This window comes from Shewanella sp. A32 (assembly GCF_029167175.1).
Lineage (GTDB): Bacteria > Pseudomonadota > Gammaproteobacteria > Enterobacterales > Shewanellaceae > Shewanella > Shewanella yunxiaonensis.
The window spans coordinates 1-57,671 of record NZ_JARFTS010000014.1 but is presented as its reverse complement, the minus strand read 5'-3'; the positions used below and the strand labels follow the sequence as shown (position 1 = coordinate 57,671).

Annotated in this window: 44 protein-coding genes and 1 pseudogene; 20 read left to right on the top strand and 25 right to left on the bottom strand. The window is 47.7% G+C overall.

Annotated features, from left to right (window positions below; genetic code table 11):
* Positions 1 to 156: 156 nt before the first annotated feature.
* Complete coding sequence (locus PY479_RS11485; RefSeq protein WP_275483834.1) at positions 157 to 717, top strand: lipocalin family protein; 561 nt, start codon at positions 157 to 159, stop codon at positions 715 to 717.
* Here the strand turns inward: PY479_RS11485 and PY479_RS11480 are convergent.
* A complete protein-coding gene (locus tag PY479_RS11480; RefSeq protein WP_275483833.1) occupies positions 714 to 1,331 on the bottom strand; it encodes a class I SAM-dependent methyltransferase in 618 nt (205 codons plus the stop codon). The two genes, PY479_RS11485 and PY479_RS11480, sit on opposite strands and share 4 nt — an antisense overlap.
* Positions 1,332 to 1,698: 367 nt before the next feature.
* Between PY479_RS11480 and PY479_RS11475 the strand changes: the two genes are divergently transcribed.
* Both PY479_RS11475 and PY479_RS11470 read left to right on the top strand, forming a co-directional pair.
* Positions 1,699 to 1,872, top strand: a complete 174-nt coding sequence (locus PY479_RS11475) for a hypothetical protein (protein WP_212596279.1) — start codon at positions 1,699 to 1,701, stop codon at positions 1,870 to 1,872.
* Between the two features lie 274 nt (positions 1,873 to 2,146).
* On the top strand, positions 2,147 to 2,374 hold the full coding sequence (locus PY479_RS11470) for a hypothetical protein (RefSeq protein WP_275483832.1): 228 nt from the start codon (positions 2,147 to 2,149) through the stop codon (positions 2,372 to 2,374).
* A gap of 1 nt (position 2,375) precedes the next feature.
* Here PY479_RS11470 and PY479_RS11465 read toward each other — a convergent pair whose 3' ends face one another.
* Entirely contained in the window at positions 2,376 to 3,335 is a 960-nt protein-coding gene (locus PY479_RS11465; protein WP_275483831.1) for a pyridoxal-phosphate dependent enzyme, read from the bottom strand.
* A 175-nt stretch (positions 3,336 to 3,510) separates the two neighbouring features.
* On the opposite strand from PY479_RS11465, the gene PY479_RS11460 reads away from it, so the two are divergent.
* From PY479_RS11460 to PY479_RS11445, 4 genes and pseudogenes are all read left to right on the top strand, one after another.
* Complete coding sequence (locus tag PY479_RS11460) at positions 3,511 to 3,918, top strand: YccF domain-containing protein (protein ID WP_212596277.1); 408 nt, start codon at positions 3,511 to 3,513, stop codon at positions 3,916 to 3,918.
* A gap of 196 nt (positions 3,919 to 4,114) precedes the next feature.
* Positions 4,115 to 5,104 carry a cytochrome-c peroxidase gene (locus PY479_RS11455; RefSeq protein ID WP_275483830.1) on the top strand — a complete coding sequence of 330 codons (990 nt, stop codon included), beginning with the start codon at positions 4,115 to 4,117 and terminating at the stop codon, positions 5,102 to 5,104.
* A 214-nt stretch (positions 5,105 to 5,318) separates the two neighbouring features.
* A pseudogene (locus tag PY479_RS11450) lies at positions 5,319 to 5,784 on the top strand (EVE domain-containing protein).
* Positions 5,781 to 6,095 carry a hypothetical protein gene (locus PY479_RS11445; protein ID WP_212596275.1) on the top strand — a complete coding sequence of 105 codons (315 nt, stop codon included), beginning with the start codon at positions 5,781 to 5,783 and terminating at the stop codon, positions 6,093 to 6,095. The pseudogene PY479_RS11450 and the gene PY479_RS11445 overlap by 4 nt, the downstream one beginning before the upstream one ends.
* Before the next feature lie 53 nt (positions 6,096 to 6,148).
* Here the strand turns inward: PY479_RS11445 and PY479_RS11440 are convergent, their stop codons facing one another.
* Complete coding sequence (locus tag PY479_RS11440; RefSeq protein ID WP_275483829.1) at positions 6,149 to 6,943, bottom strand: TIGR00266 family protein; 795 nt, start codon at positions 6,941 to 6,943, stop codon at positions 6,149 to 6,151.
* 236 nt (positions 6,944 to 7,179) lie between these two features.
* Here PY479_RS11440 and PY479_RS11435 point away from each other — a divergent pair, with 236 nt between their 5' ends.
* Complete coding sequence (locus PY479_RS11435; protein WP_212596273.1) at positions 7,180 to 7,794, top strand: LysE family translocator; 615 nt, start codon at positions 7,180 to 7,182, stop codon at positions 7,792 to 7,794.
* A gap of 97 nt (positions 7,795 to 7,891) precedes the next feature.
* The gene (tsaA, locus tag PY479_RS11430; RefSeq protein WP_212596272.1) at positions 7,892 to 8,371 is read left to right on the top strand and encodes a tRNA (N6-threonylcarbamoyladenosine(37)-N6)-methyltransferase TrmO; all 480 of its coding nucleotides are present in this window, start codon (positions 7,892 to 7,894) and stop codon (positions 8,369 to 8,371) included.
* Between the two features lie 48 nt (positions 8,372 to 8,419).
* On the opposite strand, the gene PY479_RS11425 is transcribed toward tsaA, so the two are convergent.
* Positions 8,420 to 9,811, bottom strand: coding sequence for an NAD-dependent succinate-semialdehyde dehydrogenase (locus PY479_RS11425; protein WP_275483828.1), 1,392 nt, complete (start codon positions 9,809 to 9,811; stop codon positions 8,420 to 8,422).
* 752 nt (positions 9,812 to 10,563) lie between these two features.
* On the bottom strand, positions 10,564 to 11,481 hold the full coding sequence (locus PY479_RS11420; protein WP_212596270.1) for a LysR family transcriptional regulator: 918 nt from the start codon (positions 11,479 to 11,481) through the stop codon (positions 10,564 to 10,566).
* Between the two features lie 101 nt (positions 11,482 to 11,582).
* Between PY479_RS11420 and PY479_RS11415 the strand changes: the two genes are divergently transcribed.
* The 3 genes from PY479_RS11415 (at position 11,583) to PY479_RS11405 (ending at position 14,962) form a co-directional block, all read left to right on the top strand.
* Positions 11,583 to 12,377, top strand: coding sequence for an SDR family oxidoreductase (locus PY479_RS11415; protein ID WP_275483827.1), 795 nt, complete (start codon positions 11,583 to 11,585; stop codon positions 12,375 to 12,377).
* A 222-nt stretch (positions 12,378 to 12,599) separates the two neighbouring features.
* Complete coding sequence (locus PY479_RS11410; protein ID WP_275483826.1) at positions 12,600 to 13,556, top strand: aldo/keto reductase; 957 nt, start codon at positions 12,600 to 12,602, stop codon at positions 13,554 to 13,556.
* An 8-nt stretch (positions 13,557 to 13,564) separates the two neighbouring features.
* The gene (locus PY479_RS11405; RefSeq protein WP_275483825.1) at positions 13,565 to 14,962 is read left to right on the top strand and encodes an MFS transporter; all 1,398 of its coding nucleotides are present in this window, start codon (positions 13,565 to 13,567) and stop codon (positions 14,960 to 14,962) included.
* A gap of 34 nt (positions 14,963 to 14,996) precedes the next feature.
* On the opposite strand, the gene PY479_RS11400 is transcribed toward PY479_RS11405, so the two are convergent.
* Both PY479_RS11400 and PY479_RS11395 read right to left on the bottom strand, forming a co-directional pair.
* Entirely contained in the window at positions 14,997 to 15,320 is a 324-nt protein-coding gene (locus PY479_RS11400) for a YbjQ family protein (protein ID WP_212596568.1), read from the bottom strand.
* Positions 15,321 to 15,428: 108 nt separating this feature from the next.
* The gene (locus PY479_RS11395) at positions 15,429 to 15,929 is read right to left on the bottom strand and encodes a hypothetical protein (protein WP_275483824.1); all 501 of its coding nucleotides are present in this window, start codon (positions 15,927 to 15,929) and stop codon (positions 15,429 to 15,431) included.
* A gap of 496 nt (positions 15,930 to 16,425) precedes the next feature.
* On the opposite strand from PY479_RS11395, the gene mqo (PY479_RS11390) reads away from it, so the two are divergent.
* Together mqo (PY479_RS11390) and mqo (PY479_RS11385) are read left to right on the top strand one after the other, a co-directional pair.
* Positions 16,426 to 18,048: a malate dehydrogenase (quinone) gene (gene mqo / locus PY479_RS11390; protein WP_212596266.1), complete on the top strand. Its 1,623-nt coding sequence runs from the start codon at positions 16,426 to 16,428 to the stop codon at positions 18,046 to 18,048.
* 374 nt (positions 18,049 to 18,422) lie between these two features.
* Complete coding sequence (mqo, locus tag PY479_RS11385; protein WP_212596265.1) at positions 18,423 to 20,063, top strand: malate dehydrogenase (quinone); 1,641 nt, start codon at positions 18,423 to 18,425, stop codon at positions 20,061 to 20,063.
* Positions 20,064 to 20,224: 161 nt separating this feature from the next.
* Here the strand turns inward: mqo (PY479_RS11385) and PY479_RS11380 are convergent, their stop codons facing one another.
* From PY479_RS11380 to PY479_RS11340, 9 genes are all read right to left on the bottom strand, one after another.
* Positions 20,225 to 21,232 carry a LacI family DNA-binding transcriptional regulator gene (locus PY479_RS11380; RefSeq protein WP_212596264.1) on the bottom strand — a complete coding sequence of 336 codons (1,008 nt, stop codon included), beginning with the start codon at positions 21,230 to 21,232 and terminating at the stop codon, positions 20,225 to 20,227.
* Positions 21,233 to 21,245: 13 nt separating this feature from the next.
* Entirely contained in the window at positions 21,246 to 22,622 is a 1,377-nt protein-coding gene (locus tag PY479_RS11375; protein WP_275483823.1) for an MFS transporter, read from the bottom strand.
* Positions 22,623 to 22,712: 90 nt separating this feature from the next.
* Positions 22,713 to 25,286, bottom strand: a complete 2,574-nt coding sequence (locus PY479_RS11370) for a hypothetical protein (protein WP_275483822.1) — start codon at positions 25,284 to 25,286, stop codon at positions 22,713 to 22,715.
* 2 nt (positions 25,287 to 25,288) lie between these two features.
* Positions 25,289 to 26,854, bottom strand: coding sequence for a sodium/sugar symporter (locus PY479_RS11365; RefSeq protein WP_212596261.1), 1,566 nt, complete (start codon positions 26,852 to 26,854; stop codon positions 25,289 to 25,291).
* Between the two features lie 21 nt (positions 26,855 to 26,875).
* Complete coding sequence (galK, locus tag PY479_RS11360) at positions 26,876 to 28,036, bottom strand: galactokinase (RefSeq protein ID WP_212596260.1); 1,161 nt, start codon at positions 28,034 to 28,036, stop codon at positions 26,876 to 26,878.
* Positions 28,033 to 29,103, bottom strand: coding sequence for a UDP-glucose--hexose-1-phosphate uridylyltransferase (locus PY479_RS11355; protein ID WP_275483821.1), 1,071 nt, complete (start codon positions 29,101 to 29,103; stop codon positions 28,033 to 28,035). The genes galK and PY479_RS11355 overlap by 4 nt, the downstream gene beginning before the upstream one ends.
* 17 nt (positions 29,104 to 29,120) lie before the next feature.
* Positions 29,121 to 29,741: an NAD-dependent epimerase/dehydratase family protein gene (locus PY479_RS11350; RefSeq protein WP_275483820.1), complete on the bottom strand. Its 621-nt coding sequence runs from the start codon at positions 29,739 to 29,741 to the stop codon at positions 29,121 to 29,123.
* A complete protein-coding gene (locus tag PY479_RS11345) occupies positions 29,741 to 32,110 on the bottom strand; it encodes a glycoside hydrolase family 2 TIM barrel-domain containing protein (protein WP_275483819.1) in 2,370 nt (789 codons plus the stop codon). The genes PY479_RS11350 and PY479_RS11345 overlap by 1 nt, the downstream gene beginning before the upstream one ends.
* Positions 32,111 to 32,216: 106 nt before the next feature.
* Positions 32,217 to 34,913: a TonB-dependent receptor gene (locus tag PY479_RS11340; protein WP_212596256.1), complete on the bottom strand. Its 2,697-nt coding sequence runs from the start codon at positions 34,911 to 34,913 to the stop codon at positions 32,217 to 32,219.
* A gap of 415 nt (positions 34,914 to 35,328) precedes the next feature.
* Between PY479_RS11340 and PY479_RS11335 the strand changes: the two genes are divergently transcribed.
* Entirely contained in the window at positions 35,329 to 35,886 is a 558-nt protein-coding gene (locus PY479_RS11335) for a hypothetical protein (protein WP_275483818.1), read from the top strand.
* Here the strand turns inward: PY479_RS11335 and PY479_RS11330 are convergent.
* Entirely contained in the window at positions 35,883 to 37,064 is a 1,182-nt protein-coding gene (locus PY479_RS11330) for a peptidogalycan biosysnthesis protein (RefSeq protein WP_228730449.1), read from the bottom strand. The two genes, PY479_RS11335 and PY479_RS11330, sit on opposite strands and share 4 nt — an antisense overlap.
* Before the next feature lie 134 nt (positions 37,065 to 37,198).
* Between PY479_RS11330 and ggt the strand changes: the two genes are divergently transcribed.
* Entirely contained in the window at positions 37,199 to 38,914 is a 1,716-nt protein-coding gene (gene ggt, locus PY479_RS11325; RefSeq protein WP_275483849.1) for a gamma-glutamyltransferase, read from the top strand.
* Between the two features lie 96 nt (positions 38,915 to 39,010).
* Here ggt and PY479_RS11320 read toward each other — a convergent pair whose 3' ends face one another.
* The 5 genes from PY479_RS11320 to PY479_RS11300 form a co-directional block, all read right to left on the bottom strand.
* Positions 39,011 to 39,214: a hypothetical protein gene (locus PY479_RS11320; protein WP_275483817.1), complete on the bottom strand. Its 204-nt coding sequence runs from the start codon at positions 39,212 to 39,214 to the stop codon at positions 39,011 to 39,013.
* A 97-nt stretch (positions 39,215 to 39,311) separates the two neighbouring features.
* On the bottom strand, positions 39,312 to 39,899 hold the full coding sequence (locus PY479_RS11315; protein ID WP_212596253.1) for a hypothetical protein: 588 nt from the start codon (positions 39,897 to 39,899) through the stop codon (positions 39,312 to 39,314).
* Between the two features lie 205 nt (positions 39,900 to 40,104).
* Positions 40,105 to 41,034 carry a hypothetical protein gene (locus tag PY479_RS11310; RefSeq protein ID WP_275483816.1) on the bottom strand — a complete coding sequence of 310 codons (930 nt, stop codon included), beginning with the start codon at positions 41,032 to 41,034 and terminating at the stop codon, positions 40,105 to 40,107.
* 125 nt (positions 41,035 to 41,159) lie between these two features.
* The gene (locus tag PY479_RS11305) at positions 41,160 to 42,815 is read right to left on the bottom strand and encodes a hypothetical protein (protein WP_275483815.1); all 1,656 of its coding nucleotides are present in this window, start codon (positions 42,813 to 42,815) and stop codon (positions 41,160 to 41,162) included.
* Between the two features lie 703 nt (positions 42,816 to 43,518).
* Entirely contained in the window at positions 43,519 to 44,775 is a 1,257-nt protein-coding gene (locus PY479_RS11300) for an alpha-hydroxy-acid oxidizing protein (protein ID WP_275483814.1), read from the bottom strand.
* 313 nt (positions 44,776 to 45,088) lie between these two features.
* Between PY479_RS11300 and PY479_RS11295 the strand changes: the two genes are divergently transcribed.
* Both PY479_RS11295 and PY479_RS11290 read left to right on the top strand, forming a co-directional pair.
* On the top strand, positions 45,089 to 47,044 hold the full coding sequence (locus PY479_RS11295) for a transporter substrate-binding domain-containing protein (protein ID WP_275483813.1): 1,956 nt from the start codon (positions 45,089 to 45,091) through the stop codon (positions 47,042 to 47,044).
* A complete protein-coding gene (locus PY479_RS11290; protein ID WP_275483812.1) occupies positions 47,044 to 48,387 on the top strand; it encodes a response regulator in 1,344 nt (447 codons plus the stop codon). The genes PY479_RS11295 and PY479_RS11290 overlap by 1 nt, the downstream gene beginning before the upstream one ends.
* A gap of 146 nt (positions 48,388 to 48,533) precedes the next feature.
* Here PY479_RS11290 and PY479_RS11285 read toward each other — a convergent pair whose 3' ends face one another.
* Positions 48,534 to 50,423 (bottom strand): methyl-accepting chemotaxis protein, encoded by a 1,890-nt coding sequence (locus tag PY479_RS11285; RefSeq protein WP_275483811.1) that lies wholly within the window; start codon positions 50,421 to 50,423, stop codon positions 48,534 to 48,536.
* A gap of 400 nt (positions 50,424 to 50,823) precedes the next feature.
* Between PY479_RS11285 and PY479_RS11280 the strand changes: the two genes are divergently transcribed.
* Together PY479_RS11280 and PY479_RS11275 are read left to right on the top strand one after the other, a co-directional pair.
* Entirely contained in the window at positions 50,824 to 52,713 is a 1,890-nt protein-coding gene (locus PY479_RS11280) for a methyl-accepting chemotaxis protein (RefSeq protein ID WP_275483810.1), read from the top strand.
* Positions 52,714 to 52,917: 204 nt separating this feature from the next.
* A complete protein-coding gene (locus PY479_RS11275) occupies positions 52,918 to 53,775 on the top strand; it encodes an EamA family transporter (RefSeq protein ID WP_275483809.1) in 858 nt (285 codons plus the stop codon).
* Here the strand turns inward: PY479_RS11275 and PY479_RS11270 are convergent.
* Positions 53,772 to 56,720, bottom strand: a complete 2,949-nt coding sequence (locus PY479_RS11270; RefSeq protein ID WP_275483808.1) for a diguanylate cyclase — start codon at positions 56,718 to 56,720, stop codon at positions 53,772 to 53,774. The genes PY479_RS11275 and PY479_RS11270 overlap by 4 nt on opposite strands.
* 204 nt (positions 56,721 to 56,924) lie before the next feature.
* Positions 56,925 to 57,350 (bottom strand): hypothetical protein, encoded by a 426-nt coding sequence (locus tag PY479_RS11265; protein ID WP_212596243.1) that lies wholly within the window; start codon positions 57,348 to 57,350, stop codon positions 56,925 to 56,927.
* Positions 57,351 to 57,671 lie beyond the last annotated feature (321 nt).

Sequence of the window (57,671 nt, the reverse complement as noted above, 5' to 3'; positions counted from 1 at the left end):
GAAAGAAAGTTCCTGAATAACTGCAAAATTTACCAATTTGCTCAGTAGTATAACGACATGCTGAATTGTCTTATATGAGCCATGACAAATTTTCTTATGGTATATAGTATGTTCACAGCTAAGCAGAAACCTATTTGCAATCAATGGAGCTCAATTATGTTTAGAACGATCAAACAACTATCCATACCCATCATTGTTCTAGCATTGAGTGCGTGCACTATTATCGACAAAGAAATTCCAGTTGTTACCGATTTTAAGGCAGATGCCTATGTTGGAACATGGTATGAAATTGCCCGTTTAGACCACAGTTTTGAGCGTGGTTTAACGCATGTGACGGCCACTTACAATCTCAAAGGGGATGCTTTACAGGTGATCAATAGGGGCTTTAATCCAGTATCGAGAACCTGGAAAGAGGCGGAAGGTATCGCCTACTTTATGAAAGGACGCAATACCGGTCTATTAAAAGTCAGTTTTTTCAGGCCTTTTTATGGCGCGTATCAGGTGCATGCTTTATTGCCGCACAATCCCGTCAACGGAAACTATCAAAATTCGATTGTGATGGGACCAAATGACTCGTACCTGTGGCTACTGTCTCGCACACGACAAGTCACCCCAGAAATTAAAGCCGATTTTATACACCAAGTTCAACAATTGGGAATTGATCCCAACAAACTTATTTGGGTAACCCAAACCCCGCAGCCTGAATTAAAAAATTAACTGATGGCATTTGCGCCCACGGGTTTTATCGCTAACGTTACACCTGCAAGCCCTAATACATGATGGCTCTTAGCGATTTCAAAACCGGCCAATCGTAAACAATCATGCATTTCCCCGTGATTAAAGCGATTCTGCTGCGGATGTTCAAACAGTCGGCGACTGACGGGATTACAGATTGCGGCGCGATAGAGTTCTTCAATCACAAATGAGCCGCCGGGACGTAATACTCGGAAAACCTCCGATACGGCCTGCTGCCAGTCGGGAACATGGTGAAACACTGCAAAATCACACACCAAATTAAAGCTGCTATCCGCAAATGGCAATGTTGTTGCGTCAGCCTGCGCCAAAGTCAGCCATGGCACATCAACATAGCGCTTAGCGCAGTAAGATAACATCTCTTCGTCTAAATCTACCGCTGTCACATTGCTGGCACCAAACCCCTTATGGATCATGCTGATCCCCTGGCCAAAGCCGCAGCCGATTTCTAACGCGTGTTCCACTACGGGTAAACCGTGTTCGAATAGACCGAGCAATAATGGTTGTTCCAGTCGCTGTTGCAACCATTGTCTTAAAGGATGACGCACAACATAACGTTCCAGCTTATTTAGCTTCATACTGCTCCTCGGGTTCCATTCACATTTATTTATCTTTATCTGGACAACTTAATACATCATACGCTGTCATAACATTAAGGTTAAAGTGCCATGAAATACGGGCCATTCCAGATATAATCTTACCGATACCTTTATGGGTATCACACATCTGTCATAAAGTTGTGTTGAACTTTGTCCGTTTAAACAGGCACGACAATCTATACAGAAAAATATTGAATAACTTTAATGCGGTAGATACTTGATATTTTTTTCGAAGGTGATTAGAGTGACCTGTCAGACAACGAGTTCTTTCGCTAAAAAAGCTAAGGATATTCTATAGTTAAACTTAAAAGCCCCCGCGGCTTACAGTAAAAAAGGAGTGTGGCCTATGTCATACAAAATCGATGGACATGAAATTACAGTAAACTTCCCTGTAGATTCAATCTCCGTAAATAAAAACTCAATTGCCTTCACCGACAGGAAAGGCAAAAAAATGCAAACTTTTGATAAACGTAGTGATGTCATTTCATTTATGAAATGGCTTGTAAGTACTAATAAATAACCCCCGCGTTATCGCCCTTCGGTAATTAATCCTCTCACCTACCGAAAGCATTTTTGCAGATTGGACTGATAACAAAGATCAGCAATCGGGCAGTATCACATTTGGCTCAGGCAGGATCCCATTGAGGATGAACGCCTGACCAAATGGGAGAATCCCTAAAAGTTTTATCACCATCACCTAAACTAATCAGGAAAGCGTTATACTGACGCCATTCTGCTACTGATTACCAAAAATAATTTTGAGCAAACCTAAATGTCATGATGCAATGACACTGATGTTAAAAGAGATCAGATTGAAAATCCCATTTGATTTGCCAGAAACAACCATTTGTGGCGGCGACTGCCGAGGTTGTTCCAAAAAAATGTTGGAATTATTAGATACAGAAGCCAGTTACTGGGAGTCCATGATTGACCAACAAGTTCCAACCTTGGCAGATTTGAAAAATTTGCAGTTATTAGCGCTACGCACTTTTAAAATACTGCATCGTAATCACTTAGTTTAAGTTAACACACACCATACTTTCTGGCATATCGCGGCAACATAGATTCATTTCCTAATAAGCCGCCCTGATGAATATACATAATCGGCCGCTGCGGATGTTGTCGTTTATAATTAAGCAGCATTAACCAGCCCAACGGATCGTATAAAAGCTCAAAGGTTATTCCCGTTTTATTTAATTGTTGCCAAATCTGATAGAACTCTCGATAGAGTTTGCCGAAATGATATTTTTTTGTCGGCGTAATTACGCTGGGATAGCATCTGCGGTCGTCAGATAAACCAGCAAATTGCTGCAATAAATAATGGTCACCGCCAACCACGGCACAGGTCAGCACTTCGATATCACTGTTAATTTCATGAAAATACTTGGCTAAATATAATGCCGTTGTACCGGTTCCCGAAGGTAAGAAAACTTTTAAACCTTCAACTTTTTGTTGTTCTGACCATTGTTGAATTTCCTGTGCTAATAGTCTTACGCCATATTCGGCTGCACGGCAGCGGCCGCCCTCCGGCACGAATAAGGTATTGGTGGTGCCAGCTAATACCTGTTGTGCTAAATATTGTTCCATAGACAAGCCAGACAACTGATTGGCAACCGCTAAGATCTCTGCGCCCAACAATCGAGCCGCACGATAATTACCAAGTGGACGTTGTACTAACCACTGCGGCAGATGATCCACATAAAAGTGTAACTGCCAACCTTTGAGTTTTGCTAACGCCGCCATTGAGTATAAAGAATTGGCCTGCGCCGAACCGTACCCAATAAGCAGTTGGATATCAGGGAAACCGTGGTCGAGAAAATAACGAAATTTTCTGGCCTTATTGCCGCTGAATTCAGGGTGCAGCAAGTCATCTCGCTTCACATAGAAATCATAACCATCAAACTCGATATGTTGTACCGGCGTCTGCGCCAGCAAAGATGGGGTTATTAGCATAAATAACAAACAGATTTTTCTTGCCATCATTGTAAGATGATGCCGCGATCAACACCATAGTAACCAAAAGCCTAATTATTGGTGAATTTCGCCAATCGAACAAAATGCGAGTATAGAATATTATTAAATTCAATACCTTAAATCTTGGCATATTTATCGCTAAGCCTACCATCAGATATTTTAAATAATAATGAGGCGAGTAAAAATGGCCGTTTTGCGATTTATCTTTAATGTAGCCTGGTTCGTATTAGGTGGCTTTGTGATGGGGCTAGCCTGGTGGTTTGCGGGACTTATTTGTTTTATCAGCATTATTGGTATTCCCTTCGGCAGAGCCTGTTTTGTCATTGGTGAAATGACCTTTTGGCCTTTTGGTCAGGAGCAAGTTAGCCGTGACGAGCTATACGGACGAGAAGATATTGGTACCGGGCCACTTGGGCTGATTGGCAACATTGTGTGGTTTATTCTGTTCGGCATCTGGTTAGCTATTGGTCATATTGCACATGCATTAGGGTGCTTTATCACCATCATCGGCATCCCTTTTGGCATTCAGCACCTGAAACTGGCGCTATTAAGCCTCACCCCTATCGGCAAAACAGTCGTTGCCGCACGTTAATGCTTTGATGGCCCACCACAGACTTGGGGGCCATATTCGTCGGCAGGCGTAGCAACCTTAAAATTATATTAATTTACTGATAATAAAGGTAATTATATTGTTCCATAAGGTCTTTTTCACTTCCTTCACCAATCGTCACGATTTATGATCCTGACATGTCCTTACATTTCATAAGGCAGTTTAAAGGGAGTTGAAAATGAAATACCAAGCATTGATGTTGGCGTTATCAGCCATCATCGGCAACCAGGTAGCCAATGCGGCTGAACCCATTGAGATCATTCAGCCGGTGAAAATTACCGACCCAGATAAAGTAGAACTGGGCAAAATGTTGTACTTTGAACCCCGACTATCAAAATCAGGATTTATTTCTTGTAACTCCTGCCACAATCTTTCCACAGGTGGTGTGGATGCATTACCCACTTCCATTGGTGATCGCTGGCAGCAAGGCCCGATTAATGCGCCTACCGTACTCAACGCAGATTTTATGCTGGCACAATTCTGGGACGGTCGCGCAAAAGATTTGCAAGAGCAAGCAGGCGGCCCCATCGCCAACCCCAAAGAGATGGGATTTACTCACCAACTTGCCGTAACAACCGTTGCCTCCATGCCCGGTTATCGTGAACGATTCGTCAAAATATATGGCAACGATAAGATTGATATTACTCGTATTACTGATGCCATTGCCGCCTTTGAAAAGACACTTGTTACCCCGAATAGTCCATTTGATAAATACTTAGCGGGTGACCAGCAAGCCATTTCCACCGACGCCAAGGCTGGCTATAACATTTTCAAAAATCGCGGTTGCGTTGCATGCCATAACGGCCCGGCCGTGGGGGGAACCATGTATATGAAAATGGGCCTGATAAAGCCCTTTCATACTAATAATCCTGCCGAAGGTCGTAAGGCCGTTACCGGCAAAGAAGCAGATAAAATGGTATTTAAAGTCCCAACGCTCAGAAATATTGAGCTGACTTATCCCTACTTCCACGATGGGAGTGTTTGGTCGTTAGCAGAAGCAGTCAACACCATGTCCAATGTGCAGTTAGGTCAGCAGTTCACACCGGAAGAAAACGCGCAAGTGGTGGCCTTTTTAAAAACGTTAACCGGTGATCAACCTCATATTACCTTGCCGATTTTGCCCCCATCTACTGCCGAAACGCCTAAACCGCAACCGTTCGAACAATGATGCAGATTTAAGATTTGCGATCAAAAGCGCCACGGCAGTGGCGCTTTTTACCTCTTACTATTTACATTTCAATTGATTAATTAACATTTATTTTACATTTGTCCATAAAGGATTTGTCGAATCCACTAACAATCCGTATGGTGTTAACCAGAGCCGATGTCCGCAATGGTAAAAAGGTGCTAAATGGTATTGATATCACCGAGGAGCATATAAGTTGAATTACGGGTTGATGAAATCTGGACCCAATGAATTCAGTATCAATGATCTGCAACAAGCCCCCAACTAAACCACGGCTTGGCACGGCATTCGTAATTATCAAGCAAGAAACGACACGGGATCAGATGAAAACAGGCGATGGTGTTCTGTTTTATCATTCCAGCTGTAAATAACCGGCTGAGGTAGGTATCGCAACCGTCATCAAAGAAGCGTATGCCGATGATAGTGCTTGGGATCTACATTCAGAATATTATGATGCTAAATCGACACCTGAAACACCGCGTTGGCTGATGGTAGATATCCGCTTCCAACATCGATTTAGCACACTCGTATTACTTAAACGGCTAAAAGCAGATGCAGCATTTGCCGAAATGTATTTGAAAAAAAAAGGTTCAAGGCTGAGTATTCAACCAGTAACCTGCGAGGAATGGCAAAGGATAACGAAAATGGGAGACGAAAAATGAATTTGATGGCAAAAGCGTTAATCATAGGCACTACTGCGTTGGCATTTCTAGGTAACCCACTTACCGCCATAGCGAAATCACATGATGACTTACCACCAGGATTACAAAAAAAAGCCAATAGCGGCAAAGCATTACCACCGGGATGGCAAAAAAAATATCACAAGGGTGATGTTTTGGATAACGACATCTACGGTCACGCCAAAGTGGTAGTACCGCTAGATAAAAATGGACTGATAACGGTTAATATTGACGGAACCCTCTTTAGGCTCCAGGAAAAGACCCGTCAGATAATCGATATTCTTGCTCATTAACCGCATCTTGCTAAACCAAAGCACCGCCTCTATGCGGTGCTTTGGTTTTTCAGTTAACGGCCATCCAGCATCCGACCAATACCACCAAGTACCGACCCCTCACCTCTGTCAGAGCCTCCCATAGATGGCGCATGGGCAATAATACGGTCTGCCATACGGGAAAATGGCAAGCTCTGTAGCCATACAGTACCGTGTCCCTGCAACGTGGCCAGAAATAAGCCTTCACCACCAAATAACATCGACTTCAAAGATCCGGCCCGCTGAATGTCATAGTCAATACCTGGCGTGAAGCCAACCAGACAGCCAGTGTCGACTCGTAATGTTTCTCCCTGTAACTCCTTACGAATCAAAGTACCACCAGCATGAATGAATGCCATGCCATCACCTTTAAGACTTTGCAGAATAAATCCTTCACCACCGAAGAACCCGGCACCCAATTTTTGATTGAACTTCATACTGACATGGGTGCCTAGCGCAGCCGCAAGAAAGCTGTCTTTTTGCAAAATCAGCTCCCCGCCCACATCATCCAGATCGATTGCGAGAATTGTACCTGGATACGGCGCCGCAAATGATACTCGCTTTTTGCCATGTCCCTGGTTAGTGAAATGGGTCATAAACAAACTTTCGCCAGTTAACATACGTTTGCCTGCGCCCATCAGCTTGCCAAAAAAGCCCGATTCAGGTGCAGAACCATCGCCCATTCTAGCCTCAAAACTAATGCCCTCTTCCATGTATGTCATAGCACCAGCTTCAGCAATAACAGTCTCCCCGGGGTCCAGCTCGACTTCAACCAGCTGCATACTTTCGCCAAGGATTTCGTAATCTACCTCATGGCAACGTTTGCTCATCTATCGTCCCTCATGTTTGTCCGACCAGCGGTTCAATAAGCGCCGTCGTGCATTAAATTCGTGTGTGTTATGACATAAAATGTCACAACACACAATGATGAATTTACGTGTTCAGCTAAAATCTTCATTAATAATTGCTAATGCATCAATCCCCGCCCCACAAAAGCTGAAAGCACTTGTTTCCACTACTGACCAGTTTAGACTAGTGGCTCTTTTGGTTTTCACAACGATTGCAGATGCAAAATTACTCACTGCTGGCAGCATTTATTCCGACATTTTTTCTGGTTTCAGCTACACCTGGCATGTGCATGACGCTGGCCATGACACTGGGGATGAGTATAGGTGTTCGCCGAACGCTTTGGATGATGTTGGGAGAATTAACAGGTGTCGCTTTAGTTGCAGTTGCCTCTGCACTCGGAGTAGCGGCATTGATGTTACAACATCCTCAGTTATTCCAAGGATTAAAATACCTTGGCGGCGCCTATCTTATCTGGCTCGGGTTCAATATGTGGCGAGCAAAAGCGCACTTAGCTGACAACAACACACTACCAAATGTGCACCCGTATGCATTAATGTCTCAAGGATTTATAACGGCCATTGCCAATCCCAAGGGTTGGGCATTTATGATCTCGCTATTACCCCCGTTTATTGATGCTAATGCGGCAATAGCACCGCAACTAAGTGCATTGGTGGGTATTATTATGCTCACCGAATTTGGTTGTTTAATGGCCTATGCCAGCGGCGGTAAAGGGTTACGTCTGTTTCTCAGTCGCGGCAACAATATCCGTTGGATGAATCGAGTATCAGGGGCATTAATGATAGCTGTGGGCCTATGGCTCGCATTAGACTGATGATTCCTGATAACTTGTGATGTAGTCGGTTGTTCCGGAGAAAAATTACCATGATGATGATGTTTAGCTTCTCCGCGCCACCATTAGGATTTTTCGGATGAAAATTGAGTATTCTCCCATAGGCATCATTCATAGCCCATTTCTTCAGCAAGCTGGCACCCCAGTGCAACCTTCTCGCGCTAATAATGCAGAAGGACATATCGAACTTTTACCTCAGTTCCTCGAAGGACTGGAAGACCTGCAAGGATTTTCTCATATCGTGCTGTTGTGTCACTTGCATCAATGTAACGGTTTCCAGATGAAGGTAACGCCGTACCTTGATGACAATCAGCGAGGACTGTTTGCCACCCGTTCACCGCGTCGTCCAAACCCTATTGGCCTGTCTGTGGTTGAGCTATTGTCCATTGACAACAACATATTGCACATTCGTAATTTGGATCTTTTAGATGGCACGCCAGTACTGGATATCAAACCGTACGTAGGTGAATTTGATCAACGCGCAGGTGCACGTTTCGGCTGGTTTGAAAATGCCAAGAAAATAGCCACGGCCGATAATCGATTTTGTAACAACAACTAGCATAAAAAAGGGTGGCCTTTAGCCACCCTTCTGCAATATCGTCCATCACTAGAATGGGGCGTCGATATCGACTACATCTACCAATTTATGGTTCACGAACTCTTTCAGACCCAGTCCTAACAATTCACGACCATAACCTGAATTACGAATACCACCGAACGGTAAATCAGCTTTCACCATGGTTGGGTGATTCACAAATACCATACCAGTAGAGATACGATGGGCAACCTTTTCACCACGTTTCAGATCGGAGGTAAAGACTGAACCGCCCAAACCAAATGGTGAATCATTGGCGATGCGCACTGCATCATCTTCATCTTTAGCGCGCAGGATCATTGATACAGGGCCGAAGAACTCCCAGTAGAACGCTGGGTTATCGGGAGTTACGTTAGTCAGAATGGTGGGCTGCACAAATGCTCCGGATTCTGGCACTTTAGGGCCGACCTCTGTTGCGGTTGCCCCCTGAGCGACTGCCTGACGAATTTTTTCTTTCACTTCATCGGCAGCAGACTGGGATGACAAAGGTGCCAGTGTTGTTGTTGGGTCCATCGGATCACCCGCCTTCAAACCGGCTACGCCTTCAGTATATTGACTCAAGAACTGATCATATACTTTATTTACGATAATCATTCGCTTAGATGATACGCACACTTGACCACCATTCCAATGACGACCAAACACGGCCCATTTAACGGTTTTTGGCATATCGGCATCTTCCAGAACGACGAACGCATCAGCACCGCCCAGTTCCAGAGTGGATTTTTTCATTGCTTTACCGGCCTGCGCAGCAACTATTGCACCAGCACCTTCAGATCCAGTCAATGCCACACCATGTACACGTGGATCATTGATAATTTTTTCAATCTGAGAACGGGTAGCGTAGAGATTTTGGAAGGCTCCATGAGGTAAGCCAGCATCTAGCATCAGACTTTCAAACGCTGCGGCGGCCTGAGGTACATTTGAAGCGTGTTTCAGAATGACCGTATTACCGGCAGACAATTGAGGCGCCAAGATACGGGCGATCTGGTAATAAGGGAAGTTCCAAGGTTCGATAGCCAGAATGGTACCCAGAGGTTCATGCACCAAAGTTGCATTACCTTCTGCTGGGTCCGCCACTGGTAATTTTTCCGGAGCCAGCAGCTTTTCAGCATATTTCACATAATATTCGAGGATCTGGGCAGACAGCTCCACTTCAGCCTCGGCTTCGCCGATGACTTTACCCATTTCTAAGGTCAGTACTTCTGCATACTTACGTTTATTATCACGCAAAATTTTAGCAGCACGCTGCAGGATCTCACCGCGATGGGCAAATGATGTTTCACGCCAGTTCAAAAACGCGGTATGAGCATCAGTCAGTGCCTGCTCAACCTGTTCATCTGTTGCGTCTGGGAATTTTTTAACTAGTTCACCAGTATAAGGGTTAACTGTTGCATAGCTCATATATAAAACCTCCTGATACATCTCCGTATTTCACGGAGAATGATTTCATCACCTTCGAAATCATTAAAAAACGGTTCTTACCTTACTCCCGAACAAGTTGAAGATCTAGGATTTTAGTCGCCATTGAGATAAATTTTCATTCATTTCAAATAATGATATTAATTATGTCATTTTTGCGAAAGGTTATTATATAAGCAGAATTTAAAACAGGTGCAGACCAGTAATAAAAAAAGAGAAGTCATGTTGAAATATTCATTAAAATCAATTAATAAAAATGTAAATAGCGAATTTTATAGAGTAAAAATCAGTAGTTACTACATTGCACTACAGCATTTTTATTCAATATCAAAAAAATATTTAATGCTTGATGAAATTTCAAAATTATAAAAGAAAAAATCGCTGTAAAAAATTTTATAGATAAATTTTTTGCGAGATTAATTATCTCATAAAAATAAATGTATTTTTGAATTTAGCAGCAAAATTTAATTAATTATACTTACATACAGTTTATATTATGTGTCCATAAAATAAATTTTGCTCCTAAAAACATTAGAAAAAACTCATTAAAATCAATTATTTTTGACATATGCTATTTACTGAGTATTTTCTACGTTTCATACGGTCGCCTGTATTACACTGTGACTTCCGCTATCCCCAACTTTCTTGGTATCAATTTTTCTGGGTAACAAGATATATCCGTGACTTAATTTTTGCAGTAAAGATTTTGCCAAATAGGGCTTTAAATAGGCGACTTAGATTGTTGATACTGCGGGCGACTTTACACGAGACTCTAACCGAGCCATGGCCTCCTGTATAAAATCCATAAAAACTTTCACTCGCGGTGCCAGATCCTGACTTCGAGGATAAACAAGGCTAATCGGCGCGTCAGCAACCGCCAGTTGCGGCAAAAGTTGTAACAAATGGCCAGTGCGTAAATCATCCGCGACATCCCAATATGACTTCATGACGATGCCTAACCCTCTGAGTGCCAGCGCATGACATGCTTCGCCATCGTTACATAAAATATGTCCAGAAACATGAACACTACCAGCATTAAAACGCCATTCAGTGTCGCGGTGGGTACCAATGACTATGCAACGATGTTGCACTAATTCTGCCAGGGTTTCGGGTACGCCAAACTGTCTGACATACTCAGGGGATGCGCAGAGAATTCGGCTGTTCGAGAGCAACCTTCTGGCAACCAGGCGCGAATCCGGCAAAGTCCCATAGCGCACCGCGATATCCAAACGTTCTGCCAGCATATCTTTCACATCATCACTCAATACCAGCTGCAACATAATGTGCGGATAGCTTTGACTAAATTCTCCCATCAAAGGTAGCAAATGCCGATGACCGAAGCTGTTGGGGGCAGTGATCCGCAGGCTACCAGAGATAAGCTGTTGTTGTTCTAACAAGGCTTCCTGTGCCTGTTGTAACTCAGTCAGAATGCGTTTTGCGTACTGATATAACGTTTGTCCTTCCGGGGTTACTGAAAGTCGGCGGGTACTGCGATGCACCAGTTGCAGCCCACTACGCTTTTCGAGATTCGTCAGCCGCTTTGAGGTGGCCGCCAACGATAATCCCAGCGCTGCCGCCGCCGCAGTTAAACTGCCTAAACTTACTACTCGTTCAAACACTCTAAGTGCTGGTAAATCATCTAATCCATCCATTATTAACCTTTAGGAAAGTATGAATTCAGATTGTGTCCATTTAATCAAGTGAGTAGCAAAACTACAATGACCATAATCAGATAAACGTAGAGGAATAAAAGATGGAGATCCGATTAGAAGGAAAATCTGCGTTGGTGACAGCCTCCAGCAGTGGTATAGGTTTTGCGATTGCCAAAGGGTTGGCGGGATCTGGCGCAGCCGTTGTTCTTAATGGTCGCAGTGACGCCACCTTGAATGCCGCCCGCAATACCCTGCTAAAAAGCTATCCCAATGCACAAATTAAAATAGTCGCGGCTGACCTTGCGACCGCTGATGGCTGCGAAAAATTAGTGAACAAGGTGCCCAAGGTCGACATTCTGGTTAACAACGCCGGGATTTATGGGCCAGACGATTTCTTTGAAACCAGTGATGCTACCTGGGAGCAATATTGGCAAACCAATGTGATGTCCGGAGTACGTTTGTCTCGGGCTTATCTGCCAACTATGCAACAACAAGGTTGGGGCCGGGTGGTATTTATCTCTTCAGAATCCGCTCTCAATATCCCTGCCGATATGGTGCATTATGGGGTGTCAAAAACCGCTCAGCTCGCGCTAGCTCGGGGACTGGCAAAACGGGTAGCAGGCAGCGGCGTCACAGTAAACAGTGTGCTTCCTGGCCCCACCATTTCTGATGGTTTCGAACACATGATGGCAGAAGAAGTGGCCCGAACTGGAAAGTCCATAGACACACTTGCCAAAGAGTTTGTTATGGCTCATCGACCCAGTTCCATCATTCAACGGGCTGCCAGCGTTGAAGAAGTTGCCAATATGGTGGTATACGTTTGCTCGACCTTAGCCTCAGCCACCTGTGGCGCGGCATTACGTGTGGATGGTGGTGTTGTCGATGACATTGTTTAGCGTATGACAATAACCCAAGACAAATCGCTCGCCCAGCGTCGACTTAAAGCGCTGCAGACGTGTCTGAGCCGTCACTGAGATGCGATTGAAGTAGGCTCCTAATAAGACAGACCAGATTTCATTGTGGTATGGCCATTAATGAGATGTCGATCAGTCTGATTATTGAGTTTCTCGCGGACATGTTATCCAGAACCGCTCCAAATCATCGAGTTAAGGAGATAAATGATGAAAAAAGTGGCTTTAGGTGCTACCGGAATCAATATTGTGCCGCTGGTGTTTGGCGGTAACGTATTTGGCTGGACCATAGATGAAAAGACCAGTTTTGCGATTCTTGATGCTTTCGTAGACGCAGGTTTTGATGCGATCGACACCGCAGACGTTTATTCTGCCTGGGCCCCCAATAACCAAGGTGGCGAGTCAGAAACTATCATTGGTCGTTGGCTGAAAGCTCATCCGGGGATGCGCGATAAACTGAAAATTTTCACCAAAGTTGGCTCTGATATGGGACATCCAGGCCACAAAGGTCTGTCAGCTACCTGGATTGTTAAGGCGGTTGAAGATTCACTTAAGCGTCTACAAACAGATTACATTGACCTGTATTTCTCCCACTGGCCAGACCCGACAGTCGGTTATGCTGAAACGCTTGGAGCTTACGATAAACTGCTTAAAGCTGGAAAAATTCGTTCAGTGGGTGCATCTAACCTTAATGCAGATCAGCTGCAGGCTTCCTTGGATATTGCAAAAGCGCAACATCTACCCAGCTATCAAGTGTTACAGCCCGAATATAATCTGTATGACCGCGGCAGTTTCGAAGGGCCGTTGCAAGCCTTATGTATGCGCAAAAATATTGGTGTGGTGACCTATTACAGTTTGGCATCTGGCTTTTTGTCTGGAAAATATCGTAGCGCAGCTGACTTAGGTAAAAGTGCTCGCGGCAATGGCATTAGCAAATATTTAAATGAAAAAGGTTCGCGTATTCTGACCACATTGGATGAGGTATCAGCACAGCATGGTGCAACCCCTGCAGAGGTCGCTCTGGCCTGGTTGATTGCCGCTGATGGCGTAACCGCACCGATTGCCAGTGCCACCAAAACCAGCCACGTCAAGAGTTTTGCCAAAGCAATGGCATTACCGTTATCACCAGCAGAGTTAAGTCAATTGACAGTCGCAGGTAATTAACTTTGTTCATGTGTGATCGACGGACGGCCACCGCCTTACTGGTGGCCGGCACTATGTTTATGGAGATGCTGGACGCCACGGTAATCACTACCGCACTTCCTGCTATTGCAAGAGATTTTGGCGCTGCTGCTGTCCATCTTTCAGTGGGTGTGTCAGCGTATCTGGTAGCGTTGACAATCTTTATCCCTGTGAGTGGTTGGGCAGCAGATCGTTTCGGTGCCAGACGTATTTTTATGTTGGCAATCAGTATCTTTACCCTGGCATCAATACTATGTGCGGCCAGCCATAACCTGGGGCAATTTACGCTTGCAAGAATTTTGCAGGGGATTGGCGGCGCTATGATGGTCCCGGTAGGACGCTTGGTGGTTCTCAGGGATATGCCTAAGCAGCGTATGGTCCATGCCATTGCCATACACACTTGGCCAGCCCTGGTGGCACCATTATTAGGACCCGTGCTGGGAGGTTGGATTGCCACTCACTGGAGCTGGCATTGGATCTTTCTATTAAATTTACCGCTCGGATTGATAGCGCTGGTCGCCTCTTGGCGTTTAATACCCACACTCGAAAATCATCCGATGGCCTTTGATACATGGGGCTTTATTTTAAGCGGTAGTGGATTTGGTATGTTTATGGCTGGTATAGAAGCCTGTAGCCGTAATGATGTCAGCAGCCAGCTGTCAATGATGCTATTAATCGCGGGGATTTTACTGCTGGCGGTAACCACCTATTACCTACGGCATTGCCAGAACCCGCTGTTTAATCTTGACCCATTGCAAATTGCCACGTTTCGCATATCAGTAATTGGTGGGTCAGTGTTCAGAATAGCGATTGCCTCTGCCCCTTTTTTGCTGCCGCTGATGTTTCAGCTAGAATTTAGCTTCAGTGCAGTGAAAGCAGGCACGCTGCTATTGTGGTTGTTTGCCGGCAACTTGTGCATGAAAACCTTTACGACGTGGATCCTCAATCGTTATGGTTTTAAGAAGGTACTGCTCGTCAACGGACTGCTCGTGTCCGCGGGTTTTGCAGCAATGGCCATGTTCACGAAAGCAACGCCAGAATGGTTAATGACAGTAGTGCTATTTATCAGCGGCATGAACCGTTCGATGCACTTTACCGCCATAAACACCCTCGGATTTGCCGATGTCCCGAACGCGAAAATGCGTGATGCCAATACATTACAAGCGATATTAGTGCAGATGAATATCGGCACAGGCATTGCTGTGGGCGCGTTAGCGCTAGCGATCGCCGCGATGATACATGGCAGTAGCAGTAGCGTGGCTACCGCGGCAGATTTCCGGGTAGCACTATGGTTTATCTGTGGTTTATCGATGTTAGCCATGATTGACTTTCTAACATTACCGAAAGATGCTGGCGGCACATTATTATCGCGCAAAACGCCAGTATAGAAAGTAATGCCAGTCCACCGCACTAACCACTAGTTCAGCCCTCAATACCGAGTTTTACTGCCGTGCCATAAGCCATCATTTCAGACATCCCCTGTGCGATGGCACTGGTGGTAAAACGCACATTCACCACAGCGTCAGCGTGTAAATTCTCAGCTTGAGCCAACATGCGCAACATTGCCTCCTCACGCGCCTCTGCCAGCATTTCAGTATAACCGACGATCTCACCACCAATGAGGGTCTTCAATCCGGCCATAATGTCGCGACCGATGTGCTTACTACGCACCACATTACCCGTTACCACCCCTAAGGTTTCGGTTACACGATATCCTGCGATTGTTTGCGTGTTTGATGTTTTCATCATGCGCTCCTTGGCGGCTTTAACCGATACCACTTTGGATCAAATGGTATGTTCTCTTTACCATTAACATAATTGGCAACTCAAAAACTTAACTCATTTAGCAACAGGCTAATGGCTTTTCAGATAAAACAGATACCAATTTTCATCGACTTTATGATAGGCAACGGTATTATCGGGAAGGTCTACCGCCGCTTTATCTAAGTCGGCGTATTGGGGTAATGGATTTTGCGGACGATATACATACCCCTTGGTGCTGGTAGTGCCGGCGATGGTCATCACCGACCGGATAAACATGACCCCGCCCCGTCCCCATTCACGCATTCCCCCATCTAATGACAACAGGGTAAATAGCTGACGATACTGCTGCCAACGCGATACATTGACTGCCGCATCAGGTTCCATAAATTGCGGATTTATTGATGATAAAGGGCTGTCCTCGCGGAACATGCCAATAAGCTGCTGATATAGTGCCCGTTGACGCTGCAAGGCAGACGCTAACTGCTTATCGGTTTGATGTTTAGTTGTCAGTGGCGTGTCATATCGATGCAATGACAACATCACTGCCACGACCAACACTGCTATTGTCAACGATTTAGCTACCCATTGCATAAGACGACTTCCCTGTGGGTCAAGATGACCTTACCTTCATCCTAAGTGAATTAAGAACAGGCAACAGCGAAGCTGCCAATTTTTCAGCAATAAATTTGTAAAGAAATGTAAATTTCTTGGTATTACCAATAGACCAAAAACCGAACAATTAAGCGAGATCGTGTTCTGAACAACAAAGTCGATAAAAGCATCAACTTTCTAATATGACATAGCGCTAACAAGTCGATAAAAAAGTGATCTATATCACCTATTAAGTTAGTGTATTTCCGCAAATTAAGATGCACAGATAACGCATAAACATGGCAGACGACAGCATCGTTTCAAGCGACTTTTTTTCATGCTGAACATCGTTTTTTTCCAAAAATTTGCGCATCAGTTAGCATTTTTTTCTGTGTAACTCTATAGAGTTATCTGGTTTTTCGGCATCTTGACAGAAAGTTTCGAAAGGTAAAGAATCCTGCCACCTATTCTTGGAAGTATGAGATAGATCGCCGTAATGCTACTTACCCCTTTGGTAAGTTCCGGAGCCCCCTCCAAGGCTAATGCCACTGAGGAGACCCCCGTCGATGTATTACTAATCGGCGGCGGCATCATGAGTGCCACCCTGGGTACCTTTCTGCAGACTCTGGAACCTAATTGGTCAATGACCATGATTGAACGCCTTGATGGCGTTGCAAAAGAAAGTTCCAATGGCTGGAATAATGCCGGTACCGGTCACTCGGCTCTGATGGAACTGAATTACACACCGCAGCAAGCTGATGGTACTGTCAATATCCAGAAAGCTATCGATATCAACGAAGCCTTTCAGATATCTCGTCAGTTTTGGGCCTATCAAGTAAGCCAGAATGTGCTGCAGAAGCCGCATACGTTCATCAACAGTGAAGCGCATATCAGCTTCGTCTGGGGAGACACGAATGTGAATTTCTTGCGTGCCCGCTACCAGGCACTGCAGTCCAGTACTTTATTTTCAGGAATGGAGTACTCTGAGGATCATGAGCAGATCCGTAAATGGGCACCCTTGGTTATGCACGGCAGGGATCCCAGTCAGAAAGTTGCGGCAACCCGCACTGATAACGGCACGGATGTTAACTTTGGTGAAATCACACGTCAGTTAATTGCCTCATTGCAGAAGAAACCGAATTTCGATCTACAGCTGAATACTGAAGTGCGCGATTTGCAACGTAACAGTGATAACAGCTGGACGGTCACAGTTGCAGACACCAAAGACCACGCCAACAAACGTAAAATTCGCGCCCGCTTTGTGTTTATTGGCGCTGGCGGCGCCGCTTTACGTTTACTGCAGAAATCAGGCATTCCGCAGGCCAAAGACTACGCAGGTTTCCCTGTCGGTGGTCAATTTTTAGTGACTGAAAACGAAGACGTGGTAAAACTGCATTCGGCCAAGGTTTATGGCCGTGCGGAAGTGGGCGCGCCGCCAATGTCGGTACCCCATCTTGATACCCGAGTATTGGAAGGTAAAAAAGTGTTGCTGTTTGGGCCTTTTGCCACCTTCTCTACACGCTTTCTCAAAAACGGTTCGTTGCTGGATCTATTGAAATCTACTAATAAATCTAACCTGATGCCGATGATCCGGGTCGGATTAGACAATTTCGATCTGGTAAAATATCTCATCAACCAAGTCCGTTTGTCCGAAGATGATCGTTACGAAGCACTTAAGCAATACTATCCCGATGCAGTAAAAGCTGACTGGAAATTGTGGACTGCCGGGCAACGGGTACAGATCATTAAACGTGACCCGCACAAAGGCGGTGTTTTACGCCTGGGGACCGAAGTCGTCAGCGATGAACTTGGCACAATTGCAGCGCTGCTGGGGGCATCGCCCGGTGCCTCCACTGCGGCCCCAATTATGTTGCAACTCTTGAAAAAAGTTTTTCCAGAGCGCGTTGCCAGCCTTGAATGGCAAAGCAAACTGCAACAGATTATTCCCTCCTATGGCAAACGTCTGGACGGTGATATCGAAGCCATAGAGCACGAACTGGCATACACCAGCCAACTGTTGCAGTTACGTCGACAGGCACCGTGTTCAGTGATCAATATCCCTGAGCCAGACCATAGCTTTATGCTGCCTGCGAACAACATGGCAGATATCGCACTCTAGCCTATGTAAGAGTTGCTGGTACTGACCAGCAACTCTTTGCCATCCTCGTCAGCACTTATGCTTACCTGATTATTTAGCCGTTGATTTCATTTTTTTGCAGCTGTTTTTCGTATAAAAGTCCCGCATAACCACCTGCGTCTTAATGCTTTACGCCATTAAACTCACTGACTTAACGGCCTTAAGTTTCATTAGTATCGAAACCTATAAGCCACCATTAAAAACTGTTAACTTACGCACGTTTTTTCAATGTTTGGTATGTGTATCACACTCACAGCCATAACTAGTCTGTCCCTATCGGGGATTTTGGGGAGATACCTGATCCATGAGTAGTGTCTCTCTTTTGCTCCAACTCACAATCACAGAGCTAAATATCCATGAGAAAGATTGCTGTCATTCTGCTTGCCTCACTGGTGAGCTTAACTTTTAATCTGCCAGTCAGCGCACAGACGCAGGATAAACCTGTTGATGTGCTGCTGATCGGTGGTGGCATTATGAGCGCAACGCTGGGCACATACCTGCAGGAGCTGGAACCAGAGTGGAATATCACCATGGTCGAGCGCTTGGACGGTGTCGCCAAAGAAAGCTCCAACGGCTGGAACAACGCCGGCACGGGCCATTCAGCGTTGATGGAACTGAACTACACACCACAAATGCCAGATGGCAGTATCAACGTAAGCAAAGCCATTAAGGTCAACGAAGCGTTTCAGATCAGTCGCCAATTCTGGGCTTATCAGGTCGCCAATGGTGTGATGCATGATCCTGAATCTTTCATCCGCAGCGTAAACCACATGAGCTTTGTCTGGGGTGATACTAACGTCAACTTTCTCCGCGCCCGTTATGCTGAACTGCAAAAGAACACGCTGTTTCAGAGTATGGATTACTCAGAAGATCATGAGCAGATCCGTAAGTGGGCACCGTTAATTATGGAAGGTCGCGATCCTAAGCAAAAGGTAGCGGCAACTCGCTCAGTCATCGGTACTGACGTGAACTACGGTGAAATCACTCGCCAACTAGTGGCAGGTTTGCAGACTAAAGACAATTTCCAACTGCAACTGTCTACCGAAGTGCGTGACTTAAAACAAAATGCTGATAAGACCTGGACCGTTACTGTGGCCGATCTGGCCCATGGTGAGAAGCTGCACCAATTGCACGCTAAATTTGTGTTTATCGGTGCTGGCGGCGCAGCGTTACCATTGCTGCAAAAATCGGGTATTCCGGAAGCGAAAAACTATGGTGGCTTCCCTGTCGGCGGTCAGTTCCTCATCTGTGACAATCCTGATGTGGTGAAACGTCATCTAGCCAAAGTCTACGGTCAGGCCGAGGTTGGTGCACCACCTATGTCCGTACCACATCTGGATGCCCGTCGTATCGATGGTAAAGAAGTTATCCTGTTCGGCCCGTTTGCAACGTTCTCAACTAAATTCCTGAAAAATGGTTCTTTATGGGATCTGCTTGGCGCTACCACCACATCAAACATTATGCCGATGGTACATGTGGGACTGGACAACCTCAATCTGGTGCAATACCTGATTGGCCAGGTACTGCAGACGGATAACGACCGTTTTAATGAACTAAAAAAATACTATCCTGAAGCTAAAAAAGCCGACTGGAAACTATGGACTGCCGGGCAACGGGTACAGATCATCAAGAAAGATGCGGAGAAAGGCGGAAAGCTGCAGTTTGGTACCGAAGTCGTCGCATCACAGGATCATACTTTGGCAGCATTGTTAGGCGCATCTCCTGGTGCATCAACTGCGGCACCCATTATGCTGGATGTGCTGAATAAGGTATTCAAAGATAAAGTTGATGGTGTTTGGTTATCGCAGTTGAAAACGATAATTCCATCCTATGGTACCAAGCTAAATGGCAACGTGGCGGCGACAACCCAAGAGCTGGAGTACACCAGCGAAGTGCTGAAGTTGCACAAACCTCAAGCGCCCAAGAGCATTGCTCCACAACCAGAAGCAGGTGTTGCGGTACCAACTGCCAAGCCAGTTGCTAACATTGAGCTCTAATACTGTAACTATCCTCGACAGTTAAACCAAAGCCCTTCCGGGTCAAGCCGGAGGGGCTTTTTATTTGCTTTGGTATTTTTACTAGGACAACGAAACACTACCCAGAGCGATGTGCATCACAGATATTACCTGCATGTCCCAACCGCGATATCAACCATCGTTCACTGGATTGCACAGCAGACTGAATCACGCTCCACCAGTTGCGGCATGAACAGATGGGTTTGTCCTACTGGTTTATAGTCTGCATTACTGAGTTTGATGGCTAGGTCTACCGCATAGGCCGCCATCTCTTCAATGGGGTAATGCATAGTCGTCAGTCTCGGCCGACAGGCTCTGGCTACCGGTAGATCATCAAAGCCGACCACCGACACGTCCTCTGGGACCCGAATACCTGCAGCAAATAACGCATGAATAGCGCCGATTGCCATCAAATCATTGTAGGCCAGCAATGCGGTGAATGGCAGACCACGCGCCAGTAACTCCTTCACCGCCAGTTCTCCGCCCTCCATGTTAGCAGTGCCTTCGGCCACCAATTCTTGCGATAACGACAATCCGCGCTCCAGCAGCGCCTGACGACTGCCTTTAAGGCGTTCCGCCGGATCACGGTTCTGATAAATGCTGGTAATAGCCGCGAACTGCCGGTGGCCTTTGGACAACAGATACTCAGTAACCCATTGACCACCACGAATGTTATCTAACCAGACACAGCGGTTGGCAATCTGTGGGATGTAGCGGTTCACCAACACCAACCCTGGGATCTCATCGGCCAAACGAATTAATGTTGCTTCATCAGAATATTCACTGTGCAAGATAATCGCCTGACAATTGTGTTGTCGTAGCGACTGGATGGCATCGAGTTCGGATTGCGTTTCATACAAGGAGTTGGCCATCAACAGCTTGTAGCCGTTCTCTCTTACTGCATTTTCAACACCACTGGCTAACGTGCCGAAAAAAGACATCGACAGACGCGGCGTTACTACGCCAATAGTGTTGGTAGTTTTACTCACTAAAGCCTGTGCATTAGCGTTCGGCTGGTAACCCAGTTCGGCAATCACCTTCTTCACTCTGGCACGGCAGGCATCTCCGACCTGAGCGCCATTATGAATAACACGCGACACGGTTGCGGTCGAAACTCCGGCGATCCGGGCAACATCTTTGATAGTTACCATAACGTCTCTCTTGTCAGTCCGTTGCTCCAGAAGAAGCAAGTTTATCTTTTAAACCAATATGATAGCTGTGTAAACACCACAGAGATAAGATCCCGAATAACACAGTGCCACCGGCCAGAATAAACCGCATTGCAGTAATACTGCTGGCGCTTTGGGCCCCACCCGCAGCGGCATCAAAACCGATAATATTCAATGCGGCACCAGAAGCCAGCAACGCCAGAATACTCGCCAATGAGGTAGCCGAATTGTATATTGCGGCAAACATGCCAGCGGTTGGTTGGCACCTTCGTCGGCTTTCTGCATCACTCAAACCGGCATTGAGTGCCGGGATGAGGGTCGTCATTGCGGTCCAGACGCTAGTACATAACACCGCGTCCAGTACGATCCAGAAGCCAATATTCGGTACAAACAAAAACCACTTAGCAATGCCACCCAGCAGCGTCAACACTAGCACCCATCCTAATGCACCAACGGCCCCACAACGACGATGCAAGTAGCTTACCAGCGGCACACTGGCAAACCCAGTCAACGCATAAGCCGTAGATAGTACGCCTTTCCAGTAAGCCCCCTGAGTAATATCGCCGTGGCTGACAAAGTACACCAACAGGTAATAATCCATGCTGGCAGCAAACACGCTGCCGCCAAGCTGTAATAAACAGATTGTCATCAGCAATATCAACAACTTATGTCGCAATAGCTGTTGCAGACTTTCAGTAAATCCTGGCTTACCAGGTGCCATATAACTGACAACGGTGCTGGCGCTTTCCCGACAAAAAACAGCAGGCAACACCCCCATCACACCTATCAGTAACAGCGCTACGCCCCAGCCCACCCAACGGATCCCCACAACCACGGAGGCAAATATCGCCAGACAGGCTAATGGAAATAACCATTGATACAGCACGGAGGCCAGCTTTATAAAATAGGTATTCACGGCCATGATGGCGGCGCGCTGCGACTCATCGTGAGTAATTTCGTAGCTGAGGCTAGTTGTCGGGACAGCAACCACTGCCGCCGCTATCGAAAACAACAGATAAAACAGCGCAAAATAGCTGAGTTGCCACAACATTGGCCAATGGGCAGGTACCATCCAGATACAGCCAAATAACAGCGCACTGAATAGGCTGCCGACGATGATCAATGGCCGCCGCTTGCCGATTCGCCCTGGCCAATGATCACTGACGTAACCAATCCATGGTGTTATCAACAGACCAGCAACCACCGGTAACGCGAGCGCCAGACTTAGCAGGAACGGGTCAACCCCGAGCTGCATCTGATAAAATGGGATCGCCAATACCTGAACGCTCTGACTGGCAAACAGCATCGCAAAAAAACCAGCACCCAGTGCCAGCTTTTGTTGGGTTAACCCTTTGAAAACACTATCAACCAACCATCGTCTCCTTGCGAAGTATTGGCGCTGACAGGATCATATCCCGCCCTGTCGATGGTGCCAGTCAGCTTTTGGTGTCCCCTGAAGCAATCAATCTTTCGCTGACATCTGTATTAGTGCTACCTCAGCAATCTCAATACCACGCTGCGGCATCGTTTGATGAGCACCTAAAGGTGGCAATGACAACTGCAAACCTTCAATCGCATTAAGTGCCAATGACGATTGTGAGGCAAACGGGCCAACAGTGACGGGCATAAAGGTAGGATAAGCTTGGCCAAGCATGGTGCCTATTGGTTGGAACTTATCCAGCGGTAATACTAGCGTTTTCCAGTCAGATGCCACCGAAACATCTGTCCCCCACGCCAAACCATCATTGCCGATAATACCCAGCTGCAAGTGGTCAGTGGCGAAAGCACGGATCCTCAATTCCAAGGCATTGTAGCCGCGCAAATTGCGGCCAATAAGTTGATTGTCGTTAGCAAGGTCCAGCCGCAACAAGTTGCCACCGTTGTTGATTACCTGCGGTTCCACCAACAATTTTAATGTGGCACCTTCCACTGTGGCGGAGGTCGCCGGCCAGGATACGGTGTTTTTGGGGGTGTAATAGCCTGTGCGATCCGTTGCTGGTGCCAACAATGTCACTGGCGTACCTGTCGGTGTCAGCAAGGTATGCCAATAACCAGCATCAACATAATCCCAATCAGCAGGCGTTCCGGCTTGAGCGCCCGGCCAGGTTATATTTTGCAGGCCATCATTGACGCTGATGGCATATTCCAGAATCCCCGGTTGGCGCCACGCGGAGCTATCAGGTAAGGTCAGTCGATATGTATCAGTATTAACCACCGACATCGGTAATGCAGTGAAGGCTTTATCGCCCTGATAGCGTACGTACAAAGTCACCTGATACTGCGGCTTTATGCCCGCAATTTGCGCACTAAAACTGAGTTTATCCCCCAGATTGCGCTGGCGCTGCGGCTGATGCACCAATGCCAATTTAGGCACAGGAATTTGAGGCAGATAATAAGCCTTGTTAGTGTTTTTGATGTTATTAATCAGATCTGCAGTACGTCCTAACAGATACACGCCAGGTTTCACCGTTATCTTGCCATGTTCAGCCGTCGCGACAACATCATTACCGGAGTTGATGCCCTTCATCGCAAATGTTTCGCCCAAATCGGCCAACATCAGTGTCATCTGCCGCTGATGCAGATATAACCTGCCCACTTCGCGCTGTAAACTGGAAGGCTGATGTGGGTCCTGTAATTGCAGCAGATCTGGGTAGACTTCCAAGCGCCAAACGCCCTCCTGCAACTTGTCGAGGAAATAGGCACCGTTACCACGGTAAGCCACCAGCGGCGAGCTGCCGACCCCTGCAATATGTTGCAGTCTGGCGCCATGTTGGGGAGCCTGTTGCGTATTGTTGGAATAGTAATAATGGTCGCCATCATCATACAGGCTGAGATCCGCCTGATAATCTAACAATGTATGATCAAAGCGGTTGCTTGCAGGATATTCCTTGGCGTGATAACCCAAGGGCAGTTGCCGAAACTCTGTAGCCGCTATCATAAAGCTGATCGCTTTGGCTGGCGTATACAGCAGATTCAGATAATGAGTGTTGTATTCAGCATTGGTCTGCACCAGTGCGGCGGAATCATACGCAAACTGCGTCGCCCATTGAAATCCGGCTTCGCGAAAGCTACGTGCCATCGCCGGATACATCACACTACGAGTCACATCAGCGGCATCAAACTCATACACCATTTTAGCCTTGTGCTGGCAAGCCGAGATCTGCTTAAACGGATCAGTGTAATGTGCCACCGCAGGCAGCATATTGCTGTGAAGCGCCGAGTTTTTTACTAAGCCTGTGGGATACCATTGGTACGCTACCCCATCGACCGAACTGTTACACAAGGCGTGGGCAAACGCTTGATCATTCCCTTGTTCACTAATGTTGTAGAACAGGGGCTTAGTCACGCCTAACCCACGCACGGTTGCCAGTAGTTGTTCCACATACGCAGCACTTTGTTGCGGCGATTGCGTATGTTTCGGCTCATTGAATAACTCAAAAGCAATAACGTTCGCATCGGTTGCCAGCGTTTTTCCCGTATAAGGATTTTTATGGGTCAGCAACTGCCGCAGATAATTTATAGTGGCGGCAATGGCTTTAGGATCCTGATTCATCTGGGCTTTGCTGTAATCGACAGAGAATCCTGGCTCTTTTGGATCCGCTGCCGGGTAACCAGACCCCCACCAGGCAATGGGGGTAATGATGGTTTTGATACCATGAAGCGCTAATTGGTGCTGCAGATAATCAAACAATCGCAGTTGCTCATTATCCAACAGATTACCGTGTTTATCGCTGATCAGCCGCTCCCAGACATGTACCCGGTAAGCATCTAATCCCAAGCGAGCGATGTGGTTCACATCCATATCAATGACCGCTTGTGGATCCAGCCCCAGCTGCTTGACAGCACGATAACCAAAAGCAAAAGGCATGGCATAATTCACACCGAATAACGCCACTTGCGAACCATCTTGCCATTGCATCACACCATCTTTAATCGTGACGGGCGTTGGTTGTGCCAACAGTGGCGAAGTTACGGCAGCCAGTAAGGTAGCCATCGCGGCCACTAGCGATTGTCGAAATGTCACTGTCAGCATCATACTCACCACCAGGTTGTGTAAAAGCCAATCAGGATCAGACTGATCACCACCGCACAGACGCGGTAACCGCCGTGCGTAGTGAAGTCGATATCATGAAGCGGAATGCTGTGCTCATGGTCCTTACCTTTGCCTTCCAGTAGCGAAATCACCACCGCCAATACCAGACAGCAAAGGAACACGTAACCCACCCGATCCATAAATGGCACTTCTGGCAACCAAAATTTAGCCGCTGCCGACAATGCCGCCGACCCAATCGCCGCAGCCAGTGCACCGTTGGCCGTTGCCTTTTTCCAGAACATACCTAGCACAAACAGCACCACGATGCCCGGCGTGAAAAATCCGGTAAACTCCTGAATAAACTGGAACGCCTGTTCTGATTTACCCAGCAGTGGCTGTGCAGTCACCAGTGCGATGACCAGTGCCGCGACGCTGGCGATACGGCCAACTTTGACATAGTGATGTTGCGTTTGATGACGACGCACCTGCGCATACAAGTCCATGGTAAAAATGGTAGAAATACTGTTGGTCATGGAGGCCAGACTGGAAAGGATCGCGGCCACCAATGCCGCGAAAATCAGCCCTTTCAGGCCTACAGGCATCAGCCCCATCAATTGTGGATAAGCCTGATCCGGACGGTCAAGCGGCGGCAACAGCAACACGGCGGCAATTCCGGGCAATACCACCAGCACGGGCATCAGCAGTTTGAGGAAGGCAGCAAACGCGATCCCCTTACGCGCTTCTTTCAGGTCTTTTGCCGCCAGTGCCCGTTGAATGATGTACTGGTTAAAACCCCAATAAGACAAGTTCATCACCCACAACCCGCCAATCAATACGGAAATCCCGGGCAAACTGGCGTAATTCGGATTATCCGGGGTCAGGATCATGTCGAATTTTTCCGGCAGTTTAGTCATCAGGATATCGAAACCGGCGACGACCCCATGGCCATCACTGACCATCTGCAACGACACATATGACAGGAACAGGCCCCCGGCCACCAGTAACAGCACCTGAATAATATCGGTCAGGGCCACAACCTTCAGACCACCATAAAGCGAATAGGCTAATGACAATAGCGCCAGCAATACCAGACTGGCACTGATATTCAGTCCGGTCAGCGTATTGATGGCCAAGGCACCCAGCCACAGCACCGCCGTCAGGTTAACAAATACGTACACCGCCATCCAAAACAGCGCCATGGTCAATCGCACTCGATTGTCATAACGATGCAATAGAAATTGCGGCATGGTGTAAATTTTGCGTTTGAGGAAAATCGGCAGGAACCAGGCACCCACGATGATCAGGGTAATGGCCGCCATCCACTCATAAGAGGCAATTGCCAGACCAATCGCATAACCGGAACCGGACATTCCGATAACCTGCTCGGCAGAAATATTGGAGGCCACCAACGAGGCACCAATGGCCCACCAGGGCAGGCTGTTGCCTGCCAAAAAATAATCGCTGGTATTTTTATCGTGCCCGGGTTTGTCCCGCGACACCCACCAGGCCAGTCCAAGTAGGATGACCACGTAGGCCGCCAGAATGGCAAAATCCAATGGGGCTAACAACATACAGCTTTCTCCTGGGAGTTTTTAAGGTTGGGCAACAATCTCGGCACCGGCCGAAGGCTGACAGACAAATACCTCGGCGACCAAGCCACAGTGCTCAGGATAGTGGGTAGCGACCTGCGTTTTGACGGCTGCGACCAAATCGTGGGGCACCAACGCCACCACACAGCCGCCAAATCCGCCACCGGTCATCCGCACACCACCACGGTTACCGATAATGCTGTCGACCAGCGACACCAGATAATCGATAGGCGCGACAGTGATTTCAAAATCGTCGCGCATAGAAGCATGTGATTGCGCCATCAACTGGCTAAGGGTGCCAATGTCGTTGCTCGCCAGCGCCGCAGCGGCTGCGAGCGTGCGGGCATTTTCGGTGACCACATGACGTACGCGACGAGCGGTCACGTCATCCAGTTCGTCGAAGATGTTGGCAATCGCCGCAATATCCAGATCTCTCAACGCTTTCACGCCATAATGTGCAGCGCCTGCTTCACATTGTGCCCGGCGGGTATTGTATTCACTCCCCACCAAGCCACGTTTCACATTAGAGTTGATGATCACGACCGCCAACGCCTGCGGCATCGCCACGGGCTGGCACGACAGCGAGCGGCAATCGATCAGCAGCGCATTTCCCTGCTGTCCCTGAGCTGAGATCAACTGATCCATAATGCCGCTATTACAGCCCACAAAATGGTTCTCAGCTTGCTGGCCAGTAAGTGCAATCTGCGCAAGGCTCAGCGGCTGTCCCGCTAACGTGGTAAACGTAAGCCCCAGTGCGACTTCCAGCGCCGCAGAGGAGCTGAGACCTGCGCCTTGCGGTACATTACCGCTGATAGCCAGATCACAGCCTACTAACGAGATCTTCTGTTGTTGCAGGCTCTGCACCACACCGCGAACATAGTTGGCCCATTGATAATCCAAATGGTGCGCAATCACATCGTCTAACGGGATGGCATCTGTCTGCCCCTCATAATCGGCAGCCAGTACGCGGATGACATTCAGGCCGTTCTTACGAGCCAATACATGGGTATCAAAATCGATCGCACATGGCAGCACAAAACCGTCGTTATAATCGGTATGCTCACCAATCAGGTTTACCCGACCTGGCGCACGGAAATGGTAATCGGCGGTTGCCGCAAAATGTGATGAAAACAGCTGATGCAATTCAGCGACTGTCAGACTCATGCGTCACCTTTTGGTACAGATTTATAGTGAATGGGTGATTGTTGCCGTAAGCGCTCTGCCGCCTGCTCTGGGGTCATATCGCGCTGGGTTTCTGCCATCATTTCATAACCCACCATGAATTTTTTCACCGTGGCGGAACGCAGTAATGGCGGATAAAAATGGCAGTGAAGTTGCCAGTGTGTGCGCGCCTCAGACGCCTGATATTGCGGGGTATAAGGTGCCACATGCCAGCCCATAGAGTATGGGAAAGCACACTGGAACAAGTTGTCATACCGGATAGTGATTTGCTTGAGAATATCGGCCAGCGCTGCTTGCTGCTGCTCCGATAACTCATCCATACGGGTCACATGGGCTTTGGGCAGTAATAGCGTTTCAAACGGCCAGGATGCCCAATATGGCACGACCACCAGCCAGTGTTCATTTTGCACCACAGTACGCGCGCCATCAGCAAGTTCGCGCTCGACATAGGTCAGCAGCAGATTTTTACCGTGCTGTGCCAGATATTGCTGCTGTGCTAAATCAGTTCTGGCTGGCAAAGTCGGCACCGAGGAACACGCCCAGATCTGCCCATGCGGGTGGGGATTGGAGCAGCCGTTTATCGCACCCTTATTTTCAAAGACTTGTACCCAAGCATAGTGCTGTGACAGTTCACCATATTGCTGGATCCACTCATGAATCACGGCGGCGATCTGCTCGGTAGACAATTCCGGCATGGTCAGACTGTGGTCCGGGGAGTAACACACAACCCGGCTGGTACCGCGCTCAGATTCCAACACAAATAGGCCGTCATCGTTGCGGCTGGCAACTGGCGTATCCTGGTGCAGGGCGGCAAAATCATTGGTGAACACATAAGGTTTGCTGTAGTTCGGATTGATATCACCGGTAATACGCTTGTTACCCGGGCACAGAAAGCAGCTGCCGTCATAATGCGGGACATTATCGGTTGCAGGCGCTTCAACCTGCCCTTGCCAGGGACGCTTTGCCCGATGTGGAGATACCAACACCCAGTCACCGGTTAACGGATTATAACGGCGATGGGGATGATCTTTTACGTCAAACTCTGACATACAAACCTCAATTCCTATCAAACTATTGTACTGCGATAACCGTCGGAATTAGCAGGCTGCCAGCGCCAACTGGAGACTACCATTTCGGTTAAATTTCGGGTTGTCTGCAATCCTCGCTGCTCTCGGCCGAGGCGGGCATTGGCATAACACTGGACGACATCGCCAGTCCGGCGGCCCACAACGCATGCTGGCAAATCACAACCACTGTCATTGGTAGCCGCGCCCACACCATTACTCACTGCGGTTGGATAATCATCGCTAAACACTGACGGTTTGTGATGTCGCCCTGCTGCAATAAATGGCATGAGATTATTGAGGCTCCCGTGAGCATCCTCGTCAACCAAACGGCGGGAATGAGCCACTACCGGACCAAAATAACGCAGGATGATACCATTAAATCCACTACCTGCACGGGTTGCAGCGCAGCGATCGCTGATAATCTGTTCCACCTTCAACTTGCGGCATCCATAAGGATTGGTTGGCGCAAGAAGAAAATCCTCAATTATCGGGACCTTATGAGGAGCACCATAAATGATGGAAGGTGCCTCCCAAACCCACTTTTTTTCGCCGGTTTGTCGCAAAGCCTCACCAGTTTGAGTACCGATATCACCAGCGCCGCCGGTTAACAGGACCTGCATTAATGTTCCTCCAACATTAATGTCGCTGGCGCTAAGCCTGCTGCAGTTACCGTGACTTTGGCATGCTTAAGACTGTTACCAATACGGATCAACAATGCCCCCTGCCCCATAGAGGTGACCATCGGACTTTGATTAAGAATTTCGATATCGCCACTGGCACTCGCTTGTAACGGAATATTATTGCTCCACACCGGATGCCCATCCTTGTCCTGTAGCTGGGCATAGACAAATAACACATCATTGACACCGGTTTTGGGTGCTATACCGCTGGTATCCAGTCGCAAATTAATAGCCACCGCTTTACCTGGAGTAGCCACCTCATGGGTTGCCACGACTTTGCCACCGATAATCGCGTCAGCACGTAACGTCCCCGGTGTGAACTTAGCCAGATGGAAAATAAACGGCGGATGCGGCAGATGCTGTGAATAGTGATTACGCGTAGGCGTTTGTTTGGCGATCAGTTGCCCATTGAGATACAGCGCCACCTCATCGGCATTACTGAACACCTGCACATCAGTGCTGGAATCCGGCTGCCATTCACTGGCGATATGTACCATGGGACCACTCTGAAATAACGGACTGATATCGTTAGCGTCGCGCTGGCTGGCGAAGAAGTAATAACTGTATTTGGGCTGACGATAGAGACTCATAATACCCGAAGCTTCAATGTCGTCGGTATAACCACGGTTATAGTCGAACATTACCCAGTAACCATCGGCAAAGGCAGGCACGGTAAAGTTATCGTTGTGCGCTTCTTCAATATTCAACGCTTGCTGCAGCAAGCGTTTTTCTCCGCTGTTCAGTAACTGACGGCTGCTACGCTGCTCTTCTTTCAGGTCACCCCAACTATCCTGATTAAAGCCTGCATTCTGAGCGTAGTATTCCCAGTCACCATATTCCGACACAATATAAGGCTGCTGCGGTGTTTGATAATGTTGCAGTCGATGCTGGCGCGCCTGGACAAAAATATCGTAGCCGCGTTCCCAACCAGCAGAATAGCTGCCGGGATATTCCTGATGTACCGCATCGTTCAGGCGTTTAATCAGAGCCTCCGGCATCTGGGTTTCATTCAAGGAACATTCCCATGCCAGCACACTCGGATGATTACGGTCACGACGGATAAGATCGCGACAGCTGTCTACCACATGTTCAGAAAATGCAGGATCGGGGTTGTAATACTGCCAGCCAAGCACCGCATCCAGCACCACCAGTCCCAGCTTGTCAGCCGCCTGCATAAAAGCGGGCGACTGGGGATAATGTGATAATCTGACATAGTCAAAACCCGCTTGTTTGATTTTCACCGCATCACGGTAATCGGCTTGAGCTGATAACGCATAACCCACGAACGGATACTCCTGATGACGATTCACGCCACGCAGAAACACAGGTTTGCCGTTGAGTAATAATTGATGCTCCGCGTTAAATGTAAAACTGCGGATGCCTATCTGACGCTGTTGCTGCTCAATCAGTTGTTGGCCACTGTAGAGCGTTGTCTGCAATGTATATAAATTGGGGGATTTAGGGCTCCACAGCTTAGGTGCAGTCACCGTCATTTGCTGGTTGAAATCGGCCGTTTTCCCTGCTGCTAACTGATATTGCTGAGTCGTGCGTGCAATAGTTTGTCCTTGCCATAGCAAGATCTGTGTCAATTGCAGTGTTTTCTCATTGGCATACCGATTCTGCAGTTGGGTTTTCACGGCAACCGTGGCGTGTTGCGAACTCACCTCTGGATAGGTAACAAACACGCCACCACCAGCGACCGTCTGCGCCAGCATTTCATCGGTGATCAGTAATTTGTCCTTGAGTTGCAACGATACACCACGATACAAGCCGCCGTAGGTGTTGAAATCCAACTGCTGCAATGGCTTGGGTCCGGTGATGGGGTTGTCGCGATTGTCTAGCCGCAGTAACAGCGTGTTACTTCCAGACGTTAGTGCCGAGGTTAAATCCAAAGTAAACGGCAGATAGCCGCCGAGATGGCTCCCCACTTTCTTGCCATTTAGCCAGACATCCGCCTGATTCATCGCGGCTTCAACGCGAATTAACACCACTTTATGCTGCCAGGTTGGCGGCACATTAAACGACTTCTGATACCAGGCGATTCCCTGCCACTGCTGATTGACCACTTCCGGTTCGAGTCGCGGGGTATGCGGTAAGCTGACTGACTGCCAAGGGGCGGTCAATGCTGCCAACGGTACTGCCTGCTCAGATTTTTTAAATTGCCAGTGTTGATCAAACGCCAGCGTCTGACTGCTGGGCGCTTTAGTAGCCTTATTGGACGAAACATCTGCTTGTATGATTTCGCCTTGGCAACCACTGAGAAGAGATAAGCCCAGTAATATGGCCGTTAACTGCTTGGTCACTCGCACCCGGAAACATCCTCCTGAAAAATATGGCATTCCAATCAATTAGTGGGAAAAACGTATTGAAAACTGAGGCTGCTCCGGCCTTAAGCCAGAGCAGCTATCCTTGCCATTACAAGCTGAACTGGAAGCCCAGCAGGTAACGACGCCCCCACTCCACATAACCACGCGGACGGGATGGATCGTTATCAAAGTAGGAAGTGGATGCTTCGTTAGTCAGGTTTTGCCCCTGCAACATCACTTTGAAATTGTCGGTTAATTGGTAGGAGATGCTGGCATCCACTGTTGCTTCCGCGCCAATGGTATAGATCTCCGTTGGGTCCCAACTGCCGACGCGAGTATATTCACTGCGATAGTTGTAAGACACCTTGGCATCTACGCCAGATTTGGAATACCAAAGCGTCAGGTTGCCGACGTTTTTTGACAACCCGGCCAACGGCAACGGATTATCAACCGGCTGAAATTCCTTAACATTACTGTTGGTATAGCTGTAGTTGGCGTAAATACCTAAACCATCGAATGGCTCGGGTAACATGTTAAATGCCTGCTGGTACAGCACTTCAAAACCGCGGATCTGGCCACCGTTACCATTGACCGGGGCATTCAACTGATAGTCTTCACCATCAACCGTGATGGTACTGGTGGACTCACCGATATGGGTTTTCAGATCTTTGAAGAACAACTGCAGGGTAAATGCCGCATCTTCAGCAAAATAGTATTCGTAACCCAGATCCACCTGATTCGCTACGAATGGATTCAGATAAGGGTTGCCACTGGACGCAGTATTCACCGTAGAGGACTTGTTGAGCTGCAATCCGGAGCGCATCTCCACCAATGGTGGACGTGACATGGCACGAGACAAACCGAAGCGGATCTGCGAATCATCAGTGATACTGAAACGTAGGTTCATCGCTGGCAGAATTTCATCATAGTCATGGTCGTAGGACACCGGTAATACTGTATCGGTATCAACCACCTGATCAAATCCGCTGGAGGTTGAGTTGGTACGTACATAGCGCACACCGACGTTACCGGTATACGGTATAGAACCAAGATTGCCACGAAGATCAAACATCACATACAGGGCTTTATTGGTTTCCTGTACGTTCCAGTTATCGAGATAGTCACTGGTAGTTTTCGCGTGATCATTACGATTGTCGATGCCACCAAAAGCACTGTCAACGACTTCAGACCAGTTATTGATGGTGTACATTACCGGTACATCATAACCGCTGCCGAGACTATAGGTAGCGGCGTCCACACTTGCGCTGCCATTTGCAACTGCTTGCTGCCAGCTCACCACATCATTGTCTTTTTCACGATCTGCCCAACGTCCGCCAAAGCTGACTTTTTCAACAAGGCCCCAGTCCAGCATGCGCGAAAAATCCAGCCGGGCGTTGACCATATCGTCTTTCAGAATGCGGTCATTATCGACTTGCAGGTAGTTGAGACCATAATCGGCAGTGTTGCCAATATCATAACCGGTACCAATCGCGAGTTTCTCACCGGTAGCATCCCAACTGTAGTCCATACCATTAGCTGCGGCATCGGCATTCCAATACCAGGAAGAGATATTGACCCACTTTGATTTAATGGAGGCTTCGGAATAGCCGACATCGGCCACGATAGTCCAGTCATCGCCCTGCCATTCCGCATTCAGGCCAGTACTGACCAGTTCATTTTTCTGGAACCAGGTGGAGTTGTTCGCGGTATGACTACCGCCCCAGAGCAAACCACCCGCGACGATCTGTTCGCTACCATCGGCATTGGTAATAATCTGAGTCGGATTACTGGCATTCTGATAATTCCAGTTATTGCTACCGGCCCAGTTACCCCAACCGTCAAACCACATCTGATCTTCACGTTCTTGAATATCAAACTTAGAGTAAAACAGGTCATATTTCAGTTGCAGGCGGTCGGTCGGCAACCACTGCAATACGGTCATAGCCCCAAGACGCTTGTTGGTACCACCTTTAGTCGCTGTTTGCGCCCCCCAAGGTGCCGCTTCGGTTATACCATCGCCGTTAACATCACCCTGCTCTGCTGTCAGCTTGTTGTAGGACCAGGAAGTGACATCACGTTGAATCGAGGGTTGGTCCTGATAAGCTACGCCAAAGGCTACCCCAAAATTGTCGGCAATCGGATCAACATAACTAAAACTGGTGCGGTAGCCCTTGCTGTCAGCGGTGGGAATATCATCCGCTAGTGGATAATCCATCATATGCGCGCTGACATTGACCTGTCGTTTGTCCTTATCCAGCGGATTGACGAATTTCATGTTCACCAGACCCGCAATGCCACCCTCGATATTGCTGGCAAGTGGACTTTTATAGACTTCTACCGCATTGATCAGCTCTGCCGGAAACTGTTCATAACGGACACTACGGCTCGGCTCTCCACTCACGATCTCACGGCCATTCATGGTTGCCAGATTGAGCCGTTCCCCCAATCCACGAATTGAAATAGTGCTGGCGTTTCCCCGGTCGCGCTCTGCGGCAATGCCCGGTAATCGCGCTAATGTATCAGTAATGGTCACATCCGGAAGCTGACCAATATCATCTACCGAAATGACCTCTACAGTGGAATCGGCCAGTTTTTTATTTTGCAGCGAACGCTGCAAGGTGGCACCGAAGCCTTCAACGGTCAGGACTTCAATATTTTGCTGTTTCTCTGCAGTTTTGGCCTTGGCCTTCTGCGCGTTATTGGTGGCTTGTGGTTCTGGTGCAATATCCTGTGCTTGTGCGGATGCCAGAGACAGGCATTGAGCAATCGCAAAGGCGGTCATGCTCAACTTGAATGGTCGTTTCATTTTTACCCCTTTTTTAGGCAGGCATTAATTCTTATCTGGATATTCATAGACTTGGCGAAAATTCCCCAATGACGCCAAGCATGGTGTTTTTACTGATAATTAATGGTAGAGGTCAACACCGAAACTCAATCTACCGCAGCATAAGGTAAACGTTTACTATACAAAAGTCTAAACACAGGTAACATTTTATATATCTTTATGTTTTAAATAACTTTTTATTAATGTAAACGATTACCAAATTTACTTCATTGCAACATTTGCCGTGAATAACGAGAACTCCCTCACAGTTATCCTCAGTCACCCGTCAGTTGGTCATGGTATAAATTGAGAGCTGGCCCTAAATTCACACTGGATTTTGTTTGCTACAAGCTTCATGATCACAGCATCTGTTGCCACTCTTCTGGTGGCACAAACTATGAGTGTTGGACTTAATATGTTCGCGGTGAAAGATCAGGACTTATCAGCTGGACTTAATACGGTACAACATCAGCTATCTCAGGATGAGACCATGCTGGTGCATCTGGGGCGTAACTCCACCACGTTTGTGCCCCTGCCTCAACCACAATCTAAAGAGATAGAATTTGGTATTTTGTCGCATGACATCCATATTGGTGTCGAGCAGATTGCCAACGACTTTTTCCGGCATGATATCCCAGGCGAACCCGAAATAGACCATGCCATCAATTGCATTGAAGATGAGCTGATGCGTAATCTGGTGTTGCAAAGCGGTGGTCGAACGTTGATCAGTAACGATAAACTGCATGCAGCGATATTTAACGTGGCTGAGGGAGCCACAGAGTTCAGCCGTGAACAAGTAGAGGCGGTGTTTACGCGTTATGCCTGGTTGTCGATGGGACGCGCGAGTGCCACTGACAAACTGCAAACGGGTAAGCAAGCTTACGCGGCGCTATTGATCCTGCGGGAAATATTGCATCATCTGGATTACCAGAAAGTGCTGATCATGGCTGATTAATCTGTGTCATTTTGCTTGAACGGTAACGCCTGGCGCATAGCCGTCAAATATTGCTGATTGTGCTGCCGTTCTTCTGTACAAAAATTGTCTATAGCATCGCGAAACGCCGCATCGGCGATGGCGTGTAATGACTGGGTGATGACCGGTTCAAAACCACGGATCAATTTGTGTTCGCCCTGTGCTCCGGCATTAAAACTGCTGAAGCCATGCCGGATCGCATAATCAATGCCCTGATAATAGCAGGCTTCAAAATGCAGGCCGTCCAGTTCCTGCAAGGTGCCCCAGTAACGGCCATAAAGTACCTGTTGCTGATCGTCCGTCAAATACAGTGCCGCCGCAAATGCGTGTTCCGGCGCTTCATGGTCACGGCACACCAGCAATAGACGTACATTATCTGCCAACAAACGTCCTAATGTTAGAAAGAAATCACCGGACAGATAACCACCATGACCAGAGCGCTTGAGATACGTCATCTGATAGCAATAATAGAACCGTTGCCATAGTTCACTGGAAATAGCCGCGCCTTCAAACCAGTGGTAATGCAGTTGCTGTACTTTGCCACGTTCCTTAAGAATATTCTTACGTTTACGGGACGTCAGCGCTGCCAAAAAGTCGTTAAAACTCGTGTAATTGCGGTTAAACCAGTGAAACTGACATCCCTCACGGCGCAACAAGGTAAGTTCGGTGGCACTTTGCCAGTGTCGGCAAGCATCGGCATCCAGAAACAACCCATGCCAGGAGGAAAACCGCTGTAATTGCTGCGCTAAGATGTGGTTCACCTGCTGATATATTTCAGCACGATGAATGCTCGCTTGCGGATGAATCGCCAACCGCTGCCCCGTGACAGGGGTAAAAGGAATCGCGGTCACCAGTTTCGGATAGTAAGCGACACCGTAACCTTGATAGGCATCAGCCCAGGCCCAGTCGAACACATATTCGCCCCAGGAGTCAGACTTTTGATACATAGGCATTACCGCAACTAACTGCTGCTGGCGATAAAGCAGCAGATGATATGGCTGCCAGCCGCTATCCCCACCGACACAGCCACTCAACTCTAGGGCTAGCAGAAACGCATGATGCGTAAACGGATTCGCAGAAGCCATACAGGCATCCCACTCGGTTGCAGGAACCTTGGAAATATCCTCACTAAATTGGCATTCCCATATTGAATTTTGCAATTATATTCCTTTTTTGTTAACGGATATTGCTTTAAACGTCGGCACTCGGCACATTGCATTTCATGATTATAACGACCTAGAAGGGATTGCAAGTGCAACTGTTAAAACCTCTGCGGTGCCAAGTACTGTTATTGATGTTGACGCTGGCTACAACGCTGGCCGGGGGGCTTGTCTCGCCTGCCGCATTGGCGGCACAGGACATCTCAATCTATAGCGGTATGGCAACCGCGCGCCCCGTTTGGGCCAAGCATGGCATGGTGGCGAGTCAAGAAGCATTAGCCTCTCAAGTTGGCGTAGATATTCTTAAACAAGGTGGTAACGCCGTGGATGCCGCCATTGCTACGGCTTACGCATTAGCAGTGACCTTTCCAGAAGCCGGTAATATCGGTGGCGGTGGTTTTATGCTGATCCACCTGGCCAAAGACAATAAAGATATCGCCATCGACTATCGAGAAGTCGCGCCACTCAAAGCGCACCGGGATATTTTTCTGGATAAAAATGGCAATGCCGATCCTAAGCTCAGCCAAGAACATGGACTCTCTGTCGGGGTTCCTGGCACGGTGATGGGTATGGAACTGGCCCGCAAAAAATATGGCACCATGAGCCGACAGCAGTTATTAGCGCCGGCAATCAAACTAGCAAAAGAAGGCTATGCAGTAACCCCAGACTTGGCTGAATCGTTAACCGAGTTGAAAGATTACATCACCCAATGGCCCAGTTCCCGCGAGATTTTTTATAAAGCCGATGGCAGTAACTATGCCCCGGGGGAATGGTTCAAACAGCCGGAGCTGGCGCATTCGCTTGAGTTAATTTCTGATAAAGGAGCCGATGGTTTCTATCAGGGAGAAACCGCCCAAAAAATCGTCGCAGCGATCCAACACGCTGGCGGTGTGATGACCTTGGCGGATTTGCAACACTATCAGGTATATGAGCGTATACCGGTGACTGGCAACTATCGCGGCTATCAGGTGATTTCCATGCCGCCGCCCTCTTCTGGCGGCATCCATCTGATTGAAATCCTCAATATTCTGGAAAACTTTCCGATTGGCGAATTGGGGCATAACACTGCTGCAACTATCCACCTGATGGCAGAAGCGATGAAACAGGCCTATGCCGATCGCAGCGAATATCTCGGCGACCCGGCATTTGTGAAAGTGCCCGTGGCAGCGCTGATCAGTAAAGCCTATGCCAAGGCGATTGCTGAGCGTATTCAGCCTGACAAGGTAGTTCCTTCCAGCGATATTGCACCTGGGAAATTAGCACCTTATGAAAGTGATCAAACCACCCATTTTTCAGTGGTTGACCAATGGGGCAATGCGGTTTCCAACACCTACACCCTTAACTTCAGCTATGGTAATGGCTTGGTCGCCAAAGGCACGGGGATCCTGCTGAACAATGAAATGGATGATTTTTCGGCAAAGCCCGGCGTCCCCAACGGCTATGGTTTAGTGGGCGGCGATGCGAATGCAGTTGAAGCCAAAAAACGCCCCCTGAGCTCGATGACGCCCACCATTATCACGAAAGACGGCCAACTGTTTATGGTGACAGGTAGTCCTGGTGGCGCCCGTATTATCACCACGGTACTGCAAATCGTCATGAATGTGATTGATCATCATATGAACATTGCGGAAGCCACTGCCGCACCGCGGATACACCATCAATGGTTACCGGATGAAATTCGGGTCGAAAAAAGCCTGAATCTGGACACTATCCATCTATTGCAAAAGATGGGATATACAATCAGTGTAAAACCCGCGATGGGCAGCACTCAGACCATTATGGTTAGCGCTGATGGCCGTTACGGCGCGTCAGATCCGCGCTACGCCAACAGTGGCGCGGTAGGTTATTAAATCGAAGAGCCGTCTACTTTATAGTAGACGGCTCCAACTCATTGAAGGAGTTAACAGTGTGTCAGGGGGGCATTTACAGTTTTGTGCGTATCGCCTTTAAATCTCAATAAATTTAGGTAACGCCATCAATAGCACGCCAATGCACAAGGCCGCGTACCGGTTGTCGATAAAGTAAGGATAAATCATTAACGCCAGACCGCTGCACAGCGCCACCAGATTCGACTGTCGTTTTCCATAGATGAAATAGCCCATGCCTATCGAGCTGAATAATAGACCTAACATCAGTGTCCAGGTATCCATGACAGCGTACCCTCTCGTAATTTAATGGTGCTCAGTCATCATACGGCGCTATCCCGTACCGAGCACCCGTTCTGTGGGTGTGGTCGCCACTTAATAGCTAATCAAATGCCCGCGCTTTTTGGTTTTTAAACATGGTGATTAAACCGAAGATAACAAAACAGAGTGATAACCCCTGCTGCATCGCCAACACAGGTTTTTGCTGAAGCAACATCAGTGAGCCCATGGACACATTCATCAGCGCGAAACACAACCAACCATAGATATTATCTTTTGCCAACAGGTAACCACCGAGCAAAAAGCCGACCATCACGCCGATTTCAAATACCTGTGTAGTAGAGGAGATCCCACCGTACTGATAGAAGCTGTAGCCACTGCCCAATATGACGAAAAAGTAAGTGATGATGGAGGTCAATAAATCATAGGACTTATTGATAACCTCACCTTTGATGACCACATACAAGCCAAATAACATCGCTGGAATACCGCCGAACTCGATGGAAGCCGCTATCCAGTTGTGTTCACCCACCAAAATGATGACCCAGGCGGGAACGCCGAGCAGATACACTATCCAACCGACGATTTTCAGCTGGCGACGAGATGCCGATGGCAATGTCTCTGACACCGAGAAGAGTATTTTATTCAGCAGATATAACGTTCCACCCCAAATCTGTAACACCAGATCCATGTTTAAATTTGTTCCTGTTTCATTCGTGATGCCAAAATTCGAAGCCGATAATTCGTTGCTTGGATACGATACAGGTGAAGCCTGTAAAGCGTCTACTCATATAGGGTCTTACCAGCTGTGAAGCATCTGGAAATACCATGGCATCTGCATCACGGAGATGGTCATTGCGATAAGCATCTATGACTTATCGCAATGGGTAACAGTGTTATTTAAGCGGGCGAAACAAAGGTCGCCAGATGCCGCCGAATGACTCATCTTCAGTACCGATGCTCATATAGCTTTGCGGGGTATTAGCGGCTGGACCAGCCAATGCTTCCACCTTGAAACCATCAACAACCCATTGGGCATGAGGATGAGCGACCGGTAAAATAGTGACGTTGCCATCTTGTGAAGAAACCGTAGCAGCTTGATATATGACGGACTTAAATGGCCCCTGATCCCCGCCGTCTTCAGTGGCAACGGCCCAAATGACACCTTGTTCATCCGGATAGAGATCAGAGATAGTGCGTTTTTTCTTGGCATTTAACCAAGCTCCGGGAGCAGAGATTTCAATCGGATGCTCTGCATATTGTTGCCAGGATAGCGTGGCGGCTGATTTATCCAACACTCCAATGCGCAGGTAACCATTTTTATAGCGCTTACTGCCACCACGTTCGCCTAACACCACCAAAACTGAATCCTGCTGTGCAATACAAGCCATGCCCTCAAAGTTGTCGCCGTGGAGGCCTTTTCCCCCCGCAACAATCTTCGGTACATGATAGACATGCTTAACCGAGGCGCCTTCAGCTGTCAGCACAATTTGAAAAATTCGCCCGAATTTGCCATCCCAGTATCCGGATTCGGCAACTAAATACTCATTGGTGCTTCCTGGTAAATGACATACAGATTCCAGGTCGCTCGATTGCCCATCGTTGTCTTTCCAGTCGTTGATGCTCAATGGTGTATAGCTGAACTGCCCTTCTGCTTTTACCTGCAAAATGCCAAGTCGGTCGCCCTGTTCAAAGACCTTTTTGTCCTGCACCACCAAGTAGGAATTGGCATCAATTTGTGCCATACCACTAAAACCAAGTTCCAAAGCCATAGCAGAATGTATCGCACACACCAGCAGTGCTGCGACCAACATTATTATCTTCAAAGACGTAACCTCAGTATTAAATATCAATAAGTTAGATGTGGCATTGACAATTGCTAGTGCCTCAAACTAAAAAATCCGGGCACCTGTGTACCCGGATTTTTGAGGATTATGTTGCCATCAAAACCTTAAATCTTGGTTGGATAGATTGGCTGAATATCTACCGGCACATCGCCTAGGCTGGCGTTGACTGCACGTACACCATCATCAATATGGCCATATTTTGCCAGGAAAGCTTTGGCGGCGTTGTAATCGCCATCACCTTGTACCACCACCACATCATGTACCAAATCGGTAATGGCCTGTTCCAGTTTGGCAAAATCAATCTTGTACAGTCCATTGGCCTGACGGGTCAATGCCCCTTTATTGACGTAATAACTGTACTGGAACGCAGCGCCAATTCCGTGCGCCTCATGTACGCCAAAGCGCATGGAACGGAATAAGCCGGCAGCATAAGTCGCTAACAGATTGTCCTTTTCCGCCATGGGCAACTCGCCTTTTTGCATCAGGAACAAAATATTATACGCGCCCATCACATCAGCTTTTCCCTCTTCGATACCGGAATACAGTTCCTGTAACTCTGCCGCTACCGTGGTCGGCTTGCCATTTTTCACAATGGAGCCAGGGCCTAAAGAATGGGACATTTCATGGAACAGCGTCTCATAGCCAAAGTATTTCTGATCCAACAGTTTTGCCTGCTCGGGGATCAAAATATGCGCCGCCATCGGTTTCATGATCCGTTCAAACTTAGCCGCCATTACGTTGTTCAACAGTACTTTCTTGGCACCTTTGGCTTCGCGGACTTTTTCATCGTTTGGCAAGTTGAACGCAATTGTTTGCACACCGGGTACGTTATCACCCCCGCCCTGGATCTGATCAGCAACGGCAATCGGTGACGCAAAGCCACGTTTGAAATTCTTATAGCTGTCCGGTACCGGCAGATTGGCTTCCATATCACGCAGATATTTCTTGAACCGGTCCAATTTGGCAGAAGCTTCAGGATCTTTGATAGTAACGAATGCTTCAAACGCGGTTTTGTATCCGAACAACCCATCGGTGTAAGTTTCATAAGGCCCGATGGCTACTTCAATCGGCGTATCTTTTAGATCCATCCACGCAATTTCAGAGGCGAAATAGTTGTCGGTACGAAACGCGTGCGCCCGTAACACCAGGAATTTCTTAAGGCTTGGGTTGTGCGTAATCATCGCCGCATCTTCCAGCAATTTCGCGGCAGGTTCCAGCCACTGCTTGTAGTATGCCGAATACGGAATGGCTACCAGTTTGTCGCCCTGACGACGAATAACCGTATACAGGCTAGTAAACGCCGCTTTATCTTCTGGATGTTTGACAATCCAGGCATTGAACTCCTCTTTGGTCAAATCTTCTGGATAAAACCCTGAGCCCAATGCGTTCTTTTGCGTACCAAAGAACGGATGTCCTGCGGCCAGACTATCCCAAGGACCAAAATTCTCATCAAACATATTCAGCACTAATGCTTTATCTTTGAGATTACTGGCTTCAATCTGCTGACGGATCTGTGGATTGTGCTCATTCACCTGCCGCAGATAGATTTGGCTCATCAACTGAGCGGCCTGGATCAGCTTGTTGACGACCTGTTTTTGCTCGTCGCTCAGAAAGGCGGTATTAGCAGTCATTTGCACAGGCACAATTTTGTCACGCTGTTGCTGCAGATTGTAAACTTGGGGTTGCTCTGTGGCGCTCGCGGTGAGGGCTGGGAAAGCCAGTAAACTACCGAGCGCCAAAGCGATCAGAGACTTCTTCATGGATAACTTCCTCTAGTGTCTGTCTGTATAAAAGTTGCAGACGTCTGTCGGTTATAAACAGGACATTATAGTTATGACGCTGTCGGCCAAGGACGCAGCGATGGGCCTCATTATTGAGAAAGCGTGGGCAACTGTCTAGTTAAGGCTGGCAACAAAAATTTATGGAAAGGCTGCAGCATCAGGTATTGATAAAAAAACTGCCGATACCCGAGCACCGGATACCGGCAGTCTCACCGCCGGGGAAGCAGCAACATCGGCACAAGTGCCTGAGCTACCACCTCCATTCCCCGACTGTGATCTGTAGGATTTCAATAGCGACTTTCTTATGTTTTGAGTCGCACGTCCTTGATTTCTATCGTACCACCGCCTGAGTGCTGAAAGCCATTAAGGCAGGGTTCCATTGCTTGTCTTTGCGGATCGTGGTCACATTCCATAGCGGTTTATCGCACAATGTGAGCCAGCCATTCCGAGTTGACCTTGGTCATTTGGCGTGATGCTCATAATGCAAGTTTAAAAAAGATAGCCGGGCTCTGTTGCAGAGTGACCGGCCATAAATCCCAAACCTGGTAGCCATCAAATCCGTTGTTAACACCTAATCGTTAGTGCATAGCACGCGGCAAGCTGCAGACTTCAGCGATAGTCATGGCAAGTTTTGCATTGAGGTGCTGCGACTTAGCCACTGCACCTGTCGTCATTAACGGGACTAAACCTGCTGCACCAATACAGCAGGATCCACCTTGTTTACATCTGCCACACCGGTCAGCACCATGCTGGACACCAGTTCGGTATGGAAGCGCTTGAACTGCATTTCGACCCCTTTAACTCCGCCACCAAGACTTGCTCGTAACATAGGACGTCCAACCAATACCGCCTGAGCACCGCAAGCCAGCGCTTTAAGGACATCACCGCCATCGCGCACACCGCCATCCACCAGTATTGGCAGTTTGTAGCCGCGATCCCGTACTGCCTTCACAATCGCGGGGAGTACATGCATAGTGGCAGGAGTAGAACTCAGTACCCGACCACCGTGGTTAGATACGATAATTGCGCCGCAGCCAGCTTCTGCACACATCAGCGCTTCGTCCACAGTCATAATCCCTTTCGCAATGAAGGGGATTTTGGCGTAGTTAACAATTTCTTTCAGTTTTTTCAGATCCTTAGGTTCAACAGTTTTGCCGGGTAAGGCTCGTGCAGCGCGACCGGCAGAGTCAACATCGATGGCAAAAAAGGGAGCCCCTGCCGCCTGTACGATGTCCAGACGTTCAAAAATTTCTGGTTGGGTGCGAGGTTTGATCTGGGCGACAGCACGACCTTTAAACTCCGAAACCACACTCATCCGACGCTTGTAGGTTTCTAATGGGTCACCAATCCCATCGGCTGCCCAACCAAGACTACCGGCATTGGCGGCGCCTTCGATAATGCCTCGAGCGTATTTCTCTTCAGTCATGACCTCGCCATCGAACGCCAATTTATTTGCAGCGCCCATGTTATAGGTCAAACCACCAGTAATACCGGTAAGAATCGGCAATGACAGTTTTACGCCCAGTAACTCAATTTCGGTGTTGGGATGAGTGATAGTGTGAACGGTGCGCATGTTCAAACTCATGCCTTCGAATGCTTCAATATTGCGCACGAAACTCTGACGTTTACCGCCCATTCCCGGCACAGTTTCACCACAAGGGCCCTTCCCATTACAGCGGCCGGCACCAGCAACGTCGCAGGCAGCACAGGTATCCATGATCTTGCGGGCATTACTCAATACGTCTTTAATGTTTTTCGGTTCTGTGATGTAACCGGAAACTGCTTTCGGGGCTTCAGTTGCGGCCGCAGCGGTCATGGCGACACTTTCGGCTGCATGCGTAGTTGAAGATGCAGAAATTGCCAAAGTACCTGCGGCAGCTAATACGGCACCTTTGGTCAGAAACTCCCGGCGATCGGCATTCAGCTCGTTGTTGTTCATGTTATAGCTCCTATGGTTGCTTGTTGGCTTACGGCGGTTACTCTACGTCGACCTTCGTGTCCCATAGCAGCAACAATGTACAAAATCTGGGGTTAGATCCCCTGTTCTACGGAAAATTTGACCCCGGCACATTGGTTTATGCATTTTTGCATAACTCTTTATAACCAATGAGTTAAATGCTCTTTTTAAACGATATTTGTTGAAAGACTGAGGTTATGTGAGTTGTCCTGCATAACCGATGAAAAAGGCTGCCAATCGACGTCTGTGACGCTTAAGGTAAACAGGATTTTTAACATGGAGTGCGGTGGTAAACATGTCAAAGTTATTGAGGCAATGGCCCCAAAGTGTCTGGCTGGCGCTGGCAATATTCACCACTTTTGCTCAAGCTGCACCGCAGATCACGCTAAATGTTCACAGCAATACGCCGCCGTTTGAGTGGCAAAATGAGACGGGTGAAGAAAGCGGCTTTAACGTGGAACTGGCGCAATATATCGCGACACAACTGCATTACGGTATGCAGGTCAAACGTCAGACCTTAAAACAGTCTCTGCACTCGGTGATGAGCGAGCGCTGGCAATTGGCTGTCATCGCCGTACCGGCTGGTCGTAAAGTTGATATCAACACCGCGCTGCCATTGTTACCCACCTATGTCAGTGCCTACAACCGCCGAGGTGAAGGTAACGCGGATAGCTGGGAAGCGCTTAAAGGCAAGCGGGTAGCGATTAAACAGGCATCGTCGGTTGCGATGTTTCTGTCACAATCGCCGCAAGATTTTATCACTGTCCCCGTGGTCAATAATGAACAGGGTTTTGAATTGCTGACGGAAGGGAAAGTGGATTATGTGGTGTCAGAATTTTATTGTTCACGACGGATGCTTAGTAAATTTCCGATAGCAAAAACTGCCGGAAAACCACTGCTTTATAGTCAGTTTTATCTGATCATGTCCAATAAAGATCCAGAGTTCGTTGCCGCCGTAAACAGCGTCGTTAAGCATAGCTATGACAATGGCTATTTTGATGATTTATTGAATAAATGGGTCGGATTCGGCAAAGAAAAAATCGAACTGGGTCAGGTGCGTAGTGACTTTTTTCAGGGCGCTCTCATCACTGCGATTATCTCCAGCATGGGCATGCTTATCACCTTATATATCAGTCTGGTGTTAAGACAGAAAACCAAGTCATTACGGCGAGAACTGGCAAATCGCCGCAAAGCCGAAGCCGAAATCAAACGAGTATCAGCACAGTTTCATTCCGTACTCGATGGCCTGCCCCACGGCGTTTGCCTGCTGGCGCGTGACCAGCATCTTATCTGGCACAATGGCAAATATCCCTGGGTATTAGAACCATCACAATTAATGCAGGCGCAACCAGCGATGGTATTAACCCAACTGGTGGATAATACCTTCAGCGCAGATGAATCCCAGAGCAGTGAATTTATGCTCGACAATAAGCGCTGGAAGCTGGAACTCCACCGCATTTCAACTGAAATGCTGGTGCTGTTTATTGAAGATTGCACCGAGCAATATGCGCTTAAGCAGACCACCGAATTATCTGCGCGGCTGGCATCTCTGGGAGAACTCTCGGCAGGCATCGCCCATGAAATTAATAATCCGGTCGGACTGATCACCCAATCGGTCACGTTGATGCGAGATCTGTTGGAAGATCTGCGCATGAGTCATGCAGATACGGCAACACCTGCAAGAACAATCGATACCCTCATCGAAGAGCTGGATTACAGTTGCGAGTCGGTCGACGATGCCGCTGGTCGCATCGGCCGCATTGTGCGCGATCTGAAAAACTTCTCCAGACCAGGACTGGAGATGCATCCCAAAGCGGTGAACCTTAATAAGGTCGTAGAAACGGCACTGCGTCTGACGCACAACAACGTAAAGCGGATGCAGCTACAACTGGAACTTGACCACGGACTCCCTACTGTTGAAGGCGACGAACTGCAACTACAACTGGTGTTGGTCAACTTCATTCAAAATGCTTGCTTAGCAATGGATAAACCCGAGTCGTTACTGAAAATCAGCACCGGTATCGAAAACGGCAATATCTTTGTCGCTGTTGCTGATAATGGCTGTGGCATGGACCCTCAAACGCTTAACCGGATCCGGGAGCCCTTTTTCACCACCCGTCGCAATCAGGGTGGCACCGGACTTGGCCTATCCACCAGTAACAAAATCCTTGCCGAACATCAGGCACAGTGGCTTATCCGCTCACATCCGGGCACCGGTACCGAAATGAAAGTGCTGTTCAGGAGTCTTTGATGAAACTGTCGCGCAATATCTTAGTGATTGATGATGAAACTCGTTGGCTACGTACCATCGCTATGGTACTCAACCGTCATATTCCGGAAGCCAGCACCCATACCTGTGAAAACAGTCGCCAAGCGCTGCAGTTGATCCGAGATTTGGAGATCGCGTTGGTGTTACTGGACCTCAACATGCCTTATCTTGATGGTCGCCAGTTGCTACGAGATATTCGGGAACACTCGCCTTATGTACGCGTTATTGTGGTTACCGGCCTCAATGAAACCGAAGTTGCCGTGGAGTGTATGAAACAAGGCGCCTACGATTTTGTTGCCAAAACCAGCTCTACGGATCAACTGTTGCTCTGTGTACGTCGCGCCATGGAAGTAATCACCCTAGAACGCAGTTATCACCGGATCAAAGATGGTTTTTTTAATCGCCGCAACCTTGCCGCCTTCAGCGAAATCTTAACCACCGATGTCAAAATGCATGACTGCTTTACCTATGCGGCCACCCTTGGCGATAGTCATGAACCGATATTACTGGAAGGAGAAACTGGCACCGGCAAACGCTTATTTGCCAAAGCACTGCATCGAATGTTGTGTCCTGAAGAACCATATCTGGAACTGTCATTATCAGCGTTGACAGCGGCGGAGTTCGAACAACGCTTATTCGGAGATGCCAGCCAACCGGGATTATTGCAGGTCACAGGCCACGGCTTACTGTTTTTAACGCAATTGGACGATGCCAGCCCACAAATTCAGACAATGCTGACCAGACTGTGCCAATTGAAACGCTATTTCCCTGGTGGCTCACTTCGGGAAAAAGCACTGGAATGTCGGATAGTGCTAAGTAGTCATTTGTCACTGGAGCAACTGGAGCAGCAGGCGTTTTCCCAAGGACTGATTTATGCCTTGCAGCCACAGCGAATTAAGCTGCCACCGCTGCGCGAACGGCAATCTGACATTGGATTACTCCTACAACATTTCATCGAGCAAGCTTGTCATGCGCAAGCAATTGAGTATCTGGCATTACCCATAGAAGTAGCACAAAGGCTGGAAAGTTACCCATTCCCTGGCAATATCACCGAACTCAAATCATTGGTTTTCAGCGCGGTCAATGCCAGCAACCACAATGAGTTAGCATTAGCACCGTTTTTTGCGGTTCTGGAGCGACAGCCTCCCACCACGCACATACAACGAATTCGCTTTCCTGAAAAGTTGCCCACCATCAGTGAGACCACGCAACAACTGGTACATGAAGCACTGGTGCGCACCAATAACAACCAAAGTGCCGCCGCTAAACTGCTGGGGATCACTCAAAGCGCATTAAGCCGTCGGCTGAGTAAATCCGAGGATTAATCTACACGCTATGAGAACTTATGTGGCGTTGTTTTAATAAGTTGTTTTAATAAACTGTATGTCCTATTGGTGCAGCAATATGCGCCAGCACAAATAGAAAAGGACTGTATCTACAGTCCTTTTTCTTGCCGTGTTTATGACGTTATTTAGACCTTAAAGCCAGCAACCGTATCCTGCAGCTCATGCCCTAATTTTGCCAATTCCACACTTGCCGATACGGTTTGTTCATTCGCAGCCGCCGCCTGTTCAGCTTCATCCCTGACACTGATGATATTGCGATTAATATCTTCAGCCACCGTCGTTTGTTCTTCGGCGGCGGTCGCAATCTGTTGATCCATATCCCGGATATTACCGGTTAATTGAGAAATGGTATTCAGTGCGACATTTACTTCGCCAATCAAATCCACCAGTTCCTTCGTGGCGTCGTAACTCTCTTTTACTTGGCTAGAGGCTTGCCCCGCGGTTGACTGTAATTTCTCAATCAGACGCTCGATTTCATTAGTAGATTCGTGCGTCCGCTGTGCTAGATTACGTACCTCATCAGCGACTACCGCAAAACCGCGTCCCGATTCCCCGGCTCTGGCGGCTTCGATTGCAGCATTCAGTGCCAACAAATTGGTTTGTTCGGCAATACCTTTGATCACATCCATGATGCTGCCAATCTGATCACTACTACTTACCAGGCTTTCCATTGCGGTTGATGATTGCGTCATTTTGCTACTCAACTCATCCACTTTCGAAATTGCAGTGACAATCGTCGTGTTAGCCTCACTCACTTGCTTATCCGCATTATGGACTGCAGCAGCCGTCGTCTCAGTATTCCGCGCGACCTCGGCAACAGTTATGGTCATCTGATGCATAGCGGCAGCGACCTGATCGGTTTGCTGCTTTTGATTTTGTGCATTGACACTGGTTTGTTCAGTCACGGCCGAGAGTTCTGAAGCTGACGCTGCGAGTTGTGTAGACGAATGTTTCACGGTGCTAATGATTTCGCGTAAATTTTTCGTCATGGAGCCAAATGCCACCAATAACTGACCGATTTCATCCTTGCGCATACTATGCACGTCAGAGGTTAAATCACCGGAGCCTATTTGCTGCGCGGTATGCAACACAGATTTCAGTGGCACCACAATACTGCTACTTATCGTTAAGGTCGCGATAATACCTACAATAATGGTGATGACAGCAGCAGCGACTACTAATGTATATGCCGTATCGGTTGTTTGCGTTCTCTCGTTGTCCTGCAATAACCGCAACTCCTTAGCTTGGCTCGCAATGCTACCCGCAACCTCAATCAATTGATCGCTGAGTTGCGCCAATTCGGAATTAAGTTTGATAACAGTAACAACATCGTCCAGATACACGTGCAAATTCTGCCCAATATTTTGTAGCCGCGAGATGTCATTGGCAGAGCTCAGACGATTCAATAGCTGCGACTGTTGCGTATCAAACTTATCGACTAAAGAATGCACATCATCTAAATTTGTTTCACCGGATAACAGTTCCTGAATGTGCAGATGAGCTTCATAAAATGTGGCTTCGAGTTCAACAATGGCTTGTTGATTAGCCAGTGTTACTTCCTGGGAATAATCATTAACAAACGTTTCCATTTTGACTGTGGCATCATTGATTGACCTATGCTGCATGTCTTTCGTTTGTCTGACGTTTTCAGCAGCATCTTGAACCTTGCCAAAAATATCGGTGTAGTTATTAATATAACCCTCAATTTTCTGCAGCAATGTAGTTTCTTGCGGGTCAGCATCAGCTTCTAAATTATTTTTACTGAATTCTAAAGCGTTGCTCAGTGCGTCAATCGCTTTGGCGGCATCTTTTTCATCATAGCCAGCCATGTATTCTCGCCGGGCATTTCCTGCTTGAGTAATATAACTGTTAAAGTTATCAACGCGTTGTTGTTTATCAACGGTGGTAGCAATTTTATGCAATGCTGTTAGTGCAATAATCCCAAGCACTAATGCCATTACAATGACTGTTGAAAAGCCCACTGCGAGTTTATTTTTAACGCTCCAGTTTTGCACTTATTTATCTCCGAACACTAATATTCTTAATGACTATCTTCGCAACTATCCATGTAAAAATAAGCGTCGAATTTTAATGAGAAATATTTTTTATATTTTTGCGTTAGAACAAGTTATGTGTGAAATCTGCCACAGTTAACAGTGTTTTATTTTTGGAACAAATTAAATCCAAAAAATTAGCTGATTAATTTTCATTAAATGAAAATCCCTTATTTAAATTTTCTTAAGATATGCTTAAGCCAATGGTTTATTGCGTAAATAATTAGTTTTATCAGTTAATCAGTATAAAAATCCAAATGTAACTTAGATGTGACTCACACTTACCTTATGTGGGTACCGGTATTATTTCCTCTCTCATATAACCATAACAAAACTTTATGCTGATTTACGGGGACGAACGATGTTTAACGACTGGAGTGTAAAAATTAAGCTAAGTGTCGGCTTTGGTGCTGTTTTATTACTCACTTTAATTGTCGGTACTATCGGCTTGTTGGTGATTGGCCAAATTGAATCGCAATCTGAAATTCAGCGGCATGTGGTGACCTTCAATAATGATATAGGCCAGCTTTCACGTAGCCGAATTGATTATCTCAAAGACTTTAATGACCAAGATACCGTGCAAATTACAACACAATTAAAAGCGGCGCAGGAGCTCATCAGCCGCAATTTACAACATGCGCGTGATGACAAAAGCATTCAACGACTCACATTGATCACCCAGCAGCTTGCTGAATATTCAGATCTGTTCCGGACATTGAAACAGTCGGTAACCATCAGAGTAAATGCCGAAAACCAATTGCTGCAGCAGATCAGTCATACCACCTCGCTGCTGCAGACACTTAGCGCGTCCTTCAGTGACCGTGATGAAAAAATGCAACAGCTAACCGTCAAGCTAGACAAAAACTTTTATCAAGCAAGGTTTATTGTAATGTCGCTGCTGCGCGGAGATAGCAACCTCAACCAATTGCAAAACACTACGGTAGAGTTTGCCGCAATCGTCAAGCAACTGCGTCAGCTACCGCTGAATGCCACACAGCAGCAACTACTCAGTGACATCGATGAAGGTTTTCAAAGCTACATCAAAATTGGCGAAAAAATCCCGGCATTACAGGCAGCATTAGACAAAGACAGTGATACCCTCGAACATCAGGAACAAACACTGATCACCGATGCAAACGACGAGAATGCGGCTCACGCGCTTCTTCAGCAACAGATCACCCAGTCAGCCTATTATTACGTTACCATTGCGACGGTCGCGGCGTTGTTGGTGGGCATTGTTGCTACGCTGGTCATCAACAAAGGCATCCACCAACCGTTACAACAGGTGTTAACGATTGCACAGCGCATTGGTAATGGTGACCTTACTCGTCAGGCGGCCATTACTCGCAAGGATGAAATGGGGCAACTGATGCAGGCAATCGCGTCGATGAGTCAAAGCTTACGGCAACTCATCACGCAGATAAAAGAAAGTGCAGTTCAGCTGGCATCATCTGCTACCGAATTATCTGCAGTTACTGAACAAACCAGCATTGGCGCGCAGCAACAAAAGCAAGAAACCGATCAAGTTGCCACCGCTATCAATGAAATGTCCCTGACAGTTGCCGAAGTTGCCCGTAACGCCGAACAATCGGCCAATGCCGTGGAACAGACTGACCAACAGACGGCTGCTGCCAATAGGGAACTGGAACAGACGATTACCGAGACCACCCTACTGAGTGAAAAAATGCAGCACTCTGCTGAGGCGATGCACAATGTGGTTAGCAGCAGTGAACACATTGGCAGCATTATGGATGTGATCAAAAGCATTGCCGAACAAACCAATCTGTTGGCACTGAATGCCGCGATTGAAGCCGCCCGAGCGGGGGAATCGGGTCGCGGATTTGCGGTAGTCGCTGATGAAGTGCGCAATCTGGCACAGCGCACCCATGCTTCTACCTCAGAAATTGAATCACTTATCAAAGAGTTACAACAAGGCGCTAAACAAGCAGCGACTCACGTAAATGATAGCCATGAAACGACACAAGACGTGGTAAAAAAAGTCGGCCTGGTCGGTGACGCCTTACATACCATTACCGAACTGACTCACCACATTCGGGATATGGGCCAGCAAATTGCTACTGCATCCGAAGAGCAAACTACAGTAGCTGAAGAGATTAACCACAATGTATTACGAGTTCGCGACGCCGCCGATCAAGCTGCGGCAGCCAGTGAACAAACGGTTGCCGCCAGCACTGAACTGGCACGTTTAAGTAATGATCTCCAAGGCATGGTAGCAGGCTTTACTGTGTAATTTTTTGAAAATGGCTGAAGGACTTTCACACCTAGTCCTTCAGCATGACCATCTGTTTTGCTGCACACTAAATAATCAACAGTCAAGCTTCTTTGGCTACTTTTTCCGGTAAACTAGCTGCCATAAGTCGCTTTTCTCTCTATCGCACCAGCGGCCTATCGGCAACTTCGTTATTTGACGTATTTTTGCACACAGGATTGATGTATGACGTTACTTTGGGGAATCACCATTCTCTGGGCTTTTTCATTTTCACTAATTGGCGCTTACCTGTCGGGTCAGGTTGATGACTACATTGCCGTTACATCGCGGATGCTGCTGGCATTGATAATTTTTCTGCCATTCTGGCGTCCGATAGCCTGGCGCAAAGCCTTGGTGATGATGGCAACTGGCGCGATTGAAATCGGTTTGACGTACCTGTTTCTTTACCATAGTTATCATTATCTGAGTGTTCCGGAACTATTGCTATTTACTATTTTCACGCCGATTTATGTCAGTCTTTTTGCCGACTTGTTTGCCAGGCGCTGGCCAAAACAGTTGTGGGCTCCGGCAATACTGGCGGTGGCGGGAGCTGCAATGATCCGTTGGACAGACTTGAGCGAAAACTACTGGAAGGGCTTTGCCTTGATACAGGCTGCAAATGCCTGTTTTGCCTTCGGGCAGGTGTGGTATCGCCACCAGAGTCAGCATAATCCGTTACCGCATCGTACTCGTTTTGCCTGGTTTTTTATGGGCGCCACATTGATCACCGGATCAGCAATGTTAGCACTTGCCGATTGGCACAAATTACCCGTAACACCTTTGCAGCAAGGCGTTTTACTGTGGTTAGGTGTGGTAACGTCAGGACTCGGTTATCTGGGGTGGAGTTATGGTTCAACTAAAGTGAACGCTCAACAATTAGCCGTGATGAACAACATGCTGATCCCGGCAGGGATCCTGGTCAACGTCGTGTTCTGGCAGGGTCAAATTCATGATTGGCCACGATTAACGCTCGGTTGCGTCTGTATGCTGTTGGCATTATGGCTTTGCCGGCAACCAACGACCACAACGGCGCCAGAGAACTAAATAAAACTTTCGACACGGTTGCGGCCGTTATTTTTTGCCCGATAAAGTGCATCATCGGCCGCATTCAGCAATTGCCAGGACTCTTCCACATCATCGGAGCAGGCTAAACCGATACTCACAGTGAGTTTCAAGCCTTCGGCAATACTACTGCAATCCATGGATTCTACCGCCATCCGCAATCGCTCACAGACTTGGATCGCCTGTTGACTGGTCGTTGTTGGCAGCAACAACGAGAACTCCTCCCCCCCCCAACGTGCAGCAATATCGATAGCACGGCAATGCAATTTAAGTTGCGCTGCGAGTTTGACTAACGCTTTATCTCCGACACTGTGTGAAAATTTATCGTTGATCCATTTGAAATGGTCAATATCGATAAAGGCCAGTGTTAATGGTTGCTGCAGACGCTTCGCGCGGGCATATTCTTGCGCCAAATGTTCATCGAACGCTCGACGGTTTGCCAGGCCGGTAAGTGAGTCCTGTTTGGCCTGGATCTCTAACGCTAGGGCTTGCTGCTGCAGTTTGTCCAACAGTACTGATTTTTCCTGATTGGCGGTTTCCAGGTTGTGTGTTTGCTGTTGTAACTCTGCCGTCTTACGAGCGACTTGTTGCAATAGGTATTGCTCTGAACGTCGCAGGCTCGCAGTGCGCCAATAGGTAAAGCCAACAATCACCAGAACCGTCGCGGCGAGCGCAATATATTTGGCTAACAGGGTTTGCCACCAGAACGGTAATTTAATAATGGTTAACTGTGCTGACGGACTCCAACGTCCGCCAGGATTAGCAGATTGAATATCCAATTGATATGTGCCGGGAGCCAGGTTGGTGTATTCCACCTGATTCAGCCCCGTTTTATCGCGCCAATCCTGATCAAAGCCATCGAGTTTAGTACGATAGCGCAAGCGAGTGGGCATAATAAAACTGAGGCCAGCATAGTTGATTTCCACGCGCTGTGCGGCGGCGGGTAAGGTCAGATTGTTGGTTAATGACTGCTCTTGGCCATCCATCGAAATCCGCTCAACCACGACCTGAGGCGTATGCTCCGCAAATTGCTGCAATCGCTGCGGGCGCACAGACGTCGCCCCCATTGCCGTCGCAATCCACACTGTACCTTCAGGGGTCTTGACCATGGTCGGGTTAGAGCCGCCGTTTGCCTGGGCACTCAACATCCCGTCGCTTTCGCCATAAAGCACGGTACTTAACGTTGACATTCTGCCATCGGCCACCGCATTGGCATCTGCTTCACTAAAACGCAAAATGCCGCGATTGCTGGTAAGCCAGACATTGCCATAATCATCAATAACTAACTGAAAAAATTTATCAAATGGCAATCCGTTACGACGACCGATAAGCACAGTTTCATCAGTATCCAGATTATGACGAAGTAACCCTCTGTCAGTGGCAACCCAAAGTAACCGCTTTTTTTCTTGTGGGAACATGCCAAAAGCATATTCTGCCGCATCAAACTGATGAATCGGCATCACCGAAAATTTGCCGTTTTGATAAATGGCAATGCCGGTGCCCGTTCCGATCCACATTTTGTTGTCACAACGCAACAATTCGACGACAAAGTTACCGGGCAATCCATCTTGCGTGGTGAGGTTGTCTACTGAGCCATCATGCCAATGTGCTAACCCTTGCGCGGTACCAATCCAGATACTGCCATCAGGATCCTGCAGTAGCGCCCTGACCTCATTTGAAATCAATCCGGAATCACGATCGACCAGTAACTTCGTCTGACCGTTATCGTAGATGAATACCCCGGCGGTGTAAGTTCCTATCAGTAAGCGACCATCAGCCATCTGCGCTAGGCTGAGTATCGATTCGCCGGGTAAGACTATCTCCGTCACAAAGCCCTTTGCCCGCGAATAGCGACTTAACCCACGAGAACTACCAATCCAGATATCGCCATTGGGTTCACTAAGCAAGGCGCGCACGTAATTACCCGCCAGTCCTTGTTCGGTAGTAATGGTAGAGAATGGCGCATCCCGCAAACGAAACAAGCCACCATTGGTACCAATCCAGATACTTTGTTCTTTATCTTCAAAGAGATCTAATACCCGGTTACTGGGCATACCATGACTCGCATCCAAATGCTCCAGACCATAGGCTTTACTTAGACGAAAAATGCCTTGCTGGACAGTTCCCATCCATAAACTGCCTTGATGATCCAACATCAATTGTGACACGGCGACGTTAGTCAAATCGGGATGTAATGGAATGACCTTATCGCCAACCAGCCGGCTAACACCGTTTTCGCTGGCAATAATTAGCCCGTCATGGGTTTTTAGCAAATCAAACACCGGGACTTTATGCAACGCAGCTACGGGTGATAGTTGCCCATGTCGCCATAACACCATACCAGCAGCAGTGCCAATCCACAGGCCACCGTCAGCCGCGTTGGCAAAGCTATAAATGGTATTGCTGGGTAAACCTTGCACTGTAGTCCATTGTTGGCGTACGCCTTGTGGATCCTGGCGAAATAGACCGCCGCCTTCGGTACCAATCCAGATATTGTTTTTGTCATCAACCCAAAGGACATTAATCAAAACACCAACAGGAGCAAATGGCGTCCATTGGCCATCTTTTACCGAGGTTAAACCACCTCTGGCCCCACCAATGATCAAGCGACCAGAGTTGTCCAGAAATGAGGCCCGGGTGCCAACATCGGGTAAACCAGTGATGCTGTCGCGGCCAAACATTTTGAAGTCTTTGCCGTTAAAACGAGCAACCCCTTCCCAACTACTCAGCCATAAATAACCTTCAGGGGTCTGGTCAATACTGTTGATAGTGTTGTGAGGTAAGCCCTGGCGAGTCGTCCAGGTTTCTTTGAAATAGCGATTTAATGGGGCGATATTACCTACATCGGCAGCTTCCACTGAGGACGTAAATATTTCTGAAATCAAGATGAGTGCAACGAACACCAGCAAACGGGTCCAATACGTCATTGACAGTATTACCTACCTCGATAGTTGAGTGAATCCATTCACAACTTTACGGCTGTTATTAACAATACCTTTATTCATGCCGTAAGCATAGACAAATCACTTGTCATTCAACATGATATTTTACTTACTATAAACGAACTTAAGGTTATCATCGCCACTAATGATAACCTTTTTTTAACAAAACGTGTGTATTTCTATTTATGGTTACTTAATCCAAGCAGGGATGAAGAAATAAATGAATGCCCCGAACAGATCCATAAACAGGAAAGAAAAAAACAAAATGTTGTTCAACTGACGGCCTTTCAGCGGAGCGCCTTTGGACCATTTGGGGCTAAAAGTGAAGTCTGGATGTAATGTTCGCAACAATGGCAGGTTTGCATCGCGGATCACTTCATCACGCCGCATCATCAACAACAAAATGATGGTTACGAAAGCGCATAAACACAATACAAAACCAGAATTGTGTGGATCGGCCTTCAAAGCATATGAACCACCTATCGCTGCCGTCTGAATCGCAATTAACCATTGCACCCGGTTCCACATCACGCCATCCAGATGGGTGAAATGTTGCATCATAATTCCCAGTGTATCCGTGTCAGGTCTTAGTTGCTTTTTGGGTTCTTCTGCCATATTTTCGCCTATCAAAATGTTCATCATGGGTTGCGTTGTCGCAGCAACAGACTCGCCTGTAAATAGCCACTATCGAAGACAACAGCGATGTAACATTGTATCCAACTCTTGTTATCACGGAAGACTGCAAAGCAGAAAATTTATGATAAATCACAACTGCTTGTTGATTTTTTGAGGTAGTCGGATGCTTTAGCTAAACGCGCCGTGAAATAACCTTTTTATCTCCCTTTAGCATTTATTGCTATGTCCCGTCCTGAAATACGTTGACATAAAGAGGACTTCTTTATGGCGACATCAACTAACTCAAGCCGTAAGCGCACG

Excerpts from the sequence above, each read along its gene's own strand:
- PY479_RS11305 (WP_275483815.1), bottom strand. The coding sequence starts at position 42,815 with ATGAAGAAGTCTCTGATCGCTTTGGCGCTCGGTAGTTTACTGGCTTTC.
- PY479_RS11440 (WP_275483829.1), bottom strand. The coding sequence starts at position 6,943 with ATGAGCAAACGTTGCCATGAGGTAGATTACGAAATCCTTGGCGAAAGT.
- PY479_RS11315 (WP_212596253.1), bottom strand. The coding sequence starts at position 39,899 with ATGGATCTGGTGTTACAGATTTGGGGTGGAACGTTATATCTGCTGAAT.
- PY479_RS11485 (WP_275483834.1), top strand. The coding sequence starts at position 157 with ATGTTTAGAACGATCAAACAACTATCCATACCCATCATTGTTCTAGCA.
- ggt (WP_275483849.1), top strand. The coding sequence starts at position 37,199 with ATGTTGACGCTGGCTACAACGCTGGCCGGGGGGCTTGTCTCGCCTGCC.
- PY479_RS11415 (WP_275483827.1), top strand. The coding sequence starts at position 11,583 with ATGGAGATCCGATTAGAAGGAAAATCTGCGTTGGTGACAGCCTCCAGC.
- PY479_RS11370 (WP_275483822.1), bottom strand. The coding sequence starts at position 25,286 with ATGATGCTGACAGTGACATTTCGACAATCGCTAGTGGCCGCGATGGCT.
- PY479_RS11455 (WP_275483830.1), top strand. The coding sequence starts at position 4,115 with ATGAAATACCAAGCATTGATGTTGGCGTTATCAGCCATCATCGGCAAC.
- PY479_RS11270 (WP_275483808.1), bottom strand. The coding sequence starts at position 56,720 with ATGACGTATTGGACCCGTTTGCTGGTGTTCGTTGCACTCATCTTGATT.
- PY479_RS11460 (WP_212596277.1), top strand. The coding sequence starts at position 3,511 with ATGGCCGTTTTGCGATTTATCTTTAATGTAGCCTGGTTCGTATTAGGT.
- PY479_RS11265 (WP_212596243.1), bottom strand. The coding sequence starts at position 57,350 with ATGGCAGAAGAACCCAAAAAGCAACTAAGACCTGACACGGATACACTG.
- PY479_RS11405 (WP_275483825.1), top strand. The coding sequence starts at position 13,565 with ATGTGTGATCGACGGACGGCCACCGCCTTACTGGTGGCCGGCACTATG.
- PY479_RS11470 (WP_275483832.1), top strand. The coding sequence starts at position 2,147 with ATGTTAAAAGAGATCAGATTGAAAATCCCATTTGATTTGCCAGAAACA.
- PY479_RS11290 (WP_275483812.1), top strand. The coding sequence starts at position 47,044 with ATGAAACTGTCGCGCAATATCTTAGTGATTGATGATGAAACTCGTTGG.
- PY479_RS11365 (WP_212596261.1), bottom strand. The coding sequence starts at position 26,854 with ATGTTGTTAGCCCCATTGGATTTTGCCATTCTGGCGGCCTACGTGGTC.
- PY479_RS11410 (WP_275483826.1), top strand. The coding sequence starts at position 12,600 with ATGATGAAAAAAGTGGCTTTAGGTGCTACCGGAATCAATATTGTGCCG.
- PY479_RS11355 (WP_275483821.1), bottom strand. The coding sequence starts at position 29,103 with ATGTCAGAGTTTGACGTAAAAGATCATCCCCATCGCCGTTATAATCCG.
- PY479_RS11435 (WP_212596273.1), top strand. The coding sequence starts at position 7,180 with ATGCAAAATTACTCACTGCTGGCAGCATTTATTCCGACATTTTTTCTG.
- galK (WP_212596260.1), bottom strand. The coding sequence starts at position 28,036 with ATGAGTCTGACAGTCGCTGAATTGCATCAGCTGTTTTCATCACATTTT.
- mqo (WP_212596266.1), top strand. The coding sequence starts at position 16,426 with ATGCTACTTACCCCTTTGGTAAGTTCCGGAGCCCCCTCCAAGGCTAAT.
- PY479_RS11445 (WP_212596275.1), top strand. The coding sequence starts at position 5,781 with ATGAATTTGATGGCAAAAGCGTTAATCATAGGCACTACTGCGTTGGCA.
- PY479_RS11465 (WP_275483831.1), bottom strand. The coding sequence starts at position 3,335 with ATGATGGCAAGAAAAATCTGTTTGTTATTTATGCTAATAACCCCATCT.
- PY479_RS11425 (WP_275483828.1), bottom strand. The coding sequence starts at position 9,811 with ATGAGCTATGCAACAGTTAACCCTTATACTGGTGAACTAGTTAAAAAA.
- PY479_RS11335 (WP_275483818.1), top strand. The coding sequence starts at position 35,329 with ATGAGTGTTGGACTTAATATGTTCGCGGTGAAAGATCAGGACTTATCA.
- PY479_RS11295 (WP_275483813.1), top strand. The coding sequence starts at position 45,089 with ATGTCAAAGTTATTGAGGCAATGGCCCCAAAGTGTCTGGCTGGCGCTG.
- PY479_RS11350 (WP_275483820.1), bottom strand. The coding sequence starts at position 29,741 with ATGCAGGTCCTGTTAACCGGCGGCGCTGGTGATATCGGTACTCAAACT.
- PY479_RS11340 (WP_212596256.1), bottom strand. The coding sequence starts at position 34,913 with ATGAAACGACCATTCAAGTTGAGCATGACCGCCTTTGCGATTGCTCAA.
- PY479_RS11320 (WP_275483817.1), bottom strand. The coding sequence starts at position 39,214 with ATGGATACCTGGACACTGATGTTAGGTCTATTATTCAGCTCGATAGGC.
- mqo (WP_212596265.1), top strand. The coding sequence starts at position 18,423 with ATGAGAAAGATTGCTGTCATTCTGCTTGCCTCACTGGTGAGCTTAACT.
- PY479_RS11400 (WP_212596568.1), bottom strand. The coding sequence starts at position 15,320 with ATGAAAACATCAAACACGCAAACAATCGCAGGATATCGTGTAACCGAA.
- tsaA (WP_212596272.1), top strand. The coding sequence starts at position 7,892 with ATGAAAATTGAGTATTCTCCCATAGGCATCATTCATAGCCCATTTCTT.
- PY479_RS11300 (WP_275483814.1), bottom strand. The coding sequence starts at position 44,775 with ATGAACAACAACGAGCTGAATGCCGATCGCCGGGAGTTTCTGACCAAA.
- PY479_RS11395 (WP_275483824.1), bottom strand. The coding sequence starts at position 15,929 with ATGCAATGGGTAGCTAAATCGTTGACAATAGCAGTGTTGGTCGTGGCA.
- PY479_RS11480 (WP_275483833.1), bottom strand. The coding sequence starts at position 1,331 with ATGAAGCTAAATAAGCTGGAACGTTATGTTGTGCGTCATCCTTTAAGA.
- PY479_RS11380 (WP_212596264.1), bottom strand. The coding sequence starts at position 21,232 with ATGGTAACTATCAAAGATGTTGCCCGGATCGCCGGAGTTTCGACCGCA.
- PY479_RS11280 (WP_275483810.1), top strand. The coding sequence starts at position 50,824 with ATGTTTAACGACTGGAGTGTAAAAATTAAGCTAAGTGTCGGCTTTGGT.
- PY479_RS11275 (WP_275483809.1), top strand. The coding sequence starts at position 52,918 with ATGACGTTACTTTGGGGAATCACCATTCTCTGGGCTTTTTCATTTTCA.
- PY479_RS11475 (WP_212596279.1), top strand. The coding sequence starts at position 1,699 with ATGTCATACAAAATCGATGGACATGAAATTACAGTAAACTTCCCTGTA.
- PY479_RS11420 (WP_212596270.1), bottom strand. The coding sequence starts at position 11,481 with ATGGATGGATTAGATGATTTACCAGCACTTAGAGTGTTTGAACGAGTA.